The sequence below is a fragment of the Brevundimonas sp. GW821-FHT09G01 genome, from assembly GCF_059416065.1.
In genome coordinates, this window is record NZ_JBWKOL010000014.1 from 1 (window position 1) to 42,399 (window position 42,399).

Below are 42,399 nucleotides of genomic sequence, written 5' to 3' on the forward strand. Positions count from 1 at the left end.
CACTCGAACGTCGGCTGGTTCAGGCCGATGGAGGTGACCTTGCCCGCGGCGTCACGGCCGTAGGCGAAGCTGGTCGACCCCGGCCCCGTCCCGGCCACGAAGGCATGGGTCAGGCCGGTCAGGTCGTTGTCGATGTCGTAGGCGTAAGTCGTGTCCGCCGCCGCGCCCGGACGGTCGACACCGGTGCGTTGGCCGAGCGAGCCGTGGCTGATTTGGCAACAGGTAACCCTACGGATTCCAAGTCACGTTGAGTGTGTTTGAAGTGATCCGCCGCCCCGTCGCCGAAACCCCGTCCAAATGGACGCAGATTTCGCGCCCGCTTACGGGCGCAGACCGCACTTGTCCACCATCCCCCAACACAGCAATCCTCAAATCTTTAGGTAAATAAATCTCAGTCAAAACCGACGAATTATTACGATCTCGCTGTTCGGACGAGAAATATCGACGCCATGAAATACCCGCAAGAAACGCTTCTCCACTTAGTTCTCCTTCAGAAATACCGCAATCGCCAAGAGCAAATCCGCCATTTGATCCATTCATTTCCGCGCCATTAAAACTCGAAAAATCTGAATGAAAGGATACCTTCAAAATTTCCGAGGGAGATAATGTTGAGTACTGATTAGATATAGAGTCAGGCAAAGAGGAAACATCAGATACTGAAGCATTCCGTATCATCAACGATGGAGAACATGCCGACAGGGCGAAAATCAGCATCAGAAAACTCAAATAAATTTTCATTTTGGCACCGCATAAGTTTCATCGAAGGCTTGGGAGACCGATTTCGCATCCGGACCAACTTGCGTCATCATAATTTCCGCATCAGCATGATTTGCTTCGGCAGCGTAGGAAACATCCGCCCCTGAAGAAGGGAAAGCGCCAGACCTGCTCTCACCCATACTCGCAATAGTGTCGCTGAAGTTGCGATGCTCTGGCTCCGCTTCCACATTCCTCCAACTACTCACAAGTCCGTCTAGGGTCTCACCGTCGGATATCCCAGAGCCCCCCTGCCCGCCCTGCGCCACTGGATCAAGCGTCGCTAGCACGTCTACCTTTGTCCCCGTACTCACGATGCCAGCAATAGCGGTGTTACAGCCCCGGCTGTGACAAGCTACATTGACAGGTCCACCTGCGGCCGCAGCAGCTGTCAAAGCGGCAGCCATTGCTCTCGTATCGTTGTGCCGAACAAAAATGACTGGACGTCCCGCCCGAGAAGGATTGGCTCCGTGATTGATCGATGCAGATCGCATGGCATTGAAGGCCCTATCAGCTTGGCCGCCGACAAAGATGTCGGTCAACCCCGTGGGGTCAGTCCTATTCGCCGGATCCAGCCCGACGTACATATACAGGTTGGGATCGTCCTTGGTCCCGATGGGATCGCGGGTGAGGAACTGCCCTAGGTAGGGCGAATAGTACCGCGCCCGATAGTAATAGAGCCCCGTCTCGGGATCGTACTGGCGCCCGGTGTAGCCGAACGGGCTCTGCGCCGGCGGCGCGCCCTCGCCGTGCGGCGAGTAGGTCGTCGTCCCCACCGTCTTGCCCGTGCTGTCCGAGGTGGCGATCACTGAGCCCTGATGGTCGGTGTGGTGCCAGTAGACGACGCCTGACGACGTCACCGTCGCCAGACGGGCGTCCATGGTCGGGTTGCCGTCCTTGTCCACCGTCCCGTCGGGGATGAACCGGCGGATCAGGTCGCCGTTGACGTCGTACTCCGCCAGCTCGTCCGTGCCGGACCACAGCGTCCGCGTCGTGACCCCGTTGACCACCTTCTTTGTGCGGCGGTCATCGCTGTCGTAGTGGTAGCTGGCGGTCAGCGGCGAGACCGCATTGTTCTCCACCGCCCCGAGCCGGTGGCCGTAGGTGTAGTGATAGGTCCAGGTCACCGACGCCCCGCCGCCGACCGGGGTGCGCACCTCCTGGTACAGGTTCCCATCCCCGCTCCAGGTCAACGCCCGGCTTTCGGTCGCGTCGCTGACCGAGGCGATCCGGTTCATAATGTTGGCCGGGCCGTAGGTGCGGGCATAGGCCAGGGTCGGCATCCACTCGAACGTCGGCTGGTTCAGGCCGATCGAGGTGACCTTGCCCGCGGCGTCACGGCCATAGGCGAAGCTGGTCGACCCCGGCCCCGTCCCGGCCACGAAGGCGTGGGTCATCCCGGTCAGGTCGTTGTCGATGTCGTAGGCGTAAGTCGTGTCCGCCGCAGCGCCCGGACGGTCGACACCGGTGCGCCGGCTCAGCGAGTCATGCGCGATCGTGACCGTCTGGGTCCCGGAGGCGCCCGGGAAGCTGACCGTCTGCACCCGGTTGGCCAGGTCGAAGCCATAGATGATGGTCCAACCGCCCGGCTGGGTGATCGAGGTGCGGTTGCCGCGCCCGTCGGCATAGCCGTAGCCGGTCGTGAAGCTGATGCCGCCCACGCCTTCGGGCCGCCACTGCTCGGCCGTCAGCCGGCCCAGGCCGTCGGCGTAGGTATAGTTGCGCACGTCGCGACGAAGGCTGTCGTCGAACGTGGCGGTCGTGGTCTCCTGGTTGGACATGTCGCGCCAGACCGGACGCCCGGCCAGGTCATAGGAGGCCCGGCTATTGCGGCCGGTCCATTGGTAGCCTTTCTCGGACTCCGCGTGCTCGCGCACGTGGAAGTCCCGGCCCATGGCGTCATAGAACAGGCTGGCGCGGTGGCCGCTGGGCTGTTTGCGGACTACGACCTGCCCGCGTTCGTCCATTGCCGTCCATTCCTCGAGGGTGTCGGCGTAGATCGTCTTGGCCGCGCGGCCCAGGCCGTCATAGACCTGCTGGGTGATGTTGCCGTTGGCGTCGATCTCGGCGCTCTGCAGGCCGGCGCCGTTGTACAGGAAACGCCGCCAGCGGGTCTCGGTGAAGGTCGCGTTGTCCGGCAGCTGGGTTCCGATCTCGCAGCTGTTCGCCGTCGCCCGCTGGAAGCGGTGGATCTCGGTCGGCTGGCCGGCGGCGTTGTAGACCGTCCGCGTGGCCCGCAGCTCGGGGTCGATCGTCACGACCGGGCGGTTGACCAGGTCGTAGCAGGTGCGGGCCGTGTCGCCCGACGGATCGGTCACGGCCAGCGGCTTGTGCGTCAGCGAATAGGTCGTCGTGGTCGTGCGCCAGGTCGCCGCCGTAGCGTCCCACGACTTGACCTGGGTCAGGTCGCCCGCGTCATCATAGACCCATTCCGTCCGGATGTTGGTGACGGTCGGCCCAGCCTCCTTCGTCTTGCGACGCAGGGTGTCGTATTCCGTCGTGGTGGTCGCTCCGCCCACGGTGGCGCTGGTCACATTGCCCACCGCGTCGCACACGAAAGTGCTGGCGATCCGGTCGGCGGGGCTCTGGGAGCCCTGCACGCTCTCGCGCAGGCAGAAGGCCGGCAGGCCGGAGCCGCCATAGGCCATGGTCGCCTCGATCCCGGTCGGATCCTGCGTCCGGGTCGGACGGCCGTAGCCGTCGAACCAGGTGCGCCACACGGCCTGGGCGTTCGTACCCGTCAGGCCGTTCTGCACGGTCGGGCCGGTCATCACATCGACCAGGCCCTGGCTGTTGTAGTGCAGCGTCCACTCGGGCCGGGTCGGATCGGCCGCCGTCGCCGGCAGGATGATCTTGGTCGGCTTGTTCCAGGTGGCGTCGTACTGCGCCTCGATCTCGATGGTCTGGCACCACCATTGGACCTGCTCCGCCGTCAGGCCGGCCGAGCAGTTGTCGATCGGGGTCTGGCGGCGTTTGATCAGGTTGCCGCGCGGATCGAAGGTGAAGGCCGTTCGGTCCCCCCACGGCGTCTGGATCTCGGTCGTGCGGCCGGGTCCGTCATATTTGGCCCGCGAGGTGCGGCCGAGGGGATCGGCCGAGGCGATCAGACGACCGTCCTCGTCATAGGCCTGACGCACCGTCCGCTTCTCCGGGGTCGTCGCGTTCTGCGCATCCAGGGCCGAGGAGAAGGTGGAGGTCGACGAATAGTAGATCGTCTTGCGGTTCTCCGCGTCGAAGGCCTCGGCCACATACGGGGCCACCTGGCCGCCCACCGCCCGCCAGTCGAAGCGCGCCACCGGCGCGACGACACCGGCGTCCCGCACCTCGGTCAGCAGGTGCTGGTACTCGGTGAGCGCCGGGTTCACGCCCAGGGCGCCGGTCGGGGCGGCGTAGACATAGGTCCGCTCCCGCACGCCCGTGCGCTTGGCCTTGGTCAGTTGAAGGGCGCAGAAGTTCACGCCCTGCGGACACTCCCGCTCCTGGGTGAAGTCGACCGTCGCGGTTCCGGCCTGGACGCGCATCAGCCGGCCGCCGTCGCTCGCCTCCCTCTGGCATTGATCCACCGCCTGCCAGTAGCCCGCGCCCCGCTTCGGATACACGGCCAGTGCAGAGCTGTTGCACTGGGCCGTCCCCGCGGTGCTGGCCGACTGGCTGTGCGTGAAGGTCAGGACGGCGCCCAGATTGTTGGAGACCGTCTTCAGCATCGGCGGATTGGTCGCGTTGTAGTCGCCGTAGGCCAGGGTGATGACCACTCCGGTCGGGAAGGTCCAGCTGGTCGCCGCGCCGCGCAGCTCCTGCGGCGCCGTGACGTTGTCGTCCGGGTTGTCGATGTTGCGGAAGGTCATCACCGACCGGTCCGACAAGGTCCAGTTCAGCTCCGTGGAGCGCGGACCGATCGCCGGCTCGCCGACCGGGGCCAGGCTCTGGGTCGGCGCGGCCGGATTGCGCCAGCTGCCGTCCACCAGCCGCACGAAGCTGCCGGTCTGGCCGCCGCCGGAGACGGTGACCACATTGTCGACGGCCTGGGCCTGCAGCCAGTCCATCGCGATCCCGGACACGACGGAGGCCTCGAGGGTGTCGGCGCGCCCGGCTTCCAGCGCGACCAGCGCCGCCATCAGCATGGGCGCCGCGGTCACGGTTTCGGCGTCCGGCAGAAGCGCTCCGATGTCGGTCGTATGGCCGACGGAGCTCTCCCAGTTGTGGGTCCAGCCCATGCCCAGCCCGCTGCCGTCCTGCACCGGACCGGTGGAGACATAGCTGCGCGAGAAGCTCAGCGAATGGGGGAAGTCGCCCTGCCCGATCGACAGCTCGGTCCCTTCGCTGAAGGACATGCTGCCGGTGCGCAGATCCACCGCGCCCAGCAGCGAATGCGAGACGTTGGCCGCGATACGGCGGCCCTCTTCCTTGCCCAGATAGTCGAGCGGATCCGGCGTCTCGCCGGCGGCGCCCTTGAGCAGGAAGGCCGGCGTGCCGTCCGCGGCCGCCGCCTGCTGCATGATCCACGCCTGTTCCGACCCGTCGTTGCGGCGCGCGAGGAAGGCGTTGTTCCCCGTGGTGGCGACGACTGTGAAGCCTCTCGCCAGATAGCGCTCGATCTCGGCCTTGGTCTGCGCCGTGATCGCGCCCGGCAGAGCCGAACTGGACCCGGCCGTCGTCAGCACCTGCAACCCGGATGCGGCGCCGAGCCGCCGCGGCGCCGTGGAGAATTTCCGTGTCTGGGGCGAACCCAGCACATGCTCGGCCTCGGTCTGCATCAGCGCCAGCGCCTCGCCCGTCACCGACAGGGCGGCCAGGGCCGACAGGATATGATGCGGCTGGTCCGTCCCTTGCGTCCCGATGGCCACGGCGGTGTCGATATCCAGGGCGATGTCGCCGCCGGGATTGCTGGCCAGACCGATCGAGTGTTGGTGGAAGATCCGCGCGCCCGACAGCGGCTCGATGATCCGCACGGTCTTGTCGAACAGGTCCGTCCAGGCGTTGACCAGTCCGTCCTTACGCCAGGAGAGTTCCGTCACCAGGCTGAGGTCGCTGAACCGGTTCTGCGGCGGCGTCCCGTCCGCCCAATATCGCCACGGCTCGACGATCTGTCCTTCGCATTCCTCGGCCGTGAGAATGGGATCCTCGCCGACCGGATGGTAACAGTCAGCGTATCTGGTGCTGTCGGTCGGCATCAGACGATGCAGATGGATGGGGTCGTCCGCCGTCGCCCACGCCGCCTTGCGACCGCCGTTCCCGCCCGCGGTCCGGACAATCAGGTCCTCACGCCGGGTCGGCTGCAGCGTCTTGGCGACCGTCTCATCGCCGAAGGTGCCCGCGGACCAGGGCTGGCTTGAGCCGTCCACACCGGTGCGGCGCGCCGCGTACGGGTGATTGATCGAGATATCCAGCCGCCGCGCCTGGGCGTCGAAGGCCGTCTGCCCCGGGTCGGTTCCGCAGATCACCTGCGCGCCGTCGCACTGGGCGGGGTCGAGGCCGCCTCCGAAGTAGGCCGTCGCGCGTCCGTCGATATGTTCGCGCTTGCGCACCGCCACGACCAGCGCCCGCCCCTGAAGCTGCGCCTGGGTGCGCCAGCCATAGATGCTGGGCAGGTCGAAGGTGTGATCGAAGCCGGCGGTCTGCAGGCGCACAGTCGCGCGATAGGGCGCGGGCACGTCGCCCGCCCAACGCGCGGACACGCTCGCCTGATAGGGCGTCGCCGCCACACGGGGCGCCGCCTCCGTGCGGTTGACCTCCCAGCCCCCGGCGAGCTGCTTGAGCGTCCTGCCGCTGTGGTCCGTGATCAGGGTGTTCTGCAAGGTCGCGGCGTAGCCGGCCACGTCGTTCTGGATGTTGGTCGCGTTGACGCCGTTGAGCGCGCCGCCGCTGACCGACACCCCGGACGAGACGTTGGTCCAGGCGGCGGAGCGTGAGGTACCCGCGGCGTCCCACAGGTCGATGCCGGCGACCTTGGTGTTGGTCTTGAGCGAGGGATCGAAGGCGTACCAGGTTCCGCCGATCTCGGCCTCGACCCACAGGTGCAGCATGGCCACGCCGCTGACGTCGCCGGACATCGCGCCGCAGTCGGTCGCGCCGTTGACGGTCGCCGGCGTGCCCGCCGCCGCCAGCAGCAGGCAGGCCTGCTTGGCGTTGTCGACGCGCAGGATCGACTTGGCGTCCGCCCCCGACAGATTGACCTGTCCCAGCACGAAGCGCGCCTGGTAGCCCGAGGCGCGCAGCAGTTCGGCCATCAGCTGGGACTGGTCGAACGACCCGCCCGAGCCGTCCAGCAGCACCCCATCGGCGCCCTTGTGCAGGCCGAACTGCGGCTCGAACAGGATCGAGTTGTAGACGAACTGGTAGATGCGGTCGGGGTTGTTCTCGAGCGCCCGGGCCAGGGCCGTGATCCGCGCGCTCGGCGCCGTCGCCGTCGGCGAGGCCGGCGAACCGTAGACGCTCGTTACATCCGCGCTGACCGGCGACGTCAGCGTCTGTTGCACCGACAGGCGGAAGCCTGGAAGGCCGGAGGTGTCATAGCCGGAGAGGGTGTAACCCGGAGGGGTCTGCGCCCGCGCCCCTAGCCGCGAAGCCGAGAACAGCACCCCAGCTGCACCGCCGGCGGCGACAATCCCGGCAAGTCCGCCGATCAGTACCCGACGAAGACCAATCCGGCCCGCAACACGACGGACGCCCCCAACACCAAACACCAAAACGGCTTCCCCCGAACGCTACCGCAACGCTTGGACACAAGCCGATGGCGGCGGTGGTGGGAAGCGAAAACTTCACCAAGTGATCATCGGGCACGTTCAATCGAGACGCAATTGCGCGCCGTCGGCATAATCGTAGCTGGAGCCAGTTGCGCCCAACGCTCCACTCTCAGCCAACGCTCTAGGGTATCTGGGCTTTGATGTGCTGACGTGCTGTCGCACTTCGCCCACGAGGCGCGACCTATACACATCAGCCGACGCGATTACGTGGTCATCCTCGTCAGGTCGAGCGCATGAGCTCGCCTTCAGCCTCGCAGGCCGAAGAGAAGGTGAACTGAAAGGTCGAAGGGAGAATAGCAGCTCCGTCTATTGCGTGGATTGCGCCTAAAAGAAACTGGGAGAAACGTTCAGCATATTACGCGTTCCTCGATCAAATCGATAAACTAGGCCGGGCAGACTCTCAAAAGCCCCACCTGAGCCGACCGAGCCAACCCTCACAATCACAACAAAGTCTTCAGATCTAGATACCATTAATACAGCATAATCGACACTAGATCCGCTCAAATTCAACATATTATCGGCCAAATCATCTTTGAAGCGATCGTTTATTACAGATATATACCCGTCCAACAATGCACGATCATTCTCAACTCTTAAATCACCACCTCTGACGTCTGCATTAATTTCAACAAATCGCTCTACAGAAATATACACATTTCTATCAAGAGCACCGCCGTTCGGATCAGCACCTCGAATAGAAGACGCCTGATCTGCCATGGATACGCTGGATATACTCCAAAGAGAGATCAGCACCGCTGCAAACAGAATCCTCATGACTATTTACCTGTGTGGAGGAATGGGCGGAATTCGACCTGTTACCCGAGCGCGGCCAGTTTCGGGGGCCCCGGGAAGCCGCTGAGAAGTACCGTCGGGGAAAACCTCCATCGTTCCCGGCTGCCCGATGTACGTAATCAGGCGCCCCGTAGGCCCATCAATTATAGTTCTGTCGTAGGGCCTACCAAGCTGCGATGCCCTGGTATCCGCTCCATCAACATCGCCTGTGCTCAACGGGTTCCCAGTTTCGGATATATAAGGCCCGTTTGGGGTTGGATGACCGTGTTGATCGCCAACCGGATTTGAAGACTGTTCATAGAGCTCTCCCATATTGACGTTTCCTTCGTCTCCTTGACTGACGGAAACGCTTACCGTCACAGAGCCATCCTCATTGCCGTTAAAGATGCTTCCGTATTCGTGTCCGGTGGCGGCGATTAGAGCCGCGTTATGCGGAGCAACTGCAGCGTTTGCATCACGCAGTGCGTCTGGCCCCGTGAACGTATCGCCCGCCGCCGGGGTCTGCACGCAGGTACTGCTGATATTCTCACAGGTCGTTGGCGTACCTGCTGGATCTTGCATCTTACCTGTTGGATCGGTCGCGTTTGCCGGATCCAACCCGACGTACATGTAGAGATTCGGATCGTCCTTGGTGCCCACAGGATCCTTGGACAGGAAGGTTCCTAGGTACGGCGAATAATACCGCGCCCGATAGTAATAGAGCCCTGTCTCCGGGTCATACTGCCGTCCGGTGTAGCCGAAGGGACTTTGGGCCGGAGGCGCGCCTTCACCGTGTGGTGAGTAGGTCGATGTGCCAACGACCTTGCCCGCGCTGTCTGAGGTAGCGATCACCGAACCCTGATGGTTGGTATGGTGCCAGTAGACCACGCCCGATGACGTCACCGTCGCCAGGCGACCATCCATCGTCCCCGTCCCGTCCGGAATAAACCGCCGGAGCACGTCACCGCTAACGTCGTATTCTGCCAACTCGTCGGTCCCGGACCACATCGTCCGGGTGGTCACCCCATTGACCACCTTCTTGGTGCGACGATCATCAGAATCGTAAAAGTAAGCCGCCGTCAGCGGCGAGACCGCCGCGTTCGTGGTCACGACCGCAAGACGGTGACCATAAGTCCAGTGGTAGGTCCAAGTCACGGATGCCCCACCGGTAACCGGTGTGCGCACTTCTTGCGAAAGATCGCCATCCCCGTTCCATGCTAACGCCCGGCTTTCGGTCGCGTCACTGACCGAACTGATCCGGTTCATGTTGCTGGCCGGACCATAGGTGCGGGCATAGGCCAAGGTCGGCATCCACTCGAAGGTCGGCTGATTGATCCCGATCGAGGTGACCTTACCGGCGGCGTCACGACCGTAGGCGAAGCTGGTCGACCCCGGCCCCGTCCCAGCCACGAAGGCGTGGGTTATCCCGGTCAAGTCACTGTCGACATCATAGCTGTAGCTGGTGTCCGCCGCCGCGCCCGGACGGTCAACGCCGGTGCGTCGGCTGAGTGAGTCGTGAGTGATCGTCACCGTCTGGATCCCGGACGCGCCTGGGAAGTTTATCGTCTGGACCCGGTTCGCCAGATCGAAGGTGTAGTTGATGGTCCAGTTGCTCCCGCCCGATTGGGGTTGGGTGATCGAGGTGCGGTTCCCTCGACTATCCGCATAACCATAGCCGGTCGTATAGCTGAGCCCGCCCACACCCTCGGGCCGCCACTGCTCGGCCGTAAGCCGGCCCAGGCCGTCGGCATAGGTGTAGTTGCGCACATCCCGACGTAGGGCGTCATCGAACGTGGTGGTCGTTGTGGTCTGGTTGGATACATCGCGCCAGACCGGACGTCCGGCCAGATCATAAGATGCCCGGCTGTTGCGGCCAGTCCACTGATAGGCCTTCTCGGAGTCCGCGTATTCCCGGACGTGGAAGTCCCGGCCGAGAGCGTCATAGAACAGGCTGACACGATGGCTGCCGGGCTGCTTTCGGACCACGACCTGGCTGCGCTCATCCATCGCCACCCATTCCTGCAGGGTGTTGGCGTAAATGGTTCGGGCTGCACGGCCTAAGCCATCATAGACCTGTTCGGTGCGGTTGCCGTTCGCGTCGACCTCCGCCGATTGCAGACCGCCGGCATTATACTCGAACCGCCGCCAGCGGGTCTCAGTGAAGCTGACGTCCGAGGGCAATTGGGTCGCCGCGGTGCACGTCCCAGCGGTCGCCCGCTGGAAGCGATGGATCTCGGTCGGCTGGCCAACGGCATTGTAAACAGTCCGGGTCGCCCGAAGCTCGGGATCAATCGTCATGATCGGCCGATCCACCAAGTCGTAGCAGGTGCGGGTAAGGTCACCCGAGGGATCGGTCACCGTTAGCGGCTTGTGCGTGGCCGAATAGGTGGTGGTGGTGTTGCGCCAGACCGCCGCGCTCGAATCCCACTGCTGGACCTGGACCTCATCCCCATTCAGGTCAAAGATCCATCTGGTCTGGATGTTTGTCCCAGCCGGACCTGCCTCTTGAATCTTACGGCGCAGGGCGTCGTACTGAGTTGTGGTCGTAGCTCCACCCACGCTGGTGGTGAGCACATTGCCGACCGTGTCACAGGTGAAGGCGCTCGTGATCCGGCCCGTTGAGCTCTGCGAACCCAGGACCTGTTCCGTCATACAGAAGGTCGGATTGGCACCGCCGCCATAGCTCATGCTTGACTCGATTCCGGTAGGGTCCTGCGTCCGGATGGGGCGGCCATACGCATCATACCAGGTGCGCCACACCGGGTTGGCGTTCGCGCCCGTCAGGCCGTTCTGGACGGCGGGACCTGTCATCACATCGACCAAACCCTTGGCGTTATAGCTGAGAGTCCATTCAGGCCGAGTGGAGTCCGCTGCGGTTGCCGGAAGGATGATCTTCGTCGGCTTGTTCCAAGTGGTGTCGTATTGTGCCTCGATCTCAATGGTCTGGCACCACCAGCCGATTTGCTCCGACGTCAGACCGGCCGAGCAATTCGCGATCGGGGTCTGGCGCCGCTTTACCAGGTTGCCGCGCGGATCGAAGGTGAAGACGGTGGTGTCGCCCCAGGGGGTCTTGATCTCGGTCGTACGACCAGGGCCGTCATATTTAGCCCGCGACGTCCGCCCCAGAGCATCCGCCGAAGCGATCAGCCGTCCGTCCTCGTCATAGGCTTGGCGCACGAACCCGCCCTCGGCGTCCGACGCCGAAGAGAAGGTGAACGTCGAGGCGTAGTAGCGCGTCCTGCGGTTTTCGGCGTCAAACGATTCCACCACTGTGGGCGCCACTTGGCCGGCGACCGCGCGCCAGTCGAACCGCGCCCGAGGCGTCGCGACGCCGTCGTCGTCCACCTGGGTCAGAACCTGCTGGTAGTCCAACGCGGTCGTATAGCCCGCCACGGCGCCCGTGGGCGTGCCATAGGTATACAGACGGTTGCGCATACCGGGGCGGCTGGCGCCCGCCAGCTGGAATGCGCAGAAGTTCACGAACTGCGGACAGATGTAATTGTGAGAGAAGTTGATTTCGTCCGCGCCCGCGACGACGCGGATCAGACGGCCGCCCTTTCGAGAGTCCTCGTAGCAGGCCTGAACGGCTTCCCGGTACCCCGGCTGGAAGTTCGGATACATCTGGCCGGCTGAGGTGTTGCAGGCCTGCGTATCGCCCCAGCTGGAGGACTTGCTGTAGCTGAAGGTCAGCGACGCGCCGACGTTGTTAGCCACTGTGGTCAACATAGGCCGATTAGAGGAATCCTGTCCGCTGTATGTCAGGGTGATGATGACACCGCTGGGGAAGGTCCAGCTGGTTGCAACACCACTCCGTCCGAGCGGCGTGGTTCCAGAATGGGGGTTTGCAATGTTGCGGAAGGTCATCACCGACCGATCCGCCTGTGTCCAGTTCAGTTCCGTGGTGTAAGCGCCGATGAAGGGCTCCGTCGCCGGAGCGATCGACTCCGTCGGCGAAGCCGGATTGCGCCAGGCGCCATCGACAAGGCGCACGAAGCGTCCCGTGCGTCCGCCGCCCGAAACAGTCACGACATTAGCGGCGACCTGCTCCTGCAGCCAATCCAGCGCCACGCCAGACACGACGGAGGCTTCGATAGCGTTTGCCCGTCCGGCCTGAAGCGCTGTCAGCGCCGCCACCAGCATGGGGGCGGCGGTTACGGTCTCAGCGTCCGGCATCAGCGCTCCGACATCCGACGAATGGCTGACCGAACTCTCCCAATTATGGGTCCATCCCATGCCGAGCCCAGTGTCGCTCTCGATCGGACCGGTCGAGACATAGCTGCGTGAGAAGGTCAGCAGGTACGGGAATTCGCCCTGCCCCATGGACAGTTCCGTGCCCTCGCCGAACGACAGAGATCCTGTCCGCAGATCAACGGCGCCCAGATGGGATCCAGCCACGTTGGCGGCCAACCGGCGCGCTTCTGCGGAACCGAGGAAGTCGAGCGGGTTGGGCTTCTCGCTTTCAGCGCCCTTCAAGAAATAGGGATGGGAATCGACATCCGGATTCTGGCCCATGCGATGAGACCGAAGAATCCACGCCTCTTCGGAGCCGTCATTCCGGCGGGCCAGGAAGGCGTTGCCGCCGGCGACCGTCGAACTGGCGACCGTGAACCCGCGCGTGAGATAGGCTTCGATCCGGGCCTTCGTGTCGGCGGAGACATCTGACGGCAAGGCGGCGGTCGAACCAACCGCGGACAGCACCTTCAGACTCGTTGACCCGCCCAGACGCCGCGCCGCTGTGGTTTGGGTCGAGCTTCCCTGGAACATCGGCCGCTCAGTAGCCATTTGGCCGATCGCCAGCGCCTCCTCAGTGACCGCCAACGACGCGAGAGCGGACAAGACATGGTGCGGTTGATCCGTGCCGCCGGCCGCGATCCCGACCGAGGTATCGATATCCAGCACGTTCTCAGTCGCGCTCGGCGTGATGGCGAGGCCCACCGAGTGCTGGTGGAAGATGCGCGCGCCGGACATCGGCTCCATCATGCGAACCGTCTTGTCGAACAGGTCGGTCCAGGTGTTCAGCAGGCTGTCCTTCTTGGTGCCCATCTCCGCGACGGCGACTTCGCCGCGCGGAAACAAACGGAAGCCGCTGGGAACGTTGGAGAGCGTGTCCTGAACCCAGTATCGCCAGTCCTCGGCATTCTTTCCGTCGCACTCTCCCTCCATGACCATGGTGTTGTCGTCACGCGCGAAACAGTTGTTGTAGTCATCGCCCGCGGGGACAAGCCGGTGACCCTGGATCGGGTCGTTGGCCGCAGCCCAAGCCGCCTTGCGCGCGCCTCCTCCGCCCGCGGTGCGGATCAGCAGGTCCGCGCGCTTACCAATCTCGAGATGCTTGGCGACCGTCTCGTCCGCGAAAGTGCCTAACGCCCATGGCTGGCTATTCGCGGGATTCAATCCCGATCGCCGAGCGGCGTAGGGATGGTTGATGGTGATGTCGAGACGGCGGGCCTGGGTATCGAAAGCTGCCTGCGTCGGGCTGGTCCCGCAGAACACGCTGACATTGTCACACTCAGCGGTGCCGAAATTGCCCACGAAGTAGGCCGTCGCAGCCACGTCCTCATGCTCGCGGTTGCGTACGGCGACCTTAAGGGTTCGCACCTGAAGCTGCGCCTGGGTCCGCCAACCATAGATGCTGGGCAGGTCGAAGGTATGGTCGAAGCCGGCGGTCTGCAGGCGCACGGTCGCGCGGTAGGGTGCGGGCACGTCGCCGGTCCAACGCGCGGAGACGCTCGCCTGATAGGGCGTTGCGGCCACACGGGGCGCCGCCTCGGTGCGGTTGATCTCCCAACCGCCGGTCAGTTGCCTGAGCGTCTTGCCACTATGGTCGGCGATCAGTTCATCTTGGAGGGTGTCGGCATAGGCCGACATCTTGTTCTGGATGCTGACCCGGTTCAGTCCGGTCAGATCTCCGCCGCTGACGGACACGCCGGATGAGATATTGCTCCAGGCTGAAGCGGCGCTGGATGCGCCCGCAGCGTCCCACAGGTCGATGCCGGCGACCTTGGTGTTGGTCTTGAGCGAGGGATCGAAGGCGTACCAGGTTCCGTTGATCTCGGTTTCGACCCACAGGTGCAGCATGGTCACGCCGCTGACGTCGCCGGACATCGCGCCGCAATCGGTCGCGCCGTTGACGGTCGCCGGCGTGCCCGCCGCGGCCAGCAGCAGGCAGGCCTGTTTGGCGTTGTCGACCCGCAGGATCGACTTGGCGTCCCCGCCCGACAGGTTGACCTGCCCCAGCACGAAACGCGCCTGGTAGCCCGAGGCGCGCAGCAGTTCGGCCATCAGCTGGGACTGGTCGAACGACCCGCCCGAGCCGTCCAGCAGCACCCCATCGGCGCCCTTGTGCAGGCCGAACTGCGGCTCGAACAGGATCGAGTTGTAGACGAACTGGTAGATGCGGTCGGGGTTGTTCTCGAGCGCCCGGGCCAGGGCCGTGATCCGCGCGCTCGGCGCCGTCGCCGTCGGCGAGGCCGGCGAACCGTAGACGCTCGTTACATCCGCGCTGACCGGCGACGTCAGCGTCTGTTGCACCGACAGGCGGAAGCCTGGAAGGCCGGAGGTGTCATAGCCGGAGAGGGTGTAACCCGGAGGGGTCTGCGCCCGCGCCCCTAGCCGCGAAGCCGAGAACAGCACCCCAGCTGCACCGCCGGCGGCGACAATCCCGGCAAGTCCGCCGATCAGTACCCGACGAAGACCAATCCGGCCCGCAACACGACGGACGCCCCCAACACCAAACACCATAAACGCCCCCACGCTATAGTCACGCTTGCAGACAAGCCCATGCCCGCTTCCCTGAAAAGGGGAATCTTCGCGGATAGAGCGAAATACGGCTTTACCCCCTTACAAGGCTAAGCTTTACTTTCAGCGGAGTGTTCGGGGGGAATGATGGACGGGGTGCGCACGATCTGGCGGCAAGCAGTGTTGCGCGCCGTCGCCGCAGCAGAGTGGCTCCTCGGTGAAGCCCGGCAGGTTCTCGACATCGACGCCTTTCGATCAGCCACCGACTGGCGGGGGCGATTGGACGCCGTCTCCTGGCGGCGCGCGGCCGTAGCCGGCGGCGGCGTCATGGCGATCGGCTTGGCTGTCGGTTTGGGCTTCTGGTTGGCGCAACCGGAGTTCGGCGGTCGTCCGCCGCGCCTTCCGACTGAACAGGAATGGCGCGCAAACCAGGCCGCCGGACGGGCGATGGAAGGGGAGCTTTCCCCCGCCCTCGCCAAGGCCAACGCGTCCGTCACCCCGTGAGTATGATCATGAAGTTCGGAAAAACCTTCACCGCCGCACTCGGCGCCCTGATGGTCGTCGCGGCCGTGCCCGCGCATGCCGACGTCCAGTACATCTACGACAGCTCCGGTCGACTGATCCGCGCGACTTACTCGAACGGGATCACCATCCAGTACCGCTACGACGCTGCGGGGAATCGCACGCAGATCGTCACAACCAATACCCCCAATACGGCTCCGGTCGCCGTCAACGACACCGCCTCGGTGCAAAGCTCGGCCAGCGTCGACATCCTGGTGCGGGCCAATGACACCGACGCCGACGGCAATACCCTGACCGTCACCGGCGTCGGTTCGCCCGTCGGCGGCGGAAGTGTCAGCATCCAGGGTGGTGGAACCCACGTCCGCTACACCGCGCCTGCGACCGCCGGGACGAAGACCTTCACCTATACGGTGTCGGATGGCGCCGGCGGCTCCTCCACAGCGACGGTCACGGTGACCGTCTCGTCCGTCAACCAGGCCCCGGTCGCGGCCAACGACGACGCGAGCGCCACGGTCGGCGCCTTCCAGTCCATCTACCCGCTGTTCAACGATACGGATGCGAACGGTCACACGCTCACCATCACTGCGGTAACGACACCGACGGGGGGAAGCGTCAACATCGGATCCGGCGGCGGCTACGTGAACTACTATGCGCCCTCGACCCCCGGAACCTACACCTTCACCTACACGGTCAGCGACGGAAACGGCGGCACGGACACCGCTGTGGTCACGGTCGAGGTGACGCTGGGCGAACAGGGCTGCGTCCCCACCCCCGGACATATGTGTCAGATCGATCCCTGAACCTTGCAGGGGGTAACGTTCTGCAGACGCCTGTAGTCGTGAAGCGACCAGCCGGTCTGCGCGTCCGTGAAGCGCGCGCGCAGCCACAAGACCGTCGAAGACTGGCCGGGGATGGAAACCCTTAGATCGACCTGGTCGCCAGGCGCGACCGCGAAAGCCCGCGGCGTACTGGTCGCCCTCGCCTGCCCACCCCGACCGTAGGTGAACACCTGCCTCAGACAATCTTCCGCCGAAGCATCCAGGCGCAGGCGCGCCGACAAGGCCGCGAGCCCTCCAGCCGCCTTGGCGACCTCCGGATCGACGTTGAGGCCAACTCTTGAATCGGCGCTTTTGAGGGTGGCCGCTTCATCCGACACCAGATCAGCGCGCACGCTGGTGGGGGTGGTGAGGACCTCGACCGTCCGCCCGCCGATATTCACGGAACCGCGCGATGCCATGGTGTCACCCGCAGCAAGCTGCGCGAGCACGGTATAGGCCGCGCTTTCCAGTACAATGGATTCCCGGATGAAACGCTCCTCCGAAGCAGTCGCCCGGATATAGGACATCAGGCTGACCGAAAGAGCGCCGGCGAAGATGGCCAGGCCGACGGTGAAGCTCATCGCCAGAAGCGAGACGTATCCTTGCCGTTGCGGGCGTTCAGGGCGCGGGGGATTGTTCAATAGGCAACCCCAAGGTCCGCAGCCGGCCCACCATTTCGTCGGTGACCGCATCGATGTCCCGGCGGGTCCGAATGACCGTCGGACGAAGGAACATGACCAGTTCGGTCTGGCGCTGGTTGTTGTCCCGCGAGCGGAACAGGGCCCCGAGGGCCGGGATGCGGCTCAGATAGGGAACCCCGGTGTCGCCGAGATTGGTGCTGGACCGCAGCAGGCCGCCGAGCACCACAAGCTGGCCGTCCTCGACCTGGATGCGCGTGGATAGGCGTCGTTGCTGGATCGTTGGCGAGTCGATGTCCGACGTCGTCGTCCCGGCGACTTCGCTGACCTCCTGTTCGATCTCGATGAACATCCGACCGCTTTCGCTGACCCGAGGCGTCACGGAAAGCACGACCCCCGTATCGCGGTACTGCACGCTGTTCAGGATACGGCTGTCATCATTCAAACCGACGGCGGTCTGGGTGATGATCGGCACCTGATCGCCGACCTGAAGCTCCGCCGTCTCATTGGAGAGAACCAGGACACGCGGTGTCGAAACCAGTTGCACGTCCGTGACCGTCGACAGGGCGTTCAGCACCGCGCGGACGTCGAGGTTGGCATAGCGCAACGAGAAGCCCGGGAAGCTCGGCGCGGCGTCGTCATTTGAGCCTGAGGAGAAGCCCCCGGTCAGGTCACCGTCGTCCAGGAACCACTGCACCCCGAAGCGCAGGCGATCGTTCAGTGTCACCTCGGCGATCGTCGCCTCGATCAGCACCTGGGGCGGCGGGGCGTCCAGCTCCCGGACGATGTCGAGCACGTTTCGATACTCCGCATCGTCCGCCAAGAGGATCAGCGCATTGGTGCGGGGGTCGGCCGTCAATCGAAGCGATCCGATTGCGCCGCTCGCCACCGTTGCCGGCCCGGAGCCCGCCTCAGTTTGTCCTGCGGAAGGATTCTGGGCAGGCATCGTAGCGGCGGTCTGGGACGTCGTGGCCGACGAGGCCCCCGCGCTCACGCCAAGCAGCGCCGACAGGGTGGTGACGAACTGCTCGGCTTCGAGATTGGCCAGGGGGATCGACCGCAGGCGCCGGGAAGCGGGCGGCGGAGCGCGGTCAAAACGCGCGATCCACTCGCTCGCCCGGTCCAGACCGGCCGGCGACCGAGCGATCACCAGAAGACCGTTGAGGCGGTTGAGCTCGATGAACTGGATCTGACTGCCCAAGGGACCATCCGGGCCGCCGAAGACCTGACGAATCTCGCCGGCGATGTCGGCGGGCGTGGCGTAGCGGACAGGGAAAAACTGCAGGCTCTTGCCTTGAAGCCAGTCCACATCCAGCGACCGGGCCGTCCGCACCAGCGCATTGACCGTCGTGGGGTCGCCCGTGATGAACACCTGTTCGCGACCACCATCGGCGCGCACTGTGGCCCCCTCGCCGGCCAAGGGTTCGAGAAGACGCGCGATCTCCGCGGCGCTGATTGCGCGTGCTTGGTAGACGGCGGATCCCGCGAGAATCTCGACACCGTCCTGCGCCGCTACGGGCGGACCATTCAACCGGGCCGCTTGCGCCGCCGGAACGATCGCATAGCCCGCGCCCTCCGGCACGACAGCGCCGCCGATGCTGCGCAGCGCCCGATCGAAGCTGGCGAGGGCCTGGGCTTCGCTCATCCGTCCGGTCAGGCTGAGGGTCAGGTTGCCCTGCACGGCCGGATCCAGCCGATAGGAGCGACGCAGGGACTGGCCCACGACAGCGTCGACAACGGCAGTGACAGGCGCCTGGTCAAAGACCACGTTGAAGGTTCGTTGGGGCGACGGCCGGGCCGCGGACCGCGACGGCTCCAGGGTCGCGTTCTCAAGACGCCAGGCGAGCGCATCCGCCTCTACGATCGGCGTCGGATCAACGATCTCCGGGCTCGTGAGTACAGGGCGGTTTTGCGGGATCACCGCCAGATCCTGGCGAATGGCGCGGGGCGTCTCGCAGCCGGAGAGCACAGAGAGCGCCGCACAGGCCAGAACGCGGGTCTTCAATTTCATTCGGACGCCTGCAGAACAATATCACGCTTGAAGCCGGACCCGCCCGCGGCTTTGTCGGAGCCATAGCTGGTCAGGCTGAACCGTTCGCCGTCCTGAGGCGGCGGGGCGTAGACGATGGAGGCGCCCCACGGATCCTTCAGGAGAGATTTATCGGAGAGGTAGGGGCCCGCCCAATCGGCGACGCCGGCGGGCGGATCGGTCAGGGCGCCCAGCCCCTCCTGCGCCGTGGGATAGCGGGACAGGTCGGCGGAATACATTTCCAGAGCCGCCGCGACGCTTTCCATTTTCAGCCGCGCGGCCCTCACCTTGGCGCGGTCCATCTGGCCGAGGGTCTGAGGCACGACGATCGCGCTGATCAGTCCGATGATCACCAGAACGACCAGCATTTCGGTCAGGGTGTAGCCTTCGCGACGCGAAGACTTTGCCCAACGGCCACCTTTCGGCCTATCCCCCATGGCTCCCCCCGAACCGACGCGCTAGTCATGCGACTATAGGGGAGCGGGGGCCGAGTCTACCGGCGCGAGCATGGCTGTATCTGCCGACGAGTTCGAGATGCCGGCGCCGGCGCACGCGCGTTCGGATCTGGCTGAAGCGTTGAGTTTGACGGGCGGCGCGGTGGATCGCGCCCTGCGCGCCAGCCGCACCTCCGGCCAGCCGCTCGCCGTCGCCCTCAGCTTGCTGGGCATGGCGACCGAGGACGCCATCGCCGAAGCCTGCAGCCGCCTGCATGCCGCACCGCGTTGGGTCGATGATCGGCCTTTGGAGCCGGTGGAGCTTCCGGGGCTGAACCCCAGATTTCTCCAGGACCGCTATGCCGTCGCCATGGCGGACGAGAACGGCGGATGGTGTCTGGGGCTCGTGGATCCCGGCGACGCCGCCACGCTAGAAGCGCTTCGCTTCGCCCTCGACCGCGAGGTTCCTGTTCGCACCATCACGCTCAGCGCGTGGCGGCAGACGCAGGGTTCCGCGGAGCAGATCGATTCCGGCCCTTTGGCGGACTCCGCCAGTTCGGCGACCTGGCTCGACGACGCCGAACGCCTGCGCGACATCGCGCGCGACGCGCCCGTGGTGCGGATCTCGGAACAGATTCTCGAGCGCGCCTTCCTGCTCAATGCGTCGGACGTGCATATCGAGCAGAAGATCGACCATACCCGGGTGCGCCTGCGCATCGACGGACAGCTCCAGGATCAGGAGCCACTCGCGAGCAATCTCGGGCCGGCGCTCATCGCGCGTATCAAGGTGCTGTCCGATCTCGATGTCGCCGAACGTCGTGCCCCGCAGGACGGGCGTACAACGATCAATGTGCGCGGCGTGCCGGTGGACGTGCGCATATCCACGACCCCGACCGTCTTCGGCGAGTCGTTGGTGGTGCGCCTGCTGACGCGTCGTGATGTGGAATATTCGCTCGAACGGCTGGGCCTGCGAAGCAACGTCGCAAGCGGCCTGGATCAGCTTCTGGCGCGTCGCCATGGCCTTCTCCTCGTCACTGGACCGACGGGCAGCGGCAAGACGACCACCCTCTATGCCGGCCTGCGCCGCCTCGCGTCCGGCCGTCAGAAGATTCTGACGATCGAGGACCCGGTCGAATATGTGTTCGAGGACATCCTGCAGAGCCAGGTCAATGAGGCGGCGGGCTTCACCTTCTCCACGGCGCTACGGTCCTTCCTGCGGCATGACCCGGATGTGATCCTGGTCGGGGAAATTCGGGATACGGAAACCGCGCGGCTGGCGGTGCAGGCCAGCTTGACCGGCCACCTGGTGCTGGCGACGGTCCACACCAACGACGCAGCCACCACGCCGTCCCGCCTGATCGATATGGGCGTGGAGCGCTACCTTCTGGGCGACGCCCTCATCGGGGTGATGGCCCAGCGGCTGGCGCCCCAGCTCTGCACCGTCTGCAAGACGACCAGCCCGCTGGACGAGACCGAGCGCGACGCTGTGGCGGCGGCGGGCCTGCCGACATTCAATAAGGTCGGTCGGGCGCAAGGGTGTCAGACCTGCAGCGGGTCCGGCCGCCGGGGACGGCGCGCCGTCAGCGAACTGATGATTTGCACCCCGGATATCGGCGAACTGATCGGCTCCGGCGCTCCCGCCGCGGCGATCCGTGACCGTCTGTCGGCCACCACTGGCTACACCACCCTGCGCGAAGACGCGCTCGGCCAGGCCGCGACGGGCCAGGTCGACTGGGGCGACGCCTGGCGGATCGCCGACCGATGAAAGCGTTCCACTATCAGGCGCTGGGCGCCGACGGCCGGCGCATGCGCGGCGTCACCTACGCTTCGTCCGCCGCCGCGGTGCGCGACCGGCTGATCGAAGCCAGGCTGCACCCACTCGCCATCCGCCCGGCGCTTCTGCAGCACAAAGGCTCCCTGAGGATCACCGGCGCCGAGGCGGCCCGGCTGGGGCGCGATCTGGCTCAGCTCATGCAAAGCGGCATGGCCATCGCCCAGGCCCTCAGCCTGCTGGAGTCGCGTGAGACCGCGAAGATGGCCGCCATCGTTCGCGAGGTCCGGCAGAAGCTGATCGCGGGCGAGCCGTTGTCAAAGGCGCTGGAAGCGGCCGGCGGACCATCGGCCCGGTTCCTTCAATCGCTGGCGCGCGGCGGCGAGGCTTCCGGCCGTCAGGCCGAGGTTCTGGCGGCCGGCGCGACTTCCTTGGGCGCGATGGATCAACTACGCCGCCGGCTGATCACTCTGAGCGTCTACCCGGGGTTCGTGATCGCCGTCGCCTTCGGTGCGATCGCGGTCTACGCCTATGCGGTCCTGCCCTCCCTCGAGCCGGCGTTCGAGGGACTCGGCGACGGAATTCCTGCCCAGACCCAGGCCGTGCTGACCTTCGGCGTCGTGGTCCGCGCCCTGACTCCGATCCTGGCCACGCTGATCGGGCTCGCGACCGTGGCCCTCGTTCTCTCGGCGCGTTTGCGCCGCGCGACGACCGACCTCCTGGCCAGGCTGCTCATGCGGGGCCGCACCTCTCCCTTGCGCGACTTCGTCTTCGCCAACCTGGCCACGCGGCTGGGCGTCATGCTGCAGGCCGGCGTGCCCCTGTCGCCCGCCTGGCGGTTGGCGCGCGAGCCCGTCGGCATCAGTTGGCTGAGTCAGACCCTTGCAAGACAGGACGACCGGCTCATGGAAGGGGTCCGGCTGTCCGATGTTCTGCGCCGCGTGCCATACGCTCCCGCGGACCTGTTGCATTACGTCACCCTGGGAGAGCAGTCCGGCCAAGTGCCCAAGGCGCTCGCGGACAGCGCGGCTCTGCTGGCGGTTCGCGCCCAGGAATCCATCGAACGGACTCTTTCCCTGCTGACTCCTCTGGTGATCGTCATCGTCGGCGGGATGGTCGGCCTGATCACGATGATGGTGTTCCAGGGCTTGCTGGCGATCGGCGACGCCGTTGCCCTCTAGCGCCCCCCCTGGTCGCGGCGGCTATCTGACCGTCGACGCCCTCGTGGGGCTGGCGGTCGCCACACTCGGCGTCGCCGCTGCTGTCGGTCTGGCCTCGACCGCCGTCACCCGGCTGGCCCAGGCGAAGGACCGATTGACGGCGGTCCGGATCGCCGACGATCTGTATGAAGACCTCTACGCGGGCGACCGCCCTGACGGACAACAGTCCGGCGCCACCGATGGACGATCATGGACCTACGAGAGTCAGAAGGACGACACCTCCCTCGCCCGGCGCGTCCGCATCGCCGTGGACCGGCGGTTCGGCGGCGACCTGGTCATCGAGGCGGTTCTTCCGCCCGCGCCGGCTACAGCGTCCTCGAACTGATGATCGCCATGGCCGTCGCCTCCATCATGATCGTCGGCGTGGGCGCCGCCTACTCCGCCCTGGGACGGGCCGGGCATCGGCTGGCCGTGGCCCAAGCCGGTCTCGCCGACCGCAGTCCTCCGCGGTGCCGGGCGCCAAATGGTCCGGCTCCTTCCCGAGACACGGACGCCCGATACCGATGCACCCTCCCCGAACGCTGTGAATACGATACCGTCAGTCAATCATGCCGCTCGACTCCGTCCCCGAACTGACCCTGGACCGCTCGTCCCCCGCCCGCCAGGTGGAGGTGATGACGCGTGTCCTGCGCCTGCCGACGGACTCGGTGCGGCAGGCGCGCGCCATCGTGCGCATGCAGCTCGACCGGCTGTCGCCCCTGCCGGTCGACTCGATCGTGTTTGATTTGGTTCGCCTGCAACGGGCGGGCGGCGAGACCACCTTCGCGTTGGGCATTCTCAGGCGCTCCGCCTTGCTCGACCCGGCCTTTTCCAACCGGCGAATAGTCGCGCTCGCGCGGTCCGCTGACGGGGTTGAAGTGGTGTTCCGGTTCCGGAACGCCTCCGCCGTCGACGATCGTGAAACCCGCTGGCTGGCGCACGCGCCGAAGGCGGCGGCCGTGGCCCTCGGTCTCTCCGCCGTTCTTTTGGCGGGCCAGATCCGCGCCGACCACTGGCGGGAAGCACGGTTGCCTGCGATGGCAGCCGAGCAACGCATCGCGGCGCGTGCAGCGCGCGACGCACGCGACCAGACGGCCGCCCTTGTGGAGTGGCGCTCGCTCGACCGGTCCGACGCCGCGACGCGTCTGCTGTGTATCGCCAGCAAGATCACAGCCGGGGACCCCTCTCCTCTGGCTCTGGCCGGAGCGGCTTCAGATGCGACGCAAGTGAGGCTCACGCCCCTTGATGCTGGAGGCGCGGCGCGCCTTGCCGCCGCGGGTGGAGAGTCCGCTCCTGCGGGAGGTGCAGCCGGCGCCCCCGCGCCCGTCACCTTCGGTCCGGAGGTTTGCAGTTGAACGCCCGGGTCTGGATCAACCGGGCGGCGGCGGCGGCCTGCGTACTGCTGCTGGGCCTCGCGTTCGCCTCGGCGGTGGCCATTGCAGGCGATGTAGCCGCGGTCAACGCCGCCCGCCGGACAGATGCCCCTCCCCCGGAGACCGGTTCGTCGATGACGGCTCCCGCGGCGCTCAAGCCGCTGCTTCGCGCGAACGCCGCGACGCCCAATGTGGCGGTGGGTGAGTTCATCAACCTGCGGCTCGGCGATCTCGGACTGTTCGTCAGCGCGGTCGACGTCGCCTCGGTCCGTCCGTTCGGAAACGGGCTGAAGCTCGCCGAGGTCCGGGTCACCGCCGCCGGAAGCCTGTCCGACATCGCCTCCGTCGCCAACTGGGTCGCGATCAACCGTGAAGCGGTCCGGCTGAAATCCATGACGGTCGAGCAGGGCGCGGACGGACGGGGCGGCTGCACCCTGGTGCTGCTGATGGTGGTCGCATGAAGCGCCTCCGTGCCTATTGGCTGCATGGCGTACTCGGCGCCTGTGCGCTCATCACGCTCGCCCTCATTCTCGTTCCTCAGTCCGAAGGCGCTCCCGCTGCGCCGCCGCAGGAGAAGCGCTATGCCGGGCGCGACTTCGAGGCCCGGCCCGCCGCCCGATTCCAGACCTTTGTGCTGAGCCTGTCGGCTCCCGCCGCGGCAGCCTCGCCCGCGAACGCCGAACCCCTGCCGACCCTTGTCGGCATTGCTGGACGTGCAGTTTATCTGCGCAGCGCCTTATCAAGCGAGACGGAGCGGCTTTCCGTGGGCCAGGAGTTCGACGGCTGGCGGCTGGTCGCTGTCGGAGCCCGCGCCGTGACGCTCCGCGGTCCGGCAGGCGACCGGCGGCTGGAGCTCTTCGCTCTCCCCGATCCTGAACCCGAGGAGCCTGCTCAAGCTGGCGTATCCAGCGCGCAGCCCGTCGGCGGATGACGCAAGCCGCTTTGCTGCCCATCGCCCTTGGGATCGTCGGCCTCGTCGTGGGCAGCTTTCTCGGCCTGGTCAGCCTGCGCCTTCCAGCCGGGCTCGACATCGTCGCCGGGCGTTCCCGCTGCGGTTCGTGCGGTGAAACCCTGTCACCACTCAGGCTGATTCCGGTGCTGAGCTACGTCTGGTCACGGGGACGCTGCGTCGACTGTGGAACCTCGATACCCGCGCGCTACCCTCTGCTTGAGATCATGGCTGCGGCTATCGGGGTTGCCGCAGGCCTCTCACAAGCCGGCTTGTTGACGGCCAGCCTTTTGGCGACCGCAGGATGGCACTGGCTGATATCGCTTATTCTCTATATTGAGCACCGCCGCATTCCCGGAATATTCGGCGCGTCCTTGCTTGCCACTACGACAATAGCGGCAGCTTTGATCTTGGCTAATATTCCCTGAAGACCACCTCGGAGACGCGGTCGTTCGGGTGAGGTTCTCCGCCTTCTGGGAGCGGGCGCCGCAGCCGAAATAGATCGTCAGCACGTCGTTGGCGTGGCTGACCGTCGTCGCCTGCGGCGCGACGTCGGCGCGCAGGGTCGCCACGGCCAGATCGCGTCCCTTGTCGAGGATGTCGACGATCTCGCGCCGAAGCCGATGGTCCATGGCCGTCCCCTTCACGCACCTGCCGCTCCCGGCAAGGTGGGACAGGGTTCGCGCCCGGCCGGGGCTCGCGCCTTGATCGGGATCAATTCGCGCCGACGCGCCCGAACGGGACCGGTCAACCCCCTGAGCTCCCACCGTAGGTCGCCCACGGCGAGGACGCGGGTCGATCTCGGCGGCTCCAAACGCTTGGCTGGACACCCCGATGGAGCCCCTCATGACGATCTCCCGCCCTCTTCACGTCCGCCGCGTCGGCGCGACCGCCGCCGTCGCCCTGGTCGTGAGCTTCGGCCTCGCCCAGCCCGCGTTCGCCTCGGCCAATGTCGAGGGGTTGCTCCAGAACGTCGTCGACATGCTGACCGGCAACACGGCCCGCCTGCTGGCGGTGCTCGCCGTGGTGGTCGTCGGCATCCTGTGGATGTTCGGCCTGTTTGATCTGCGTCGGGCCGCCATTGTCGTGCTCGGCATCGTCGTGGTCTTCGGCGCGGCCGAGATCGTCAATCTGATCACTGGCGGCGCCTGATGACCGCCCCGGCGCCCTGGCTGGTGGTGGGGGTGGCCTCGGCCGGCCTCGCCCTGGGCCTGATGCTCGGCCTGAAGCTGATCTCGCCCAAACGCTTCGCCCAGATCGCGGCCGGCCTCGCCTCGGGCGTCGCCATCGGCCTGGCCTTGTCGCGCCTGTCCGCGGGCGGCGCCCATGGCTGACGAGCGACTGACCGAGGACCCGCTGTTCCTCGCCTGCACGCGACCGGCCATGATCCTGGGCGCGCCCATGGAGGCGATGGGCGTCAACGTCATCCTGTCGGGCGTGGTCTTCCTCGTCGGCGGCAGCCTGCTCTACCTCCTCGTCGCGCCGGCTTTGCACCTGGTGTTCCGCGCGATCTGCCGCGCCGACCACAACGCCTTTCGGCTGCTCTTCGTCTATGTCGACACCAAGGGCCGGTCGCGCAATACGGCGCTCTGGGGCGGCAGCTCGGCGACGCCCCTCCCCGTGGTGCGCCGCTATCGCGCGGCGGAGCTGTCCCGTGGCTGAGGGCGGCGCCACCGTCGCCCATCTGCGGCGCGAGGCCGACGCCCGGCCGCACCTGCCCTATGCCCGTCACGTCTCTGACCAGGTGGTCGCTCTCGACAGCGGCGCCCTGATGATGGTGTTCCAGATCGACGGCGCCGGCTTCGAGACCGCCGACGCGCGGGACCTCAACGCCTGGCACGTCAAGCTCAACCAGGCCTGGCGCAACCTCGCGGACGACCGTCTGGCGGTCTGGCACCACGTGGTGCGCCGGCCCGTCGAACTGGAGCGGTCGGCCGGCTATCGCTCGGCCTTCGCCGAGGAGCTGGGCGCCCTGTACGACGACCGCGTAGCGGGGCGCCGGCTCTGGATCAATGAGCTGTTCGTCACCCTCGTCCTGCATCCCGGCCGTGACGCCGGCGACCGCGCCGCGGCCCTGGCGCAACGCCTGAAGGCGGCCCGACGGCGCGACGCTGAGGTCGAGAGCGCCCTGATCCAGCGGATCGAAGAGGCCGGCCGCGATCTTGTCCAGTATCTCGGCCGCTATGCGCCACGCAGCCTCGGCCTCTATGAACGCGAGGGTCTGTGGTTCTCCGAGCCGATGGAGGTCATGCGGCTCGTCCTGACCGGGCGCCGGTCGTCGGTCCCGATCGTCAATGGCCACCTCGGCTCGGCCGTCTACACCGTGCGCGCCATCTTCGGCCGCGAGACCCTCGAGCTGCGGGACGCCGCCGAGGCGCGCTACGCGGGCGTGCTGGCCATCAAGGAATATCCCGCCACGACCCGGCCGGGCCTGTGGGATGATCTGCTGAGCGTCCGTTTCGGTTTCGTGGCGACCCAGTCCTTCGCCTTTCTGTCCAAGACCTCTGCCCGGGCGGTGATGGAGCGCAAACAGAACCAGATGGTCTCGGCCCGGGATCGCGCGGCCTCGCAGATCAACGGCCTGTCCGACGCCCTCGACGATCTCGTCAGCAACCGTTTCGTGATGGGCGAGCACCAGGCGTCGATCCTCGTGCACGGCGACACGCCCGCGGCCCTGGCGGATCACCTCTCCAAGGCCCGCGCCATCCTGGCGGACTCCGGCTTGGTGGTCGCGCGAGAGGATCTCGGCTTGGAAGCCGCCTTCTGGTCCCAGTTTCCGGGCGCCTTCGCCCGCCGCACCCGGCCGGCCGCGATCACCTCGCGCAATTTCGCGGCCCTGGCGCCGTTCCACGCCCATCCCGCGGGCAAGGCGCGCGGCAATCACTGGGGCGAGGCCGTCGCCGTGCTGCGCACCACGGCGGGCTCGCCCTTCTGGTTCAACTTCCATGTCGGCGATCTCGGCCACACCTTCATCTGCGGGCCCTCGGGCGCGGGCAAGACGGTCATTCAGAACTTTCTGCTCGCCCAGTTGGAGCGGTTCGGCGCCCAGCAGCTGTTCATCGACAAGGACCGGGGCGCCGAGATCTTCGTGCGCGCCTGCGGCGGGACCTATCTGGCCCTGCGCAACGGCGAACCGACCGGCTTGGCCCCGTTCAAGGCGCTCTCCCCCAGTCCCGCCAACCGCGCCTTCCTAATCCGGCTGGTGCGGACCCTCGTCGCGCGCCCCAACGAAACCCTGACCGTGCCCCAGGCCCGCGCGATTGATCAGGGCGTGACGGCGCTGGAGGCCTTGCCGCGTGAGCGGCGATCCATCGCCGCCCTGCGCAGCCTGCTCGGCCAGGGCGACGCCGGCGGGGTCGGGGCGCGGCTGGAGCGTTGGCAGAGGGGCGGACCGCTCGGCTGGGTGCTCGACAATGACGAGGACGCCCTCAGCCTGGAGGCCCGCTTCGCCGGGTTCGACATCACCCAGGTGCTCGACCACGACGAGGTCCGCACGCCAGCGATGTTGTATCTGTTCCACCGGATCGCCGAGCGCGTCGATGGTCGTCGCCTCGTCCTCGACATCGACGAGTTCTGGAAGGTGCTGGGCGACCCGGCCTTCACGGATCTGGCCCAGGACGGGCTCAAGACCTGGCGCAAGCAGAACGCCCTGATGGTGTTCGGCACCCAGTCCCCCGCCGACGCGCTGCGCTCGCCTATCGCCCACGCCATCCTCGAGCAGTGCGCGACCAAGATCTTCCTGCCCAACGCCCAGGGTCAGGCGCGCGACTATATCGACGGCTTCGGCCTCACCCGGGAGGAATTCCGCCTGATCCGCGAGGTCCTGACCCCGGAGTCGCACCGCTTCCTGGTCAAACAGGGTCACGACAGCGTCGTCGTCGAACTGGACCTGACCGGCATGGACGACGCCCTGGCGGTCCTGTCCGGCCGCACCGACACGGTCGCTCTGCTGGACCGGCTGCGCGCCGGGATCGGCGACGACTACGCGCTGTGGCGCGCCCCCTTCCACGACCAGAGGAGGTTCCTGTGAGAGCCCGCATCCTGTTCGCCGCGGCCGCCGCCGCGGTCGCCCTCGCCGCCGCGCCGACGGTCCAGGCGCAGCAGATCGTCCATGATCCGAGAGCCTTGGCCCAGATGGTCGACGAGGCCCGCACCACCCTCGAGCAACTGAAGGCCCTGCAGGCCCAGCTCGAGCAGGGTCAGCGGCTGTTCGAAAGCCTGAATGACCTGTCCGACGTCAACGCCCTGGCCGCCGAGCTCGGCTGGCCCGCCGTGCGAAATCCTCTGCCGGACCTGCGCGCGCTGCGCGCGGCGGCCAACGGCGATCTGTCCGCGCTCGACGACCTGGCGGACCGCGCCGACGCCATTCGCCGCGACACCCGGCTGTATACGCCGCCGGCGGGTGATCTCGGACCGGCGGAGGCCTGGTATCGCGACAGCCTCGAGCGCGCCGGAGCCCGGACCGCGCGGGACCTCGCCGTCGGCGAGGCGGTGGCCGACGCCGCGGATCGGCGCCTGCAGGGTCTGGAGACGCTCCGCGCCGCCCTGGACACCGCGCCCAATGCCCGGGCGGTGATGGATCTCGAGGCTCGCCTCGCGGCGGAACAGGCGCTGATCCAGAACGAACAGGTCCGACTCCAGGGGCTCGCCCTGATCCAGGCCGCCGAGGCGCGTCTGGAGGAACAGCGCGCCCGGGAACGGTCCGAGGCCGCCCGGGCGGCGCGCATGGATATCTATCAGCGAGCCTTCCAGTGACGCGGAAGGCCCTCCTTGCCGCCCTCGGCGTCATCGGATGCGGCGCGCCCGCGCGCACCGCCGACTCCTTCGCCGCCGATCCGCAGGCGGCGGCCAAGGTGGCCGCCGATTGCGACGCCGGCCAGGCCGAGACCGAATGCGAGGCGGCGCGGCAGGGCCTGGCCCAGGCCCGGCGAGAGGCGCGGATGCGCGCCTACGCGCGGGCCTTCTGAGGATCCGACGATGAGCTTTCGCGTCTTCGAGCCCAGCTACGACTTCGTCGATGAACGACTGAACGTCTTTCTCGGTGATCGCCTGTCCTCGGTGATCGCCGAGGTCGAGGGTCCGCTGCGCATCGCCTTGGTCCTCTATATCGTGCTCTACGGCGTCGCCATTCTGAGGGGAGCGATCAGCGAACCGGTGATGGATTTCGCCGTCCGATCGCTGAAGCTGGCCTTCCTCTATCTGCTGGCCACCACGGCCGCCTATTCGACCTTCGTCACCGAACCCCTGTTCACCGGTCTTCCCAACGCCCTGACCCGGGCGGTCAGCGGCGCGGACACGCCCAGCGTCGGCGCCGCCTTCGACCAATTCTTCGCCTATGCGGCCTGGCTGGGCGAGGACATCTCGCGCGACGCCTCGGCCTTCAACCCCGGGCCCTATATGGTGTCGGCCGCCGTCTTCATCATCGGCGCCCTGGCCGCGGCGCTCGGCTTCGGCGTGGTGCTGGTGGCCAAGCTGGCGCTGGCCCTGCTCGTCACCCTGGGCCCCATCTTCATCGCCTGCGCCCTGTTCGACGCGACCCGCCGCTTTTTCTTCGGCTGGCTCAGTCAGGCCGTGAACTACCTGGTTCTCTTCGCCCTGATCATCGTCATCTTCCAACTCGTCCTGTCGCTGGTCCGCGACCAGTGGGGCGCGATCCAGGGGGCCGACCCGATGATCGGCGGGCTGATCTTCATCGCCCTGTGCCTGCTGGGGGCGATTTTCTTCCTCCAGACCCCGGCCATAGCCGCCGGCGTCGCAGGCGGCGCCAGCGCCGGACTGGCCGATTTCGCCAACGCCGCGACCCTGGGCGGAAACGGTTCGAGCCGAAGCCAGGGTCCGCAAGACGCCAGCCGCCAGCCTCCCAGAGGCGGCGGCTCCATCCGACCGAGAGGCGCCTGACATGACCTATCGTTCCCTCCTGATCGCCGGACTGATGCTGCTGGCCGGCTGCGTCCACCGCGGCGATCCCGCACTGCCGACCTGCGACGGCTCGGCCCGGCGACCGGCCAATCCCCATGGATCCGTGCTCGCGTCCCCGCCCGCCCCTCACCGGGCCGACCCGCGACAGGCGGATTCCGCCGCCGCCTCCGGCCGGGGAGGCTGCGCATGAGCGGCGTCTCCTCCTCCGAGCTGAAGCGCTATTTCGCCGAGGCGCGACGTTGGGACCAGGACCGTCTGGCCTCGGCGCTGCGGTCGCGCCGTCTCGCCTGGTCGGCCGCCGCCGTGGCCGCGGGCCTGGCGGTGATCGCGACCGGAGCGGTGGCGATGCTGACGCCGCTGAAGTCCAGCGAACCTTTCGTCATCCGGGTGGACCAGACGACGGGCGCGATCGACGTCGTGCGCGGCCTTTCCGCCGAGGACGGGCCGGTCCGCTACGACGAGGCGATCAGCAAATACTTCCTCGGCCAGTATGTCCGCCAGCGCGAGGGCTATCTCGATCCGGCCGCCGAGGACGCCTTCCGGCTCGTCTCCATTCTGTCGGCTCCGGCGGAACAGCGCCGCTGGGCCGACCTGTTCCGCGGCTCCAATCCGGACAGCCCGCAAAATCTGTACGGGCGCAACGGCGAGGCGATCATTTCGATCCGCGCCATCGGCTTCATCAGCGACGGCGTCGCCAACGTCCGCTTCCACCGCACGGTCCGTCAGGCCCAGCAGACGGTGGAGAGCGACTGGATCGCCACCATCGCCTTCACCTACACCCGCGCGCCGATGTCCGAGGCGGACCGGCTGAGGAACCCCCTCGGCTTCCAGGTGACGTCCTACCGCGCCGATCCGGAGGTCATCCGATGAGACGCCCGCTTCCCCTCCTCACGCTGATCGCCGGCCTGGCCGCCGCCCTCCCGGTCGCGGCGCAAGCCCCGCTCGACCCGCGGATTCGCGAGCTCACCTATGACCCGGCGGCCGTCTATCAGATCGCCGGGGCCTTCCGGACGGCGACCCAGATCGTCTTCTCGCCGGACGAGACCATTCGCCATGCCGCGATCGGCGACAGCGTCGCCTGGGAGGTGGCCGCGGAAGGATCGGTGCTCTTTCTGAAGCCTCGGGAGCGCCATCAGGCGACGAATCTACTGGTCGTGACCGAGCGCGGCGACGCGGTCCGGCACTACGCCTTCGAACTGCTCGCGCGCGAGCCCAATGACCGCACCGCCATCGCCTATCAGGTCCGCTTCCGCTATCCGGCCGACGAACAGGCCCAGGCCGCGCAGGCGCTGGCCGCCGGGGCCGAGGCCGTGGAGCGGCGCCTGATCGGTCTGGAGCTGGAGCGCGGCGTCGTCGAGGGCCCCCGGAACCTGTCCTGGTCCGCCCAGGGCGACGCCGCCCTGCAGCCGAGCGAGGTCTCCGACAACGGCCGGTTCACCGTGCTGCGCTTCCCCGGCGTCCAGGCCCTCCCGGCCCTGTTCGAGGTCGCCGAGGACGGGTCGGAACGGCTCATCCCGTACGATGTCCGCGGCGAGTTCGTGGTGATCCACGGCGTTGTGCGGGGTTTGCGGCTGAGGCGGGGTCCGTCGGTCCTGTGCCTGTTCAACGACGCTCATGACGCCCGCGGGGTCGGGTCCGGCACGGGCACGGCCTCGCCCGCCGTCGACCGGGCGCCCGTCGGGGGTCGGTCATGACCGATCTCGATCCGGCGCCTCCCGCCCATGAATCTCGCCCGGAGCCGGCGGCGAGCGATCGCGGCGTCTCGCCGATCGCCGGACGACTCGGCGGGCGCCAGGGCAAGATCATCACCGTGGCCGCTCTCGCTCTTGGCTGCGGCGTCTTCCTGTTCGCCAGTTGGGACCGGGGCGACGCCGACAGCGCCGAACCGATCCGAGACGAGCCGCCCCGGCAGACCGCGCCGTTCGAGCCCGCCCGCCACGAGACCCCGCCGCTGCTGGGCGACGTCGCCGTCGATCCCGAGGCGCCGAGGCTCAGCGACGGCGAAACCGTCCCGGCGCTCGAGACGCCCCCCCGCGACGGGGCGACGGGCCCGTCCGGCCCCTCGCCGGCGGACCAACGTCGCGCCCTCGCCGAAAGCGCCCGGCGCGCGCCCGTGCTGGCCTACAGCCGACCGGGCGGCGCCGGCCGGCCGGCCTCGCCGCTCACCGCGGCGACGGCGACCCCGGCCGCGGGCGCCCCGACCTCGCTTGATCAACTGCGTCAGATCAGCCCCGTCGGTCAGGCCCGGGCCGGCCGCCTGCCCGACCGCAATCTTCTGATCACGGCCGGGACCAGCGTGCCCTGCGTCCTGCAGACCGCCATGGACAGCACCACGCCCGGCTATGTGACCTGCGTCCTGTCGCGCGACGCCTGGTCGGACAACGGCGCCGTGCTCCTCATGGAGCGGGGCACCCGGGTCCTGGGCGAATATCGCGGGGGCCTGCAGCAAGGCCGCCGCCGGCTCTTCGTCCTGTGGACCCGGGCGGTGACGCCGACCGGCGTCGCCGTCGCCCTCGCCTCGCCGGCCGCCGACACCCTAGGCCGGTCGGGTTTCGACGGGGTGGTCGACACCCATTTCTGGGACCGGTTCGGCGGCGCCCTGCTGCTCTCCATCGTCGATGACGGCGTCTACGCCGCGGTGGGCGACAGCGACGGCGCGGCCTCCACGGCGCGTCTGCCGTCAGACGTGGCGGGCGTCGCCCTCCAGCGATCGGTCGACATCCCGCCCACCCTGCGCAAGGGCCAGGGCGCCGAGGTCTCGATCTTCATCGCCCAGGACCTGGATTTCGCCGGGGTCTATCAGCTGCGGCCGCGCTGATGGACGACACTTCGGTCCTGGATCACTACCTCGCGCCGCTCCGTCCTTTCCTGGAGCCGGCGGCGGTGACCGAGGTGGTCATCAACCGGCCCGGGGAAGTCGGGGTCGAGGCGGACGGGGCCTGGCGCTGGTCCGAAGCGCCCGAACTGACCGAGGCCTGGCTGCGCACCCTGGCGGTGGCGGCGGCCGCCTACACCCGGCAGGATGTCGGGCCCGAACAGCCGATCTGTTCGACCACCCTGCCCGGCGACGTGCGCTGTCAGATCGTGCTGCCGCCGGTGGCGGCGGATGGGGGCCTCTCCCTGACCCTGAGAAAGCCGTCGCGGCGACGGTTGGGTCTGAAGGCGTTCGCGGCGGCGGGCCTGTTCGACCAGGTCGCCGACGCCCAGTCGGACGCCACGGACCTCGTCGATGCTGAACTGGTGCATCTGCGCCAGGCCGGCGACTGGCCGGGCTTTCTGACTCTCGCCGTCGCGGCCCGCCGCAACATCCTGATCTCCGGCGCGACTGGCTCAGGCAAGACGACCCTGGCCAAGGGGTTGATCGAACTCATCCCAGCGCATGAGCGTCTGCTGACCATCGAGGACACCCGTGAGTTCGTGGTCCCGCATCGCAACGTCGTCCACCTGGTCTATTCCAAGGACGGCCAGGGGCTGGCCCGGATCGGCCCCAAACAGCTTCTGGAAAGCGCCCTGCGCATGCGGCCGGACCGCATCCTGCTGCAGGAGCTTCGCGACGGCACGGCCTTCTTCTACCTGCGCAACGTCAACTCGGGGCACCCCGGCTCGATCACCACGGTGCATGCGGATTCCGCCGCCCTGGCCTTCGAGCAGCTCACCCTGCTGGTGCGGGAATCCGAAGGCGGGCGCGACCTGCCGCGCGAGGACATCCGCGCATTGCTGCATCTGCTCGTCGACGTCGTCATCCAGGTGAAGAAAATCGACGGGCGCTTCCGTGTGACGGAGGTCTGGCATGACCCGGCTCGCAAGCGCCAGCCCGGCGGCTAGGGCGGCGGCGCTCGTCGCCGGCGCACTGGCCGCCCTGACCCTGCTGGTCCTGCTCGCCGCCCTGATCGCCCTGGTCGGCCTGGGCCGGTTCTCCGGCGACATCGACCCGGCCCGCGTCCCCGGCTGGTTCTGGTATTATCGCCAGGATCCCGACGTACGGCGCTGGCTGACCGTCGGCCTTTCCATCTCGGCGCTCGTCGGCGGGAGTCTCGGCGCGGCCGTCCTGCTCAACCATCGGCGGCCCCTGCACGGCGCCGCGCGCTGGGCCTCGGGATCGGAACAGCGACGCGCGGGTCTGCGGGCGCGGACCGGCGTTGTACTGGCCCGGGCCGACGGCGGTTTCCTCATCGCCGACGGTCCCGAGCACGTCATGCTCTACGCCCCGACCCGGACCGGGAAGGGCGTCGGCGTGGTCATCCCCAATCTGCTGGCCTGGCCGGACTCCGTGGTCGTGCTGGACATCAAGCGCGAGAATTTCCTTGCCACGGCGGGCTATCGCGCCGAGGCTGGCCAGGCCGTCCATCTGTTCGATCCACTGGCGCCGGACGGCCGCACGGCCCGTTTCAATCCGCTGGGTCACATCGATCGCGGCGATCCGATCACGGTGCTCGACGAGCTGCAGCGCATGGCGGTCATGCTGTTCCCGGTCCACGATCGGGCCGATCCCTTCTGGGCGGAGGCGTCCCGGACCGGGTTCATCGGCGTGGGCGGCTATGTCGCGGCCACGCCCGAGCGGCCCTTCACCCTCGGCGAGATCTTCCGCCAACTGACCGCCGGCGACGCCCGGACGCGCCTGCCCCGGATCATCGCGGCCCGCGACCGCGAAGGCCGTCCCTTGCCGGGACCGGTCGCGGCCGCGCTCACCGACTTCACCAGCTCCAGCGAGAACACCTTCGCCTCGGTGCGTCAGTCGATCACCACTCGGATGGGACTGTGGCTCAATCCGCGGGTCGACGCCGCCACCTCCGCCTCGGATTTCGACCTACGCGACCTGCGACGCGGCGCGCTCTCCCTCTATCTGGGGGCCACGCCCGACAACATGCTGCGGATCCAGCCGCTCTATGCGCTGCTCTTCCAGCAGTTGGTCGATCTGAACAGCCGCGCCCTGCCGGGCCCCGCGGACCGTCCCGCCCTGATCGTGCTCGACGAGTTCGCCCGCCTCGGGCCGGCGCCGGTCCTGGCGCACGCCTTCGCCTGGGTCGCCGGCTACGGGTTGCGGCTGCTCGCGGTGCTGCAGAGCCCGTCGCAGCTGAGGGCCATCTACGGCCCGGATGTCGCCGAAGAGGTGATGACCAACTGCGGGATCGAAATCGTGTTCGCGCCCAAGGAGCTGAAGATCGCCCAGGAGCTCAGCGATCGGCTGGGCGTCTACACCACGGACGGCCGCAGCCGGAGCCGGCCGGCGGGGCTCAGTCCGGGCCGCCGCAGCACGACCGTCTCCGACCAGCGGCGGCCGCTGATGCTGCCGCAGGAACTGATGCAGCTGCCGCGGACCGCCCTGCTCGTGCTCAAGGCCGGCCTGCCGCCCGTCCGGGCCCGCAAGATCGCCTATTTCCGGGAGCGCGTATTCCAGCGCCGGCTACGGCCCGCGCCCGACCTGGCCCCAATCGCCGCCGCGCCGACATCAACCCCGGCGCCGGAAGAGAATCCCCTGGACTTCGACGTCATCGCCCGCGCCTTCGCCGCCGAAGGCTTGCCGCCGCCTCCGTCAGGCGCGGACGAAGCCGCCGTCGGCGCCTGGCTGGATCGCGTCGTCGATACGGCCCCGCCGGAGCGCGAACCATGACGACGCCCGACCCTGCCGCGCCGCCCAACCGCCTCGGCCCCGCGCCGGGCCCGGCCGGCCCGCGACGCTCCACCGCCAAGGGTGATGTGCCCGAGGCCGTGCTCGACCGCTATCTGGTCGAGCGCGATCTCCGAGGCCGGCCGGAGCGCTTCTTTCGCGATCATCGCGCGGCCGAGCCGATGTTCCGCGACCGGGGCGGCGCGCTGGTCTCCCACCAGGCCTATCCGGACGCCGTCATCGACATGCTCAGGATCGCGCGCCACCGCGGCTGGGACCAGGTTCGAGTATCCGGCGACCCGGCCTTTCGTCGCGAGGTCTGGATTCAGGCCCAGGCCCTGGGGATTGAGGTGCAGGGCCATCGGCCGCGTGAGCGCGATCGGCAGGCCGCCGGCTTCGACCGACCATCGTCCCGGCGAGACGCCGAACCCTCGAAGGCGCGCGACGCGCTCGCCGAGCGCCTGGCGCGGGCGGCCATCGTGGTGGCCCGCCTCGTCCCCGAACCCGCGATCCAGACGCGTTTGCTTGAAGCGGCATGGACACGCGCGGGACGCCCCCGCCATACGGAGCGTGAGCCCACGCGCGACCGCGACCGGCAGCGCTAGCGCCGCGCCGCCTGCGGTCGCGGCCGGTCCGTCCTCGTCGCATCCGCATCCGCAAACCGGTCGAGTTCCAGCTTCAGCAAACCCAGGCGGCCGCTGAAGCCGGCGAAGATCGAGTTTGCGAGAGCTTGGGGGAACCCACGCGGCAGGCGGGCTTTGGTCGCCCGGACGGCCTCGGGCGCGTCCGCGACGAGTTGGGCGAACAGTCCGCGAAGGGTCCCTTCATCCAGGCCCGCCTTTGCCCCGGTCTGGTAGAAATGCCGGGGCAGAATGCTCTCGACCCGGTAGTGTCGGCGATCCCCAACGGCCATCGCCATGCGATAACGGTTTCGGGTGAGTTGGCGGGCGTCGACGACGGGCTGAACGGACAGCACGTCATAGAGGGGTGTAAGGCGGAAGCCGCCGCCCGGGTACAGGAAGACGCTGAAGTTCTTGGCGTGCCCGTCGGTCGCGCCGAGCAGCCAGAAGGCGATGACCGTCTTCATGAAGGCCTGACGGTCCAGGGTCACCTCATCACTCGCCCCGAGCAGTTCGAGGCAGTCGAGGATCCCGGGTCCGCCGTCATTCTCGTACTTCTTCGCCCAAGGCACGGAGAGCGCCTGGCAGAAATCCTCCTGGGGCCGGCGCAACAGGCGACCGTCCCGGGCGTAGGCGCGATCAAATCTCTCGACGACAAGAACCCGCTTCCCGCCGAAGGTCTGGATCTCGACATTGGCGGTGTCGAAGCCGAGCGCGCGCAGGAAGGTCAGGCAGAGATATTCGTTTTCGACGCTGTTGGAGAAATCGATGGCGCTGCCCGGCGCCTTGCCGATCTGCGGCTTGAAGATGTGGGTGGTCGGTGTGGTCCCCGCCGGCTTCAGCCACTGGCCGTCATGACGCAGGAAGGCGGTCTTGTCCTGGACGCCGGCGAGCGAGATCCGGAAGTGTTCGCTGTCGTCGAGCCCCAAGGGTTTGGCGGTCAGGTCATCCAGGATTTTCGCGATGGCGCGGTCGCTGACCGGCTCGCCCTCGATCTCGCCCAGCCGGGGCGCATCGCTGCCTTCGGGGAGGAACTGCAGGGCGCCCACACAGTCGCGACCGATGGCGGCCAGGAGGCTGTAGGCGTCGATCCCATCGGCATCGACCCGCGCTGCGACCCGACCGCGGATCGTCTCGTTGTCGGGAAGGAGATTGTCGAAGACGGCGACGACGGGCGCCCCGATATAACGATCTTCGCGAAGCGGCAGCGAAAGCGACGCCGGGATCGCATGTTCCCAGGCCAACCAGGACGGATCGTACTGAAAGTCGATGGCGCCGCTGGTTTCACGGCGAAGGCGACCGACGAGCCTGCCATTGAGATAAACGAGAAGAGGCGCGGCGCCCCGTCTGCGGGCCATCAGAACAGGTCCCCCATATCGGGCGCCCGCCCCCCGCGTCTGCGCCGCACGACGATTTCCAGCTCAAGCGCGCTCAGCGCGGCGAAGAGGGTTTCAAGCGTGCCGGAGCCGCTTTCCAGATTGGATATGGTCGCCTGACGTTTGCTCGCCTTGGTCGCGAGGTCGCCCTGGGTCATATCCGCCAGTTTCCGGAACCGGCGAAGGGCTGCGGCGAGCTGTTTTTCACTGCGGACGATGGGCTCCATGTGAAACTCCTTCCATCTCGATATACGAAAATCCGCATCACCCGTCAATATACGTTTATGCGTATAGATATATTATATTCGGAAATACGTATAATCTCACATCATACGTAAACCCGTATGACGGGTCATCCTCGATCGCGACGGGGCGAAGGCTATCGCTCACGCGTTTGGCCTTTGTCGCGTTGGGGATCCACCCCCTTTCTCCGCAGCATTTGATCGCGCGTCATCGGCGCCGGCCTGTCCCGCACGAACCGCTCCACCAGAGCGGCAAGGGCGCGATCCCCGGCTCGCTCCGATCGCGACAGACGCAGGGCCTCGGCCACTAGGGCGCGCCGGAACGCCAGCTCGCGCGTCCGGATCGCCTCCAGCCAGGGGCCTTGGCCGCCGCCGTTCCGGATCACTTCACGGTAAGCTTCGGCGAGCACCTCGGGCAACGCGCCCCGCCCCGCCACGAACCGCTCCCGCATCTTGCGGATCGGCGTGCGTTCGGCCTTGCGGGTCACACCGCGTGTCCGCCGCGGGGTCGCCTCGGCCTCGATCGACCGGTCGCGCAGCGCGCGGGCGAAACCCTCGCGCCAGATCTGCAGATCCGCCTTGCGCGGATTCAGCCGTTCGCCGTCGCGCCCCAGCCGGCGCACCGTCAGATGGACATGGGGATGCCGCCCCTCGTCGTGCAGGGTGAAGACATAGGGGAAGCGCTCGCCGAACGTCTCCGTCGCAAAGGCGCGGGCCGCGTCCTGCAGGCGGGCAGGATCGGTTCCGGCCGGCATGCTCAACACGATCGACAGGGTGATCGAGGCGTCCCGCCTGCGTCCGGGCTCAAGCGCGAACTCCCCGGCCCAGTCGCGCGCCAGGTCCTGCACCGGCCCGCGCCCTGGCAGGCGTTCCCCATCCGGCCCTTCCAGCGCCAGGGCGCCGTTACGGCTGATGTAGTCGAGGTGCGCTTTCAGGTGCGCGCCGTCCCGGGTCCGACCTGTGATCTTCACCATCACCTCCGGCGCCCGACGCGCGACCCGCATGAACCGGACGGCCGAATCTTCGCCGCCGCCGTGCGGGGGGCTAAGCACGGCGGTCGTGAGGCGGGCGCGTCGAATATCGACCGGCGGACGCAACACCGCCTCGAACCCGCGCACTGACCGAAGGTCGGTCACGACGCCGGCTCCCAATAGGCCAGATTGCCCTCGAAGGCCTCGCCGAGAGCCTCGACCCAGGCCGCGATCTCGGCCTGGAAAGCGCCTAGCTGGGCGACCTCCAGGTCCAGGACGACCCCGTCCATCACGGCCGTGTTCAGCGCGCGGGCGATCTGGTTGACGTTGACGCCGATGCGCCGGAGCTCGCGCCGCACCTCGATCAGCGCCAAGGTCTCCGCCCGGCTGAACTGCGGCTGATCGTGCAGGCGGCGCCGGATGAGCGCCACGCTCCACTGGGTGCGCGACAGGCCCATGGCGGCCGCCTCGACTTCGAGGAGACGCAAGTCGGCCTCTCCCAGGCGCAAGGTCAACTTGCGGGACCGGGGCTTGCCCGGCGCCTTCGTCGGCGCAGGCAAGGACGCCTGAGCGGCGGTCTCCATGAGCCCCCGCAGGAGCCGCGAGCGTCCGCCCTGACGGGACGCGGCGGCGTCAAACCGGCGGATGAGATCGGGCGAGAGGCGAAGGGTGATGCGGTCCATCGAAGAGCGGGTCTGTCAGACATTGCCGGCGCAAAGCCTATCCTGCCCTAAACCGTCCCTCCCTCTCGCCCCGTAGGTCTCCGGGGCTGCCCGCCCTCCCCTCGGCGTCCGCTTCACGGCCGCTCGCCCGCCGCCCTGAAGGGCGCCCCAGCCAGGCGGCCGGGTCTCTTGCAGCGACGCCCTTGCTCGTCCATCCAAGGCGTCTCCCACGCCCCTGGAGCCGTCATGTCACATCCTGCCCTCAAGCCCGGCGCGGTCGCCGTCGTCACCGGCGGCGCGTCCGGCATCGGGCTGGCCGCCGCGCGCCGCTTCGTCGGTCTCGGCGTCACCGTCTGCATCGCCGATCTGGGCAAGGACCGCGTGGCCGAAGCAGTGAAGGCCATCCGCGCCGAGGCCGCTCAGGGCGCCGATGTCGCGGGCTTCGAGGTCGATGTCACGGACCGCCTGGGACTGGAGTCCCTGGAGGCCGCCGTCTTCACCCGCTTCGGCGGCGCCGACGTGCTGATGAACAATGCCGCCATCCAGATCCCCACGGACGCCGTGGGCCCCGCAGCGGACTGGCGCCGTCTCATGGACGTCAATCTTTGGGGCGTCATCGACGGCTGCCAGGTCTTCCTGCCGAGGATGATCAAGCACAAGCGGCCCGGTCTCATCATCAACACCGGCTCGAAACAGGGCATCACCACCCCGCCCGGCAACCCGGCCTACAATGTGAGCAAGGCCGGGGTGAAGGTCTATACGGAGGCGCTGCAGCATCAGCTGCGCAACACCCCGGGCTGCGCCCTCAGCGCCCACCTGCTGATTCCCGGCTTCGTCTTCACGCCGCTCGCGGCGGGTGGCCGCACGGAGAAGCCGGCCGGCGCCTGGACCGCCGGGCAGACCGTCGATTTCATGCTGGACCGCCTGGCCCGTGACGACTTCTACATCCTGTGCCCGGACAACGACGTCGATCGGGCACAGGACGAGAAGCGGATCGCCTGGGCGTCCGGCGACATCATCAACAACCGGCCCGCCCTGTCGCGGTGGCATCCCGAATACGCCCCGATCTTCGACGCCTTCATCAGCGGCGATAACGAGGAGACGGCGCGCGACGCCTAGAGCCTCGCGCGCCGCTGCGTTCTCAGCGGGACCAGATCAGGCTGTACCCGCCGTCCATCTCGACCAAGGAGGCGTAGATCGGAGCGGGGAAGCTGGGGTCGTCGAGCTTGACCGACAGATACTCGCGGTTCTGCTGGCTCGTCTTCTTCCAGGCGGCGCCGAACTCGGTCTGGCCGGAGAAGATGCGGAAGTCGGGAGCCTTGTCGTCAGTCTTGTCGTTGGCCCGCAGCTGGGCCGCCTTGACGTTGAGGGTCAGGGTCTTGATCGAACCGCTGTAGCTGCCGTCCGCTTGCTGGGTGAAGGAACCGATGGTGGCCATGGAAGTCTCTCCTTTGCTCTCGGGCCACGCCTGCCGCGGCCTCGATGGCGATCGGCGGACCGGAGACCGGACGGCCCGCAGGGCGAGCTTGGCGAGACCCCGCAGCGTAGCGGAGGACCGGGAGAGCGACTTTCTTGCCTCGCGAGGAAGGCCGTCAGGTCGGGGAAGAAAGTCGAGCGAGCGGTTGCGGAGGCCGGACGGGCTTTGGTCAGATCAGGCCATTGAGAGGCCGCGCAAGGCTGGCCTGTAGCAGGAGAGACGGATGTCACCGCCGCCTGAACCCCGCGGGCCAGTCAAGGCGGTCGTGGAGATCGTACCGCCAATGCCGGCGCAGCCGCTCCGCCGCGAAAGGCTACCCAAGCCTCGCACCGCACAGCGGCGCCCATGCAGTCATGGCGACGCTTGGAGGTTTGAGTCACCCGCGGCGTAAACGCATCCAAGCGGTTCTGTACTGGAGTTCGGCCCTCCCCGCTCGCGCCCAGAAAGCGTCGAGAGGGGCATCAGGCCGAGCCCACAAAGGGGATAGTCGCCGCGCCTAGCTTGAACGTCCGCGCGTGATCCTGAGCGGACGCGGCAACCCTCTCCCTACCAGTCGAACTTGACGCGGATCTCGCCGCCGTGGCTCGAGCTCGCATCGCCGAAGGCGCCGCGGTAGCCGACCCCCAGCACCAGCCGGTCGTTGACCGACCAGTCAGCGCCCAGGTCGAGCCGCAGGCTGTCGCGCGACCAAGCGTCCAGCGGGACCAGATAGGTCGGGCTGGCGGCCCAGTCGGCGTAGCGCACGCCCTGGTCGCCGATGTCCTCGAACTCGTGCGACCACTCGAC

Annotated in this window: 38 protein-coding genes and 1 pseudogene; 25 read left to right on the forward strand and 14 right to left on the reverse strand. The window is 67.4% G+C overall.

Features of this window, described 5'->3' with window-relative positions:
- Window positions 1-228: 228 nt before the first annotated feature.
- The 4 genes from AC07NB_RS17305 to AC07NB_RS17320 form a co-directional block, all read right to left on the reverse strand.
- Window positions 229-714, reverse strand: a complete 486-nt coding sequence (locus tag AC07NB_RS17305) for a hypothetical protein (protein ID WP_494572064.1) — start codon at window positions 712-714, stop codon at window positions 229-231.
- 20 nt (window positions 715-734) lie between these two features.
- Window positions 735-7,331 carry an RHS repeat-associated core domain-containing protein gene (locus AC07NB_RS17310; RefSeq protein ID WP_494572063.1) on the reverse strand — a complete coding sequence of 2,199 codons (6,597 nt, stop codon included), beginning with the start codon at window positions 7,329-7,331 and terminating at the stop codon, window positions 735-737.
- A gap of 489 nt (window positions 7,332-7,820) precedes the next feature.
- Window positions 7,821-8,270, reverse strand: coding sequence for a hypothetical protein (locus tag AC07NB_RS17315; protein ID WP_494572062.1), 450 nt, complete (start codon window positions 8,268-8,270; stop codon window positions 7,821-7,823).
- Between the two features lie 6 nt (window positions 8,271-8,276).
- Window positions 8,277-15,008, reverse strand: coding sequence for an RHS repeat-associated core domain-containing protein (locus AC07NB_RS17320; RefSeq protein WP_494572061.1), 6,732 nt, complete (start codon window positions 15,006-15,008; stop codon window positions 8,277-8,279).
- A 141-nt stretch (window positions 15,009-15,149) separates the two neighbouring features.
- Between AC07NB_RS17320 and AC07NB_RS17325 the strand changes: the two genes are divergently transcribed.
- Together AC07NB_RS17325 and AC07NB_RS17330 are read left to right on the forward strand one after the other, a co-directional pair.
- Entirely contained in the window at window positions 15,150-15,509 is a 360-nt protein-coding gene (locus tag AC07NB_RS17325) for a hypothetical protein (protein WP_494572060.1), read from the forward strand.
- Between the two features lie 8 nt (window positions 15,510-15,517).
- Entirely contained in the window at window positions 15,518-16,327 is an 810-nt protein-coding gene (locus AC07NB_RS17330; protein ID WP_494572059.1) for an RHS repeat domain-containing protein, read from the forward strand.
- On the opposite strand, the gene AC07NB_RS17335 is transcribed toward AC07NB_RS17330, so the two are convergent.
- Genes AC07NB_RS17335 through gspG form a run of 3 tightly spaced genes read right to left on the reverse strand, consistent with a single transcriptional unit; the run spans window position 16,312 to window position 19,449 of the window.
- Window positions 16,312-16,926: a hypothetical protein gene (locus AC07NB_RS17335; protein WP_494572058.1), complete on the reverse strand. Its 615-nt coding sequence runs from the start codon at window positions 16,924-16,926 to the stop codon at window positions 16,312-16,314. The two genes, AC07NB_RS17330 and AC07NB_RS17335, sit on opposite strands and share 16 nt — an antisense overlap.
- Window positions 16,927-16,963: 37 nt before the next feature.
- A complete protein-coding gene (gspD, locus tag AC07NB_RS17340) occupies window positions 16,964-18,994 on the reverse strand; it encodes a type II secretion system secretin GspD (RefSeq protein ID WP_494572057.1) in 2,031 nt (676 codons plus the stop codon).
- The gene (gspG, locus tag AC07NB_RS17345; RefSeq protein WP_494572056.1) at window positions 18,991-19,449 is read right to left on the reverse strand and encodes a type II secretion system major pseudopilin GspG; all 459 of its coding nucleotides are present in this window, start codon (window positions 19,447-19,449) and stop codon (window positions 18,991-18,993) included. The genes gspD and gspG overlap by 4 nt, the downstream gene beginning before the upstream one ends.
- Window positions 19,450-19,546: 97 nt before the next feature.
- Here gspG and AC07NB_RS17350 point away from each other — a divergent pair, with 97 nt between their 5' ends.
- From AC07NB_RS17350 to AC07NB_RS17385, 8 genes and pseudogenes are all read left to right on the forward strand, one after another.
- Window positions 19,547-21,211 (forward strand): GspE/PulE family protein, encoded by a 1,665-nt coding sequence (locus tag AC07NB_RS17350; RefSeq protein WP_494572055.1) that lies wholly within the window; start codon window positions 19,547-19,549, stop codon window positions 21,209-21,211.
- Window positions 21,212-21,252: 41 nt separating this feature from the next.
- The gene (locus AC07NB_RS17355; protein ID WP_494572054.1) at window positions 21,253-22,398 is read left to right on the forward strand and encodes a type II secretion system F family protein; all 1,146 of its coding nucleotides are present in this window, start codon (window positions 21,253-21,255) and stop codon (window positions 22,396-22,398) included.
- Window positions 22,388-22,762 (forward strand): hypothetical protein, encoded by a 375-nt coding sequence (locus AC07NB_RS17360; RefSeq protein ID WP_494572053.1) that lies wholly within the window; start codon window positions 22,388-22,390, stop codon window positions 22,760-22,762. The genes AC07NB_RS17355 and AC07NB_RS17360 overlap by 11 nt, the downstream gene beginning before the upstream one ends.
- On the forward strand, window positions 22,762-23,013 hold the full coding sequence (locus AC07NB_RS17365) for a hypothetical protein (protein WP_494572052.1): 252 nt from the start codon (window positions 22,762-22,764) through the stop codon (window positions 23,011-23,013). The genes AC07NB_RS17360 and AC07NB_RS17365 overlap by 1 nt, the downstream gene beginning before the upstream one ends.
- Entirely contained in the window at window positions 22,986-23,771 is a 786-nt protein-coding gene (locus tag AC07NB_RS17370) for a hypothetical protein (RefSeq protein WP_494572051.1), read from the forward strand. Before AC07NB_RS17365 ends, AC07NB_RS17370 begins: the two co-directional genes overlap by 28 nt.
- Window positions 23,768-24,250, forward strand: coding sequence for a hypothetical protein (locus AC07NB_RS17375; RefSeq protein WP_494572050.1), 483 nt, complete (start codon window positions 23,768-23,770; stop codon window positions 24,248-24,250). The genes AC07NB_RS17370 and AC07NB_RS17375 overlap by 4 nt, the downstream gene beginning before the upstream one ends.
- Window positions 24,247-24,720: a hypothetical protein gene (locus AC07NB_RS17380; RefSeq protein ID WP_494572049.1), complete on the forward strand. Its 474-nt coding sequence runs from the start codon at window positions 24,247-24,249 to the stop codon at window positions 24,718-24,720. The genes AC07NB_RS17375 and AC07NB_RS17380 overlap by 4 nt, the downstream gene beginning before the upstream one ends.
- Window positions 24,717-24,980: pseudogene (locus tag AC07NB_RS17385) on the forward strand (prepilin peptidase); the annotation flags it as partial. The gene AC07NB_RS17380 and the pseudogene AC07NB_RS17385, both read left to right, overlap by 4 nt.
- 18 nt (window positions 24,981-24,998) lie before the next feature.
- On the opposite strand, the gene AC07NB_RS17390 reads toward AC07NB_RS17385, so the two are convergent.
- Window positions 24,999-25,370, reverse strand: a complete 372-nt coding sequence (locus AC07NB_RS17390) for a pyridoxamine 5'-phosphate oxidase family protein (RefSeq protein ID WP_494572127.1) — start codon at window positions 25,368-25,370, stop codon at window positions 24,999-25,001.
- 214 nt (window positions 25,371-25,584) lie between these two features.
- On the opposite strand from AC07NB_RS17390, the gene AC07NB_RS17395 reads away from it, so the two are divergent.
- From AC07NB_RS17395 to AC07NB_RS17460, 14 genes are read left to right on the forward strand one after another with little or no spacing between them, the layout of a single operon-like run.
- Window positions 25,585-25,890 carry a TrbC/VirB2 family protein gene (locus AC07NB_RS17395; protein ID WP_494572048.1) on the forward strand — a complete coding sequence of 102 codons (306 nt, stop codon included), beginning with the start codon at window positions 25,585-25,587 and terminating at the stop codon, window positions 25,888-25,890.
- Window positions 25,890-26,072: a hypothetical protein gene (locus tag AC07NB_RS17400; protein ID WP_494572047.1), complete on the forward strand. Its 183-nt coding sequence runs from the start codon at window positions 25,890-25,892 to the stop codon at window positions 26,070-26,072. The genes AC07NB_RS17395 and AC07NB_RS17400 overlap by 1 nt, the downstream gene beginning before the upstream one ends.
- Window positions 26,065-26,400, forward strand: coding sequence for a VirB3 family type IV secretion system protein (locus AC07NB_RS17405; protein ID WP_494572046.1), 336 nt, complete (start codon window positions 26,065-26,067; stop codon window positions 26,398-26,400). Before AC07NB_RS17400 ends, AC07NB_RS17405 begins: the two co-directional genes overlap by 8 nt.
- On the forward strand, window positions 26,393-28,768 hold the full coding sequence (locus AC07NB_RS17410; protein WP_494572045.1) for a VirB4 family type IV secretion/conjugal transfer ATPase: 2,376 nt from the start codon (window positions 26,393-26,395) through the stop codon (window positions 28,766-28,768). The genes AC07NB_RS17405 and AC07NB_RS17410 overlap by 8 nt, the downstream gene beginning before the upstream one ends.
- Window positions 28,765-29,493, forward strand: coding sequence for a TrbJ/VirB5 family protein (locus AC07NB_RS17415; protein ID WP_494572044.1), 729 nt, complete (start codon window positions 28,765-28,767; stop codon window positions 29,491-29,493). Before AC07NB_RS17410 ends, AC07NB_RS17415 begins: the two co-directional genes overlap by 4 nt.
- Window positions 29,490-29,705, forward strand: coding sequence for an EexN family lipoprotein (locus AC07NB_RS17420; protein ID WP_494572043.1), 216 nt, complete (start codon window positions 29,490-29,492; stop codon window positions 29,703-29,705). The genes AC07NB_RS17415 and AC07NB_RS17420 overlap by 4 nt, the downstream gene beginning before the upstream one ends.
- Window positions 29,706-29,715: 10 nt before the next feature.
- A complete protein-coding gene (locus AC07NB_RS17425; protein ID WP_494572042.1) occupies window positions 29,716-30,636 on the forward strand; it encodes a TrbL/VirB6 family protein in 921 nt (306 codons plus the stop codon).
- Window position 30,637: 1 nt separating this feature from the next.
- The gene (locus AC07NB_RS17430; RefSeq protein ID WP_494572041.1) at window positions 30,638-30,847 is read left to right on the forward strand and encodes a hypothetical protein; all 210 of its coding nucleotides are present in this window, start codon (window positions 30,638-30,640) and stop codon (window positions 30,845-30,847) included.
- Window positions 30,844-31,527 carry a VirB8 family type IV secretion system protein gene (locus AC07NB_RS17435; RefSeq protein ID WP_494572040.1) on the forward strand — a complete coding sequence of 228 codons (684 nt, stop codon included), beginning with the start codon at window positions 30,844-30,846 and terminating at the stop codon, window positions 31,525-31,527. Before AC07NB_RS17430 ends, AC07NB_RS17435 begins: the two co-directional genes overlap by 4 nt.
- The gene (locus tag AC07NB_RS17440; protein ID WP_494572039.1) at window positions 31,524-32,351 is read left to right on the forward strand and encodes a TrbG/VirB9 family P-type conjugative transfer protein; all 828 of its coding nucleotides are present in this window, start codon (window positions 31,524-31,526) and stop codon (window positions 32,349-32,351) included. The genes AC07NB_RS17435 and AC07NB_RS17440 overlap by 4 nt, the downstream gene beginning before the upstream one ends.
- Window positions 32,348-33,475 (forward strand): type IV secretion system protein VirB10, encoded by a 1,128-nt coding sequence (gene virB10, locus AC07NB_RS17445; RefSeq protein ID WP_494572038.1) that lies wholly within the window; start codon window positions 32,348-32,350, stop codon window positions 33,473-33,475. Before AC07NB_RS17440 ends, virB10 begins: the two co-directional genes overlap by 4 nt.
- Complete coding sequence (gene virB11 / locus AC07NB_RS17450) at window positions 33,475-34,482, forward strand: P-type DNA transfer ATPase VirB11 (RefSeq protein WP_494572037.1); 1,008 nt, start codon at window positions 33,475-33,477, stop codon at window positions 34,480-34,482. The genes virB10 and virB11 overlap by 1 nt, the downstream gene beginning before the upstream one ends.
- The gene (locus AC07NB_RS17455) at window positions 34,448-36,268 is read left to right on the forward strand and encodes a type IV secretory system conjugative DNA transfer family protein (RefSeq protein ID WP_494572036.1); all 1,821 of its coding nucleotides are present in this window, start codon (window positions 34,448-34,450) and stop codon (window positions 36,266-36,268) included. The genes virB11 and AC07NB_RS17455 overlap by 35 nt, the downstream gene beginning before the upstream one ends.
- Complete coding sequence (locus tag AC07NB_RS17460; protein ID WP_494572035.1) at window positions 36,265-36,870, forward strand: LPD7 domain-containing protein; 606 nt, start codon at window positions 36,265-36,267, stop codon at window positions 36,868-36,870. Before AC07NB_RS17455 ends, AC07NB_RS17460 begins: the two co-directional genes overlap by 4 nt.
- Here AC07NB_RS17460 and AC07NB_RS17465 read toward each other — a convergent pair.
- The 4 genes from AC07NB_RS17465 to mobC form a co-directional block, all read right to left on the reverse strand.
- Entirely contained in the window at window positions 36,867-38,243 is a 1,377-nt protein-coding gene (locus tag AC07NB_RS17465; RefSeq protein WP_494572034.1) for a type II toxin-antitoxin system HipA family toxin, read from the reverse strand. The two genes, AC07NB_RS17460 and AC07NB_RS17465, sit on opposite strands and share 4 nt — an antisense overlap.
- A complete protein-coding gene (locus AC07NB_RS17470; RefSeq protein WP_494572033.1) occupies window positions 38,243-38,488 on the reverse strand; it encodes a helix-turn-helix domain-containing protein in 246 nt (81 codons plus the stop codon). Before AC07NB_RS17470 ends, AC07NB_RS17465 begins: the two co-directional genes overlap by 1 nt.
- Window positions 38,489-38,640: 152 nt before the next feature.
- The gene (locus AC07NB_RS17475) at window positions 38,641-39,639 is read right to left on the reverse strand and encodes a relaxase/mobilization nuclease domain-containing protein (protein WP_494572032.1); all 999 of its coding nucleotides are present in this window, start codon (window positions 39,637-39,639) and stop codon (window positions 38,641-38,643) included.
- Window positions 39,636-39,962 (reverse strand): plasmid mobilization relaxosome protein MobC, encoded by a 327-nt coding sequence (mobC, locus tag AC07NB_RS17480; RefSeq protein ID WP_494572031.1) that lies wholly within the window; start codon window positions 39,960-39,962, stop codon window positions 39,636-39,638. The genes AC07NB_RS17475 and mobC overlap by 4 nt, the downstream gene beginning before the upstream one ends.
- Window positions 39,963-40,382: 420 nt before the next feature.
- On the opposite strand from mobC, the gene AC07NB_RS17485 reads away from it, so the two are divergent.
- Complete coding sequence (locus AC07NB_RS17485) at window positions 40,383-41,255, forward strand: SDR family NAD(P)-dependent oxidoreductase (RefSeq protein WP_494572030.1); 873 nt, start codon at window positions 40,383-40,385, stop codon at window positions 41,253-41,255.
- A 22-nt stretch (window positions 41,256-41,277) separates the two neighbouring features.
- Here AC07NB_RS17485 and AC07NB_RS17490 read toward each other — a convergent pair whose 3' ends face one another.
- Entirely contained in the window at window positions 41,278-41,574 is a 297-nt protein-coding gene (locus AC07NB_RS17490) for a DUF736 domain-containing protein (RefSeq protein WP_494572029.1), read from the reverse strand.
- Between the two features lie 585 nt (window positions 41,575-42,159).
- Window positions 42,160-42,399 (reverse strand): hypothetical protein (locus tag AC07NB_RS17495; protein WP_494572028.1); only part of this gene is annotated, 240 nt, incomplete at its 5' end.

What these genes read in the sequence shown, in the direction of transcription:
- AC07NB_RS17305 (WP_494572064.1), bottom strand. Translation starts at nt 714, where the DNA reads ATGCTGATTTTCGCCCTGTCGGCATGTTCTCCATCGTTGATGATACGG.
- AC07NB_RS17315 (WP_494572062.1), bottom strand. Translation starts at nt 8,270, where the DNA reads ATGAGGATTCTGTTTGCAGCGGTGCTGATCTCTCTTTGGAGTATATCC.
- AC07NB_RS17320 (WP_494572061.1), bottom strand. Translation starts at nt 15,008, where the DNA reads ATGGTGTTTGGTGTTGGGGGCGTCCGTCGTGTTGCGGGCCGGATTGGT.
- AC07NB_RS17325 (WP_494572060.1), top strand. Translation starts at nt 15,150, where the DNA reads ATGATGGACGGGGTGCGCACGATCTGGCGGCAAGCAGTGTTGCGCGCC.
- AC07NB_RS17330 (WP_494572059.1), top strand. Translation starts at nt 15,518, where the DNA reads ATGAAGTTCGGAAAAACCTTCACCGCCGCACTCGGCGCCCTGATGGTC.
- AC07NB_RS17335 (WP_494572058.1), bottom strand. Translation starts at nt 16,926, where the DNA reads ATGAGCTTCACCGTCGGCCTGGCCATCTTCGCCGGCGCTCTTTCGGTC.
- gspD (WP_494572057.1), bottom strand. Translation starts at nt 18,994, where the DNA reads ATGAAATTGAAGACCCGCGTTCTGGCCTGTGCGGCGCTCTCTGTGCTC.
- gspG (WP_494572056.1), bottom strand. Translation starts at nt 19,449, where the DNA reads ATGGGGGATAGGCCGAAAGGTGGCCGTTGGGCAAAGTCTTCGCGTCGC.
- AC07NB_RS17350 (WP_494572055.1), top strand. Translation starts at nt 19,547, where the DNA reads ATGCCGGCGCCGGCGCACGCGCGTTCGGATCTGGCTGAAGCGTTGAGT.
- AC07NB_RS17355 (WP_494572054.1), top strand. Translation starts at nt 21,253, where the DNA reads ATGCGCGGCGTCACCTACGCTTCGTCCGCCGCCGCGGTGCGCGACCGG.
- AC07NB_RS17365 (WP_494572052.1), top strand. Translation starts at nt 22,762, where the DNA reads ATGATCGCCATGGCCGTCGCCTCCATCATGATCGTCGGCGTGGGCGCC.
- AC07NB_RS17370 (WP_494572051.1), top strand. Translation starts at nt 22,986, where the DNA reads ATGCCGCTCGACTCCGTCCCCGAACTGACCCTGGACCGCTCGTCCCCC.
- AC07NB_RS17380 (WP_494572049.1), top strand. Translation starts at nt 24,247, where the DNA reads ATGAAGCGCCTCCGTGCCTATTGGCTGCATGGCGTACTCGGCGCCTGT.
- AC07NB_RS17390 (WP_494572127.1), bottom strand. Translation starts at nt 25,370, where the DNA reads ATGGACCATCGGCTTCGGCGCGAGATCGTCGACATCCTCGACAAGGGA.
- AC07NB_RS17395 (WP_494572048.1), top strand. Translation starts at nt 25,585, where the DNA reads ATGACGATCTCCCGCCCTCTTCACGTCCGCCGCGTCGGCGCGACCGCC.
- AC07NB_RS17400 (WP_494572047.1), top strand. Translation starts at nt 25,890, where the DNA reads ATGACCGCCCCGGCGCCCTGGCTGGTGGTGGGGGTGGCCTCGGCCGGC.
- AC07NB_RS17405 (WP_494572046.1), top strand. Translation starts at nt 26,065, where the DNA reads ATGGCTGACGAGCGACTGACCGAGGACCCGCTGTTCCTCGCCTGCACG.
- AC07NB_RS17425 (WP_494572042.1), top strand. Translation starts at nt 29,716, where the DNA reads ATGAGCTTTCGCGTCTTCGAGCCCAGCTACGACTTCGTCGATGAACGA.
- AC07NB_RS17430 (WP_494572041.1), top strand. Translation starts at nt 30,638, where the DNA reads ATGACCTATCGTTCCCTCCTGATCGCCGGACTGATGCTGCTGGCCGGC.
- AC07NB_RS17435 (WP_494572040.1), top strand. Translation starts at nt 30,844, where the DNA reads ATGAGCGGCGTCTCCTCCTCCGAGCTGAAGCGCTATTTCGCCGAGGCG.
- AC07NB_RS17440 (WP_494572039.1), top strand. Translation starts at nt 31,524, where the DNA reads ATGAGACGCCCGCTTCCCCTCCTCACGCTGATCGCCGGCCTGGCCGCC.
- virB10 (WP_494572038.1), top strand. Translation starts at nt 32,348, where the DNA reads ATGACCGATCTCGATCCGGCGCCTCCCGCCCATGAATCTCGCCCGGAG.
- virB11 (WP_494572037.1), top strand. Translation starts at nt 33,475, where the DNA reads ATGGACGACACTTCGGTCCTGGATCACTACCTCGCGCCGCTCCGTCCT.
- AC07NB_RS17455 (WP_494572036.1), top strand. Translation starts at nt 34,448, where the DNA reads ATGACCCGGCTCGCAAGCGCCAGCCCGGCGGCTAGGGCGGCGGCGCTC.
- AC07NB_RS17460 (WP_494572035.1), top strand. Translation starts at nt 36,265, where the DNA reads ATGACGACGCCCGACCCTGCCGCGCCGCCCAACCGCCTCGGCCCCGCG.
- AC07NB_RS17465 (WP_494572034.1), bottom strand. Translation starts at nt 38,243, where the DNA reads ATGGCCCGCAGACGGGGCGCCGCGCCTCTTCTCGTTTATCTCAATGGC.
- AC07NB_RS17470 (WP_494572033.1), bottom strand. Translation starts at nt 38,488, where the DNA reads ATGGAGCCCATCGTCCGCAGTGAAAAACAGCTCGCCGCAGCCCTTCGC.
- AC07NB_RS17485 (WP_494572030.1), top strand. Translation starts at nt 40,383, where the DNA reads ATGTCACATCCTGCCCTCAAGCCCGGCGCGGTCGCCGTCGTCACCGGC.
- AC07NB_RS17490 (WP_494572029.1), bottom strand. Translation starts at nt 41,574, where the DNA reads ATGGCCACCATCGGTTCCTTCACCCAGCAAGCGGACGGCAGCTACAGC.